The 56912-nt window shown below is 62.6% G+C and carries 51 protein-coding genes and 1 tRNA gene (2 of these 52 running past the window's edge); 34 read left to right on the top strand and 18 right to left on the bottom strand.

Going from position 1 to position 56912, the window contains the following annotated elements; all coding sequences use genetic code 11:
- Positions 1-232: the 3' portion of a glycerol kinase GlpK gene (glpK, locus tag J2D77_RS03605; RefSeq protein ID WP_207844883.1), read on the top strand. It extends 1271 nt beyond the left edge of the window; 232 of the gene's 1503 nt are visible here — the last part of the coding sequence; the start codon falls outside the window, past its left edge; it ends in the stop codon at positions 230-232.
- 63 nt (positions 233-295) lie between these two features.
- Here the strand turns inward: glpK and J2D77_RS03600 are convergent, their stop codons facing one another.
- On the bottom strand, positions 296-832 hold the full coding sequence (locus J2D77_RS03600) for a copper chaperone PCu(A)C (protein WP_230975424.1): 537 nt from the start codon (positions 830-832) through the stop codon (positions 296-298).
- Between the two features lie 138 nt (positions 833-970).
- Here J2D77_RS03600 and nrdR point away from each other — a divergent pair, with 138 nt between their 5' ends.
- From nrdR to thiL, 3 genes are read left to right on the top strand one after another with little or no spacing between them, the layout of a single operon-like run.
- Positions 971-1447, top strand: a complete 477-nt coding sequence (nrdR, locus tag J2D77_RS03595; RefSeq protein WP_207844882.1) for a transcriptional regulator NrdR — start codon at positions 971-973, stop codon at positions 1445-1447.
- A 60-nt stretch (positions 1448-1507) separates the two neighbouring features.
- A complete protein-coding gene (gene nusB / locus J2D77_RS03590) occupies positions 1508-2032 on the top strand; it encodes a transcription antitermination factor NusB (RefSeq protein ID WP_207844881.1) in 525 nt (174 codons plus the stop codon).
- Entirely contained in the window at positions 2001-2990 is a 990-nt protein-coding gene (thiL, locus tag J2D77_RS03585) for a thiamine-phosphate kinase (RefSeq protein ID WP_207844880.1), read from the top strand. The genes nusB and thiL overlap by 32 nt, the downstream gene beginning before the upstream one ends.
- A gap of 36 nt (positions 2991-3026) precedes the next feature.
- Here thiL and J2D77_RS03580 read toward each other — a convergent pair whose 3' ends face one another.
- On the bottom strand, positions 3027-4190 hold the full coding sequence (locus tag J2D77_RS03580; RefSeq protein WP_207844879.1) for a hypothetical protein: 1164 nt from the start codon (positions 4188-4190) through the stop codon (positions 3027-3029).
- 75 nt (positions 4191-4265) lie between these two features.
- Between J2D77_RS03580 and J2D77_RS03575 the strand changes: the two genes are divergently transcribed.
- Positions 4266-5078, top strand: a complete 813-nt coding sequence (locus J2D77_RS03575) for an SDR family NAD(P)-dependent oxidoreductase (protein WP_331000051.1) — start codon at positions 4266-4268, stop codon at positions 5076-5078.
- 34 nt (positions 5079-5112) lie between these two features.
- Here J2D77_RS03575 and J2D77_RS03570 read toward each other — a convergent pair whose 3' ends face one another.
- Positions 5113-6429: an aspartate aminotransferase family protein gene (locus J2D77_RS03570; protein ID WP_207844877.1), complete on the bottom strand. Its 1317-nt coding sequence runs from the start codon at positions 6427-6429 to the stop codon at positions 5113-5115.
- Between the two features lie 167 nt (positions 6430-6596).
- On the opposite strand from J2D77_RS03570, the gene J2D77_RS03565 reads away from it, so the two are divergent.
- Genes J2D77_RS03565 through J2D77_RS03555 form a run of 3 tightly spaced genes read left to right on the top strand, consistent with a single transcriptional unit; the run spans position 6597 to position 10354 of the window.
- The gene (locus tag J2D77_RS03565; protein ID WP_207844876.1) at positions 6597-7913 is read left to right on the top strand and encodes an NAD(P)/FAD-dependent oxidoreductase; all 1317 of its coding nucleotides are present in this window, start codon (positions 6597-6599) and stop codon (positions 7911-7913) included.
- 45 nt (positions 7914-7958) lie between these two features.
- Positions 7959-9536 (top strand): aldehyde dehydrogenase family protein, encoded by a 1578-nt coding sequence (locus tag J2D77_RS03560; protein ID WP_207844875.1) that lies wholly within the window; start codon positions 7959-7961, stop codon positions 9534-9536.
- Between the two features lie 23 nt (positions 9537-9559).
- Complete coding sequence (locus J2D77_RS03555; protein WP_207844874.1) at positions 9560-10354, top strand: IclR family transcriptional regulator; 795 nt, start codon at positions 9560-9562, stop codon at positions 10352-10354.
- A 119-nt stretch (positions 10355-10473) separates the two neighbouring features.
- On the opposite strand, the gene J2D77_RS03550 is transcribed toward J2D77_RS03555, so the two are convergent.
- Positions 10474-11862, bottom strand: a complete 1389-nt coding sequence (locus J2D77_RS03550) for an NAD-dependent succinate-semialdehyde dehydrogenase (protein ID WP_207844873.1) — start codon at positions 11860-11862, stop codon at positions 10474-10476.
- Between the two features lie 248 nt (positions 11863-12110).
- Between J2D77_RS03550 and J2D77_RS03545 the strand changes: the two genes are divergently transcribed.
- Entirely contained in the window at positions 12111-13019 is a 909-nt protein-coding gene (locus J2D77_RS03545; RefSeq protein ID WP_207844872.1) for an AraC family transcriptional regulator, read from the top strand.
- 45 nt (positions 13020-13064) lie between these two features.
- Here J2D77_RS03545 and J2D77_RS03540 read toward each other — a convergent pair.
- Positions 13065-13138, bottom strand: a tRNA-Cys gene (locus J2D77_RS03540).
- Positions 13139-13327: 189 nt separating this feature from the next.
- Here J2D77_RS03540 and J2D77_RS03535 point away from each other — a divergent pair.
- The 5 genes from J2D77_RS03535 to msrA all read left to right on the top strand — a co-directional run bounded on the left by J2D77_RS03535 (position 13328) and on the right by msrA (position 19671).
- Positions 13328-14044, top strand: a complete 717-nt coding sequence (locus J2D77_RS03535; protein WP_331000164.1) for a protein-L-isoaspartate O-methyltransferase family protein — start codon at positions 13328-13330, stop codon at positions 14042-14044.
- A gap of 129 nt (positions 14045-14173) precedes the next feature.
- A complete protein-coding gene (locus tag J2D77_RS03530) occupies positions 14174-15613 on the top strand; it encodes a TolC family outer membrane protein (RefSeq protein ID WP_207844871.1) in 1440 nt (479 codons plus the stop codon).
- Between the two features lie 30 nt (positions 15614-15643).
- Positions 15644-16213 (top strand): DUF2497 domain-containing protein, encoded by a 570-nt coding sequence (locus J2D77_RS03525; protein WP_207844870.1) that lies wholly within the window; start codon positions 15644-15646, stop codon positions 16211-16213.
- 134 nt (positions 16214-16347) lie between these two features.
- Positions 16348-19041 carry a valine--tRNA ligase gene (locus J2D77_RS03520; protein ID WP_207844869.1) on the top strand — a complete coding sequence of 898 codons (2694 nt, stop codon included), beginning with the start codon at positions 16348-16350 and terminating at the stop codon, positions 19039-19041.
- Between the two features lie 102 nt (positions 19042-19143).
- Entirely contained in the window at positions 19144-19671 is a 528-nt protein-coding gene (msrA, locus tag J2D77_RS03515) for a peptide-methionine (S)-S-oxide reductase MsrA (protein ID WP_207844868.1), read from the top strand.
- A 163-nt stretch (positions 19672-19834) separates the two neighbouring features.
- Here msrA and J2D77_RS03510 read toward each other — a convergent pair whose 3' ends face one another.
- From J2D77_RS03510 to J2D77_RS03490, 5 genes are read right to left on the bottom strand one after another with little or no spacing between them, the layout of a single operon-like run.
- The gene (locus tag J2D77_RS03510; protein ID WP_207844867.1) at positions 19835-21190 is read right to left on the bottom strand and encodes an ABC transporter ATP-binding protein; all 1356 of its coding nucleotides are present in this window, start codon (positions 21188-21190) and stop codon (positions 19835-19837) included.
- A 10-nt stretch (positions 21191-21200) separates the two neighbouring features.
- Positions 21201-22952 (bottom strand): ABC transporter permease, encoded by a 1752-nt coding sequence (locus tag J2D77_RS03505; protein ID WP_207844866.1) that lies wholly within the window; start codon positions 22950-22952, stop codon positions 21201-21203.
- Entirely contained in the window at positions 22949-23428 is a 480-nt protein-coding gene (gene dut, locus J2D77_RS03500) for a dUTP diphosphatase (RefSeq protein WP_407927067.1), read from the bottom strand. The genes J2D77_RS03505 and dut overlap by 4 nt, the downstream gene beginning before the upstream one ends.
- Positions 23421-24689: a bifunctional phosphopantothenoylcysteine decarboxylase/phosphopantothenate--cysteine ligase CoaBC gene (gene coaBC / locus J2D77_RS03495; protein WP_207844865.1), complete on the bottom strand. Its 1269-nt coding sequence runs from the start codon at positions 24687-24689 to the stop codon at positions 23421-23423. The genes dut and coaBC overlap by 8 nt, the downstream gene beginning before the upstream one ends.
- Positions 24690-24695: 6 nt before the next feature.
- Positions 24696-25478, bottom strand: a complete 783-nt coding sequence (locus J2D77_RS03490) for a class I SAM-dependent methyltransferase (RefSeq protein WP_207844864.1) — start codon at positions 25476-25478, stop codon at positions 24696-24698.
- Between the two features lie 29 nt (positions 25479-25507).
- Here J2D77_RS03490 and mutM point away from each other — a divergent pair, with 29 nt between their 5' ends.
- The 6 genes from mutM to gyrB all read left to right on the top strand — a co-directional run bounded on the left by mutM (position 25508) and on the right by gyrB (position 33491).
- Positions 25508-26347, top strand: a complete 840-nt coding sequence (gene mutM, locus J2D77_RS03485) for a bifunctional DNA-formamidopyrimidine glycosylase/DNA-(apurinic or apyrimidinic site) lyase (protein WP_207844863.1) — start codon at positions 25508-25510, stop codon at positions 26345-26347.
- A gap of 124 nt (positions 26348-26471) precedes the next feature.
- A complete protein-coding gene (gene rpsT, locus J2D77_RS03480; protein WP_207844862.1) occupies positions 26472-26741 on the top strand; it encodes a 30S ribosomal protein S20 in 270 nt (89 codons plus the stop codon).
- Between the two features lie 343 nt (positions 26742-27084).
- The gene (gene dnaA / locus J2D77_RS03475; RefSeq protein ID WP_207844861.1) at positions 27085-28512 is read left to right on the top strand and encodes a chromosomal replication initiator protein DnaA; all 1428 of its coding nucleotides are present in this window, start codon (positions 27085-27087) and stop codon (positions 28510-28512) included.
- A gap of 118 nt (positions 28513-28630) precedes the next feature.
- Entirely contained in the window at positions 28631-29752 is a 1122-nt protein-coding gene (gene dnaN / locus J2D77_RS03470) for a DNA polymerase III subunit beta (RefSeq protein ID WP_207845019.1), read from the top strand.
- Positions 29753-29828: 76 nt separating this feature from the next.
- Positions 29829-30947, top strand: a complete 1119-nt coding sequence (recF, locus tag J2D77_RS03465; RefSeq protein WP_207844860.1) for a DNA replication/repair protein RecF — start codon at positions 29829-29831, stop codon at positions 30945-30947.
- A gap of 102 nt (positions 30948-31049) precedes the next feature.
- Entirely contained in the window at positions 31050-33491 is a 2442-nt protein-coding gene (gene gyrB, locus J2D77_RS03460) for a DNA topoisomerase (ATP-hydrolyzing) subunit B (protein ID WP_207844859.1), read from the top strand.
- A 218-nt stretch (positions 33492-33709) separates the two neighbouring features.
- Here gyrB and kdsA read toward each other — a convergent pair whose 3' ends face one another.
- The 4 genes from kdsA to tpiA all read right to left on the bottom strand — a co-directional run bounded on the left by kdsA (position 33710) and on the right by tpiA (position 37505).
- Positions 33710-34549 (bottom strand): 3-deoxy-8-phosphooctulonate synthase, encoded by an 840-nt coding sequence (gene kdsA / locus J2D77_RS03455; RefSeq protein WP_207844858.1) that lies wholly within the window; start codon positions 34547-34549, stop codon positions 33710-33712.
- Positions 34546-36180, bottom strand: a complete 1635-nt coding sequence (locus J2D77_RS03450; RefSeq protein WP_207844857.1) for a CTP synthase — start codon at positions 36178-36180, stop codon at positions 34546-34548. Before J2D77_RS03450 ends, kdsA begins: the two co-directional genes overlap by 4 nt.
- Before the next feature lie 141 nt (positions 36181-36321).
- The gene (secG, locus tag J2D77_RS03445; RefSeq protein WP_207844856.1) at positions 36322-36738 is read right to left on the bottom strand and encodes a preprotein translocase subunit SecG; all 417 of its coding nucleotides are present in this window, start codon (positions 36736-36738) and stop codon (positions 36322-36324) included.
- 26 nt (positions 36739-36764) lie between these two features.
- Entirely contained in the window at positions 36765-37505 is a 741-nt protein-coding gene (gene tpiA, locus J2D77_RS03440; RefSeq protein WP_207844855.1) for a triose-phosphate isomerase, read from the bottom strand.
- 235 nt (positions 37506-37740) lie between these two features.
- On the opposite strand from tpiA, the gene J2D77_RS03435 reads away from it, so the two are divergent.
- The 13 genes from J2D77_RS03435 (at position 37741) to J2D77_RS03375 (ending at position 51562) form a co-directional block, all read left to right on the top strand.
- Positions 37741-39657: a peptidylprolyl isomerase gene (locus J2D77_RS03435; RefSeq protein ID WP_207844854.1), complete on the top strand. Its 1917-nt coding sequence runs from the start codon at positions 37741-37743 to the stop codon at positions 39655-39657.
- Positions 39654-41201 carry an anthranilate synthase component I gene (trpE, locus tag J2D77_RS03430; RefSeq protein WP_207844853.1) on the top strand — a complete coding sequence of 516 codons (1548 nt, stop codon included), beginning with the start codon at positions 39654-39656 and terminating at the stop codon, positions 41199-41201. The genes J2D77_RS03435 and trpE overlap by 4 nt, the downstream gene beginning before the upstream one ends.
- Positions 41202-41262: 61 nt before the next feature.
- Positions 41263-41859, top strand: coding sequence for an anthranilate synthase component II (locus J2D77_RS03425; RefSeq protein WP_207844852.1), 597 nt, complete (start codon positions 41263-41265; stop codon positions 41857-41859).
- Positions 41852-42985, top strand: coding sequence for an anthranilate phosphoribosyltransferase (gene trpD / locus J2D77_RS03420; RefSeq protein ID WP_207844851.1), 1134 nt, complete (start codon positions 41852-41854; stop codon positions 42983-42985). The genes J2D77_RS03425 and trpD overlap by 8 nt, the downstream gene beginning before the upstream one ends.
- Positions 42982-43842: an indole-3-glycerol phosphate synthase TrpC gene (gene trpC / locus J2D77_RS03415; protein ID WP_207844850.1), complete on the top strand. Its 861-nt coding sequence runs from the start codon at positions 42982-42984 to the stop codon at positions 43840-43842. The genes trpD and trpC overlap by 4 nt, the downstream gene beginning before the upstream one ends.
- Position 43843: 1 nt before the next feature.
- The gene (gene moaC / locus J2D77_RS03410; protein ID WP_207844849.1) at positions 43844-44320 is read left to right on the top strand and encodes a cyclic pyranopterin monophosphate synthase MoaC; all 477 of its coding nucleotides are present in this window, start codon (positions 43844-43846) and stop codon (positions 44318-44320) included.
- Between the two features lie 121 nt (positions 44321-44441).
- Positions 44442-45452, top strand: coding sequence for a pyruvate dehydrogenase (acetyl-transferring) E1 component subunit alpha (pdhA, locus tag J2D77_RS03405; protein ID WP_207844848.1), 1011 nt, complete (start codon positions 44442-44444; stop codon positions 45450-45452).
- A 6-nt stretch (positions 45453-45458) separates the two neighbouring features.
- The gene (locus J2D77_RS03400) at positions 45459-46820 is read left to right on the top strand and encodes a pyruvate dehydrogenase complex E1 component subunit beta (RefSeq protein ID WP_207844847.1); all 1362 of its coding nucleotides are present in this window, start codon (positions 45459-45461) and stop codon (positions 46818-46820) included.
- A gap of 11 nt (positions 46821-46831) precedes the next feature.
- Complete coding sequence (locus J2D77_RS03395; RefSeq protein ID WP_207844846.1) at positions 46832-48085, top strand: pyruvate dehydrogenase complex dihydrolipoamide acetyltransferase; 1254 nt, start codon at positions 46832-46834, stop codon at positions 48083-48085.
- A gap of 28 nt (positions 48086-48113) precedes the next feature.
- The gene (gene lpdA / locus J2D77_RS03390) at positions 48114-49526 is read left to right on the top strand and encodes a dihydrolipoyl dehydrogenase (RefSeq protein WP_207844845.1); all 1413 of its coding nucleotides are present in this window, start codon (positions 48114-48116) and stop codon (positions 49524-49526) included.
- A 131-nt stretch (positions 49527-49657) separates the two neighbouring features.
- A complete protein-coding gene (lipA, locus tag J2D77_RS03385; protein ID WP_207844844.1) occupies positions 49658-50632 on the top strand; it encodes a lipoyl synthase in 975 nt (324 codons plus the stop codon).
- The gene (locus J2D77_RS03380; RefSeq protein ID WP_207844843.1) at positions 50632-51123 is read left to right on the top strand and encodes a type II toxin-antitoxin system RatA family toxin; all 492 of its coding nucleotides are present in this window, start codon (positions 50632-50634) and stop codon (positions 51121-51123) included. The genes lipA and J2D77_RS03380 overlap by 1 nt, the downstream gene beginning before the upstream one ends.
- A 121-nt stretch (positions 51124-51244) precedes the next feature.
- Positions 51245-51562: a hypothetical protein gene (locus J2D77_RS03375; protein WP_207844842.1), complete on the top strand. Its 318-nt coding sequence runs from the start codon at positions 51245-51247 to the stop codon at positions 51560-51562.
- Between the two features lie 103 nt (positions 51563-51665).
- On the opposite strand, the gene J2D77_RS03370 is transcribed toward J2D77_RS03375, so the two are convergent.
- The 4 genes from J2D77_RS03370 to J2D77_RS03355 all read right to left on the bottom strand — a co-directional run bounded on the left by J2D77_RS03370 (position 51666) and on the right by J2D77_RS03355 (position 55395).
- Positions 51666-52181: a CinA family protein gene (locus J2D77_RS03370; RefSeq protein WP_407927066.1), complete on the bottom strand. Its 516-nt coding sequence runs from the start codon at positions 52179-52181 to the stop codon at positions 51666-51668.
- A gap of 21 nt (positions 52182-52202) precedes the next feature.
- Positions 52203-52694, bottom strand: a complete 492-nt coding sequence (locus J2D77_RS03365) for a phosphatidylglycerophosphatase A family protein (protein WP_207844841.1) — start codon at positions 52692-52694, stop codon at positions 52203-52205.
- On the bottom strand, positions 52691-54700 hold the full coding sequence (locus J2D77_RS03360; RefSeq protein WP_207844840.1) for a lytic transglycosylase domain-containing protein: 2010 nt from the start codon (positions 54698-54700) through the stop codon (positions 52691-52693). The genes J2D77_RS03365 and J2D77_RS03360 overlap by 4 nt, the downstream gene beginning before the upstream one ends.
- Positions 54701-54771: 71 nt before the next feature.
- On the bottom strand, positions 54772-55395 hold the full coding sequence (locus tag J2D77_RS03355; protein ID WP_207844839.1) for a TerC family protein: 624 nt from the start codon (positions 55393-55395) through the stop codon (positions 54772-54774).
- 214 nt (positions 55396-55609) lie between these two features.
- Here J2D77_RS03355 and purB point away from each other — a divergent pair, with 214 nt between their 5' ends.
- Positions 55610-56912 carry the 5' portion of an adenylosuccinate lyase gene (purB, locus tag J2D77_RS03350; protein ID WP_207844838.1) on the top strand. The gene runs 47 nt beyond the window's last position, so only the first 1303 of its 1350 coding nucleotides appear in the window; it begins with the start codon at positions 55610-55612; its stop codon lies off the right edge, out of view.

The raw sequence follows: 56912 nt of genomic DNA, 5'->3' as shown, positions 1-56912 counted from the left end.
GCTCCAGGCCAAGGTGGAACGCCCCCGCAATGTGGAAACCACCGCCATGGGCGCAGGCTTTCTTGCGGGCATGGCCACCGGCATCTGGGAGAATGAAGGCACCGTTGCCTCGGAATGGGCGCGGGGTTCCCTGTTCGAGCCCAAGATGGAGCGTAACCAGCGCCGCACCATGATCGCGGGTTGGCATGATGCGGTCAAACGCACGCTCAGCACCTATCCCGCAGGCAAGTAGCACCCGCTCCGGGGTTTTCGCCAGGGGGCCCTTGGGAGCTGCACCCCCATGACGGATAACCGCTCAGTCTGCCGGGGTTGTGCTCGCCACCACGGGGACCTGTACATTCTGGGACGAGCCGCCCAGAAAACTGAACGTGACCTGCACGTTCTGCGTGGCGTGCAGGTCGGGTGAGGCACCGAAACACAGCAGGTTATAGCCGCCTGCTGAAAAGACCAGTGTCATACCAGCGGGCAGGGCCAGGTGGGTAAACAGGTCACGCGTGGCTTCCGTGCCTTCCTGGTCCGCATGATGGCCGATCATGTGCCGGCATGCGGTGGAAGAAATGCCCGAGAGCAGATGCGCCGTGGCACCCGTGTTTTTGATCGTGAAATAAAGCTGGGGCACGCCGTGGCCGCTCGGCAGGGCCAGGGCCGCGCGGGAGACGACAATATCCTTCTGCGCGTTATCCTGCCCGGGCACATTGGTGGTATCCGCCTGGGCGGCGGGTGGGCCTTCGGTCTGGGCCGGACCCTGCGCCTGGGCCCGCGCGCAAAAAGATGTGACGGCCAGGCTGGACAGCGCGGTCATGATACAGACCGCCCCCACAATGCGTTTCATGAGTTCTCCATTCGATAACAGGCACAAGACAACTGTGGACGGGGCGAGCCGAAAGACATATCTGGTCGTAGGCATAGTGCTCTTTTAAAATTAAGCAGGTATTATCGGCACTGCTCTGAGAAGAAGGTAGGCAGCAGCATGCGTTGCCCTTTTTGCGGGAACCCCGACAGCCAGGTCAAGGACAGCCGCCCGAATGAGGAGGGCTCGGCCATTCGTCGGCGGCGCGCCTGCCTGTCCTGCGGGCAGCGCTTCACCACGGTGGAACGGGTGCAGTTGCGCGAACTTGTCGTGGTCAAGCAGGATGGGCGGCGCGCCCCGTTCGAGCGTGAGAAAATCACCCGCTCGATCCGCATCGCCCTGCGCAAGCGCCCCGTTTCGGAAGAACAGGTCGAGCAGATCGTGACCGGCATCGTCCGCCATCTCGAAGCATCGGGGGAGACGGAGGTGGCAACGACCCGTATCGGCGAACTGGCCATGGACGCGCTCAAGGAAGTGGATAGTGTCGGCTATGTGCGCTTTGCCAGCGTTTACAGGGATTTTCGCGAAGCCCGGGATTTTTCCGAAATTCTTACCCTCATGGAAACAAGCGGGGCCCGCGCCCCACAAAAAGACTAGACCTTGCGGCGTAAAACCGCCATGAAACGCCACTCCGTACAAAGCGGGCAGGAGAGACGGATGTCAGGAACACAGGACCAACCCAAGCTGAAACCGGCCCAAAGGCCGCGTACCGCCGCCCGCGTGGCGGCAGTGCAGGCGCTGTTTCAGATCGAGCAGAATGGGGATCGTCCAGACTCCGTTATCGAGCAGTTTCTCGTACACCGCTTCGGCACGGCGCTGGACGGCCAGACCTACGAGGACGGCCGTATTCCCGAAGCCGATACACAGCTTTTTTCCGCCATTGTCCGCGCCGGTGCGGCCAACCACACCGCCATCATGCAGACAATCAGCGCCACATTGCCTTCCACCTGGCCGATCGAGCGCCTGGACCCGGTGTTGCGGGCACTTTTCCTGGCCGCCATGGCGGAAGCGCAATCGGACGAGACACCGGCCGCCGTGCTGATCAACGAATACATGGACGTCGCCCACGGGTTTTTCTCGGGCGATGAACCCCGTCTGGTCAACGGCGTTCTGGACACGGTTTTCAAGCAGATGAAGGCAGCACAGGATCATGACGGTGCCCCCGCTGGCCAACCAGACTGACCTGCCGCGCGAATTCGCTTTTATCCGGCGGCATTTCGCAGCCCTTGCAGGCCCCGCCGCCCTGGACCTGCGCGATGATGCCGCCGTTTTCACCCCGCCGCCGGGGCTCCAACTTGTGCTCGCCACCGACGCGATGGTGGAGAATGTCCATTTCCTGCCCGACGATCCGCCGCAAACCGTAGGGCGCAAGCTGCTGCGCTGCAACCTGTCCGATCTTGCGGCCATGGGAGCAAAGCCCGAAGGCTGGCTGCTGACATTCGCCCGCCCGCCCCATATTACCGAAGACTGGGTTGCCCAGTTCTGCGCCGGGCTGAAGGCCGACCAGGATCTGTACGGGCTCAGTCTCATGGGGGGGGATACGACGTCCACCTCCGGCCCGCTCGTTCTGTCCCTGACCATCATGGGCTCCGTCGCGCCTGGGCAAGCCGTGCAACGCCGCGGCGCGCAGGTGGGGGATGGCCTGTGGGTGACAGGCACCATCGGTGACGGTGCGCTGGGCCTGAAAATGCTGCAAGGCCAGCTTGAGGATGGATCGGGCCATCTGGCGCAGCGCTACCGCTTGCCAGAACCCCGGCTGGGGCTGGACCTGTACGGCCTGGCCACCTGCGCCATGGATGTATCCGACGGGCTGGTGCAGGACACCGGGCACCTTGCCCGCGAAAACGGCCTTGCCGCCGTAATAGACGCGGCAAAAGTCCCGCTTTCTCCTGCTGCACGACAGGCCGGCCCCGACTGGCTACGCACCTGCCTGACCGGGGGCGACGATTACGAACTGCTTATGGCGGTCCCTCCTGCGCAGGAAGACCGGCTTGCCAGCAAGGGGTATCTGGAAAGCCCTTACGGGCGTGTGCCGGTAACACGCATCGGCCATTTCCATGCAGGCACGCCGGGCGTGCAGGTGCGCGACGAAAATGGCCAGGCTCTGCATATCGAGACCGGCGGGTGGAGCCACCTTTAGGGGGCTGAATGAAAAGGGCGGATATGTCCGGGCCGGTCAGGACGTAGGCGCAGAAAGCTCCAGATTTTTCTCGTACATCCGGTGGCGCTTGTAAGGTGTGGGCGAAATACGCTCGATCAGCTTGCGCAGGCCTTCATGCGTTTCCAGCACCCAGCCCAGTTCGATCGTCCTGTAGGGCAGAACATGGCCACGGCGCATCAGTTCGTCGATGATCAGCACCGGCAACACCGCGCGCAGGGCCGTGGCGAGATATTTTTTCCGGACCCCCAGCAGCACCACCCGGGCCGAGCGGAAGTCGTGCTGGAGAATGCGTTTCCCCAGTTTCAGCCACCCCAGCGGGGTAGGCGCGCCACCCAGGTCGCCCTCCACATCGAACATGTTGGGAACGACCAGGGCAATGGCCGCAGGTTCGCCATTCACCTCGGCCAGCACATATTGTTCGGAACGCAGGATGGGTTTGAGCGACTTGAGCAGCCCATCGACATCGCGCTGCGTCAGGGGAACATTGCCCCAGGTGTCGGCCCAGGCATCGTTATAGATATCGCGCAGGATTTCCGCGTCTTCGGCAATATGGTCCATCCGCAGGCCGCGCATGGTGATATTGCCCAGCCGCTCGCGCAAATTCCCCGGCAACTGGTTGGCCCGTTCGGCGGAAGGGCCGGTTTCCATGCTGTAGGACAACAGGTCCACCGCACGGCCGTAACCCGCTGCCTCCACCGCCGGCCCCAGCGTCGGCGGTTGCCAAGGGGTGCCGATCATGGGCATTTCACGCTGGCCCTCGATCATGAGACCGGACTGGCCGTTGCTGTTCAGCGTCCAGGGGCCGCGTATGCGTTCGATCCGGCGGGCTTTCAGCCAGGCTTGCGCCGCCTCCATCAGCGGGGCGACACAGGCGGGCTCGGCCGTATCCAGTGCGCCGAAGAACCCGGTGCGCGGCCCATCCTGCTTGAGCACCAGCGCATCGATCTGTGCGGATATCCGCCCGATGGGAACACCGTTGCGCCAGGCCAGGAAATAGCAGGCAAAGCCGTGATCGAAAAAATGTGCCCGCTTGGGGGACAGCAGGTCTCGCTCTTCCATGTCCAAAGGTGCGACATAGCCGGGCAAGCCATCGTAAAGAATGCGCGGAAGTTTTATAAAGAGGGAAAGCTGGCGGAAACCCGAAACAGGAGCCACGGTAATCTGGGTCGGGGAAGCCATTGCCACTCCATGATCTGGAACCTGCGAACTTCAGGGGTGATGCCTTATTCCGCCTCAATGGGAAAGGGAAAAAATGTGACGTCTGACACGGTTGCCCCGACAGGCAGAGCCCCAATCGCACGTGCGATCCTGATTACAGGGGCTACAGGGGGCATTGGCGCGGAACTGGCCTACCATTACGCCGCACCCGGCAGAACGCTTGTCCTGTGGGGCCGGAATCCCCAGCGCCTGGCCGATATCGCCGCACGCAGCACCACCCGTGGTGCGAAGGTCTTTACCCGACAGATCGACCTGCGCGACGGGGACGCAGCCCTTGCCGCCTTTGAGGAGGACGATGCCGCCCACGCGCTGGACCTGGTCATTCTGGGCGCGGGCCTGTCGGATATTCAGGGACCGGACGACATGACCGAAGACCCGGGCAAGGTGCTTGGCCTGGCGCTGGTCAATTACGCAACGCCCATAGCCCTGGCCACCGCCGCCGCCCGTGGCATGATCAAGCGGGGCGGGGGACAGATTGCACTGATCGGCTCGGTCGCGGGGTCTTACGAACTGCCTTTTGCCGCGTCCTACAGCAGTTCGAAATCCGGCCTGGCTTTTTTTGCCAAGGCGGCCGGACTGTCCTGGCGGCAGCATGGGGTGTTCGTAACGCTGATCGCCCCCGGTTTTGTCGACACCCCCATGAGCCAGCGGCTGGAAGGGCCCAGGCCGTTCCTTGTTTCGGCCAAAGGTGCGGCCCGCCGCATTGCCCGGGCCATTGCCAGAAAACAGCGCGACTATACCTTTCCGTGGCCTTTCAAGGTGCTGGAGGTGCTGGTCCGGCTGGTGCCGGGCAGGCTGCGCGAGCGTATTCTGCTCAAGCTGGCCGTGGGGCAGAAAGACCGGGCCTGACTGCGAGGCCGGTTCGCACCCCACGCAGCCAGCTTCAGCGTGATCTGGCGACATCGCCGATTGCCTCATCGGCAGCACCGATCACGTGGTCGATATCCGCCTCCGTCATGGGGGTGGAAAGCGCCATAAGGCCGTAGCTGGCCGCGAATACGCCGCGATTGAGCAGGCCGAGCATGAAAGTGGCGAGGGCATGGGCCTCGGCCGGGTGGGGCAGGGCGGTGCGATAATCGACAACCTCACGTGCGGTAAGGTGGACTTTCAGCAACGACCCCATCCCCACGGCCTGACCTTCCACCCCGTGCCGGGCAAAGGCTGCATTAATGCCTGCCCGAAGGCGATCGCCCATGGCCGCCAGCCGCGTAAAAGCTGCATGATCAAGGAGTTGGAGGGCGGCAATCCCCGCGCGCATCGAGACAGGATTGGCCGAGAACGTGCCCCCATGCGGCAGAACCGGCTTGCCGCCCGACGGATCGAATACGGCCATGACATCGCGCCGGCCACCCACGGCCCCCACCGGAAAACCACCGCCGATAATCTTGCCAAAGGTGGTCAGGTCGGCCTCTACCCCCCATAGGGGCTGCGCGCCCCCATGGCCAAGCCGGAAGCTGATGACCTCATCAAAGATCAGCAACGCGCCGATCTCATCCGCCACGGCACGCAGGGCCTGGATGTATTCGGCACTGGCAGGCACAAGACCGGCCCGGTTGGGCATGGGGTCCACGACGATGGCAGCAAGTGTGTCCCGGTGTGCCAGAACCAGACGGCGCGCGGCTTCGGGGTTGTTGAAGGGCAGCACCACCACGTCCTGCAGCACGGTCTGGGGCGTTCCCTGCGCATAGGGAATGGACGAAGGGTCGGCGCCCCAGTTGGCGGGGCTTGGGTCCAGGCTGACTTCGGCATAGTCATAGGAGCCGTGATAGGCGCCTTCCACCTTCGCGATCTTGGGGCGGCCGGTAAAAGCGCGGGCGGCCTTCATGGCCATCATGACCGCTTCCGTGCCGGAATTGGTGAAGCGCATCGCCTGGACCGAGCGCACGCGCCCGCATAGCAGTTCCGCAAGGTCGATCTCGGCCTCGGTCGGCAGGCCGAAGCAGGTTCCAAGCTCAAGCTGCTTGCGCACCGCTTCGTTGATGACGGGATGCGCGTGACCGTGAATCTGGGCGGTGAAGTTATTGATGCAGTCAATTCTCTCATCGCCGTCCACATCCCATATGCGACTACCGGCCCCGCGCGCGACGTAGATGGGGTAGGGTTTCATATAGACTGTCGTGCGTGTGTTGCCGCCGGGCAGGAACTGCGTGGCCCGTTCGTACAGGGCCCGGGACACCGAGGCGGGTGAGGGGTACAGCATGATCGCTCCGCTTCCGATTATCGGTATGACTTTAGAAATTCCTGTAAACCACTATCCGATTTTTTGAACGATTCCGAAACAAAATTTCGTTGACATGGGCATTTTTGGCGAATTAGCCTGATTTTGAAATAGACATTCAATTCCGGTTTTCGGAACGAAAAGACGCCATGGCACCCACGAACCCAGCACCAGCCCCGCCCGACGCCCCCTATTGGTGGCAGGCAGCACCCCGGCCTGTCCCCAGCCGGGAGGCACCGCCCACTGCTGTGGATGCGGTTATCGTCGGCTCGGGCCTGACGGGGCTGAACGCCGCGCTGGAAATCGCGCGTGGGGGCCGCTCCGTCGTGGTGGTGGAAGCCCAGGCCCTGGGGTTCGGGGCCAGCACACGCAATGCGGGCTTTGTCAGCCGGTCCTTCAAGCACGGCTTCGGCACGGTCGAAAAGAAATTCGGCCTGGCCTATGCGCTGCAACTCTTCGGGGAACTTGATGCCTCGGTACGCGCCGTCGAACGCCGGATCGCCGAGGAAAATATTGCCTGCTTCATGAACACCAATGGCCGTTTCCTGCCCTGTGCGTCCGAAGCGCATCTGGCGGCGTTGCTCAGCGATCTCGATACCCAGCGCAAGCATATGGGATTTGCGTTCACACCCGTATCGCGCTCGAATGTCACGCGCGAACTGGGAACGGATAAATATGTCGGCGGGGCCATTGTCCATGGGCTGGGCGGGCTGCATCCGGGGCTGTACCATGCGGGGCTGCTAGCCGCCGCCCGGCGCGCGGGGGTGGCGTTCGTGGACAACACGCCCGTGCTGTCCATAAGCGGGCAGCAGGGCGCCTTTCGCGTGCGGACAAGCCGGGGGGAGATCACCTGCCGCGATGTCGTCATCGGCACGAACGGCTATACGCATGGCCTCCTGCCCTGGCTGGACAGGCGGCTTATCCCCTTCGATGCGTTCATGATCGCAACGGGGCCCCTGTCGCCCGAAGCCATGGCCCGCGCCATACCTGGCGGCAAAGTCACGATCGATTCCAACCATAATGCGCTGTTCGTCCGCCCGTCGCCCGATGGCACGCGCGTTTTGTTCGGCGGCCTCACAGGCTCAGCCCTAGCGAACCTGCCCGACAAGGGCCGACACCTGCAAAGGATGCTGGGCACCCTCATACCCTCGCTGGCCCAGGCGGAGCTTGACACGGTCTGGACCGGCAAATGTGCCGCAACCTTCGACCTGTTCCCGCATATGGGCTGCCATGACGGTATTTATTTTGCCGCCGGTTATTGCTTCGTGGGTGTCCCCATGGGGACATATCTGGGCACCAAGATAGGCCAGGCCGTGCTGGGCCGCAGGGAAGCCGCAAGCCTGTTCGCTGACAAGTCTTTCCGGTCCATGCCCTTCTATAATGGCCGACCGTGGTTCGTCCCGCTTGTCACACGCTACTGGCAAGGCCTGGACGCCCGCACGCCATCAGGCGCCATTGCCGCGTAAACACCCCAAGCCCCCTGGAACAAATCCCCCCTGACAGGAGCAATCATGTCCGCTACCGCGCACCTTCCCCGTGTCACCTATGCCAATACCGGCGTGGACCTGACCCCGCTGCATGATTTTCTGGATGCAAGACTGCCGGACTTCAAGGCCAGCGTGCTGGGCCGCACCCATGCCAACAGCATCGGCGGCAAGGACGATACCGCGGGCACGCCCTTTGCCGTTTGCAGCCCCATCGATGGTGTTACCGAACTGGGCTCCTTTTTCGCCGCATCCGATCAGGCGGTGGACCGCGCAGTGGGAGCCGCCCAGGCCGCGTTCCCGGCCTGGGCCGCCATGGGCTGGCAGGGCCGTATCGAACTCCTGCGCGCATGGGCGAAGATCCTGTATGCGCGCAAATACGATCTTGCCCTGGCTGCCCTGTTCGAAGTCGGCAAATCACGTGTCGAAGCCCTGGGGGAGGCGGACGAGGTCTTCGACATGGTCTGCTATTATTGCGACGAAATGGAGCGGCACAATGGCTATGTGACGCCGCTGAACCGTGTTTTCCCGCATGAAAGTACGGTCAGCATCCTGCGCCCGCTGGGCGTGTTCGGCGTGGTGTCGCCGTTCAATTACCCTGCCGCCCTCTTGATCGGCATGAGTGCGGGGGCCCTGGTGACGGGCAATACCGTGGTCATGAAGCCATCAGAAGGCTGTTCGCTGACAGCACGGATCGTCATGGACACATTGGCCGAGGCAGGCGTGCCACCCGGTGTTGTCAACCTTGTGGTCGGCGGGAACGAAACCGGGGCGGCACTGGTCGAACATCCCGGTATTGCCGGCGTGGCGTTCACGGGGTCTTACCGGACGGGCATGCATATCATGCGCCTGATCAATGCCGGCCCCTATGCCCGGCCGGTCATTGCCGAAATGGGCGGGAAAAACCCGGCCTATGTCAGCAAAAACGCCGACCTGGCCAAAGCAGCACAGGGTGTCGCACGCTCTGCTTTCGGCCTGCAGGGGCAGAAATGCAGTGCGTGTTCCGTCGTGTATGTGGACGAGACGGTCAGGGACGAGTTTGTCGAACGCCTGCGCGCCTATACCGCAGGCCTTGTCATAGGCAACCCCGAAAAGCGCGAGACATTTCTGGGACCGGTCTATAACGAAGCCGCAGCCCACCGCATGACCCACGCGCTGGAAGCCGCCCACGCACAGGGAGCCGTTCTGTTCGGCGGCAAGCGCGCAACGGTGCCTGCCGAACTGAAAGGCGGGCAGTATTTCGAACCGACCCTGGTGCAGGTGGACAAGGGCCATGTCCTGACCAAGGAGGAACAGTTCCTGCCACTGCTGGCCCTGCGCAGCGTTACCAGCCTTGAAGAGGCCATAGCAGAAGGAAATGACGTGCTCTACGGGCTGGCGGCGGGTATCTATACCGAAGACGCAGCGGAGCTTGAGTATTTTCTGAACACGGCGGAAGCCGGAGCCCTCTACGCCAACCGCCCCAGCGGGGCGACAACGGGGGCCTGGCCGGGTGTGCAGAGTTTCTGTGGCTGGAAGGGATCGGGCGTGACCCTTAAAGGGGGGCTGGGCCCGCATTACCTGCCGCAGTTCATGCGTGAGCAGTCCCGCACCGTGCTGGAATGACAGGGTAGGGTACCACACAGACAATGCCAGATACGCCCGTTCAGACCATCAAGAGCGATGAAAAGCCGCTGGAGCGTTATTTTCGCATTCTTGAGGTTGTCTCGGCCTTTCCTTCCGGTATCGGGCTCGGGCAGATTGCCGATATCGTGGACCTGCCCAAGCCCACGGTCCATCGCCTGCTGCGGGGACTGACCGAGAGCCGCCTGCTGGACTGCCATCCAACCGCCCCGCAGCTTTACGTGACAGGGGCCAGGATGCGGCGCCTGCTCTACACCAGTGCCGGGGCGGACTGGGTCGAAAACGTCACGCGCAGCGTGCTGGCCGACATTGCCGAACAGACGGGGCAGACCTGCTATATCGCCAGGTTCGATGACCTTAAAATCCGTTCGGTCGCCATGGTCACGCCCGACAATCCATCAAGCGGGTATGTGGTTCCGGGCCGGTATCTCACGATTCATTCGGCATCATCCGCCAAGGCCATCCTGGCGTTCCAGGACCCGGCCCTTGTCCGGCGTATCCTGCCATACCCGCTGCCACGCCTGACCGATAAAACCATAACGGATGTCGAAGACCTGTTCGCGCAGTTCGCCGCCATCAAGAACGGTGCGGTGGCCGTATGCGACGGTGAAGACTACCAGGGCTTTGGCGGGCTGGCCTGTCCCGTTCACCTGCCAGAGGTGGGGGTAATCTTCAGCCTTGCACTTACGGGTGGGGTGGCTTCTGTGCTGGGCGAGAAACGGGCGGATTACGAACATATCCTCAGGATCGGCGCGCAGCGTATTGCCGTAGCCCTTGCGGCCGGGGCCGCCCGGCAGTAGCCAGCGCCGCAAAAGCCTGCATCCTGCGCTAACGAAAAAAGCCCGACCTGCAATGGCCGGGCTTTTTTGGACCATGCAGCCCGCACTGGGGCAGGCTGCACAGGATGGAGCGAAACCGATCAGAACGGCGCGTCGATATCCACCACGTCGATCAGCTTGTGGTTCACGAACTCCTTGATCCCCAGGCCGATCAGTTCACGGCCGTAGCCCGAACGTGCCACACCGCCAAACGGCAGGTCGGCCTTGACCATGGTGGGGTGGTTGACGAACACCATGCCCGTATAGATACGCCGCGCCACGGCCACGCCGCGTTCGGTGTTGCGCGTAAAGACCGAACCACCCAGGCCGTAAGGTGAATCGTTGGCAATACGCACCGCGTCGTTTTCGTCCTTGGCGCGGTATAGCTGCGTTACGGGGCCAAAGAACTCCCAATGGCGGGCAGGGTTGTTCTCCAGGTTGGTCATCAGCAGCGGCCGGAAGAACGCGCCCTTCTCGGGAACGGGTGCGCCGATCACCTCGACCACGGCACCAAGTTCACGGGCCTGTTCCACCTGTGCAGCCAGGTCGTCAGCTGCTTTCTGCGAGGAAAGGGGGGCCAGCGTGGTTTCAGGCGCCAGCGGGTCGCCCGCGCGCAGTTCGGCCACGCCTTTCTTGTAAAGCGCCACGAACTGGTCATAGATCGCATCGGCCACAATCAGGCGCTTGGCCGAAACGCAGACCTGCCCGGAATTCCAGTGACGGCCGAAAACGGCCCATTTCACGGCTTTTTCCAGATCCGCGTCGTCGAGCACGATAAACGCGTCCGAACCACCCAGTTCCATCGTCGCCTTTTTCAGGGCCTTGCCCGCGACCGATGCCACGATCGCACCCGCACCTTCGGAACCGGTCAGGGCCACCCCGCATACGCGCGTATCGTTCAGCACCGTTTCGGTATGGTGGCGTGCCAGGTAGAGATTGCGGAACGCGCCATCAGGCAGGCCGGCCTTGACCATCAGGTCGTCAAAGGCAGCGGCACTTTGCGGCACGTTGGAGGCATGCTTGAGCAGCACCGTGTTCCCGGCGGAAAGCTGGGGGGCGATGATGCGGGCAATCTGGTAGTACGGAAAATTCCACGGCTCGATCGCCAGCACGATCCCCTGGGGCTCATGCACCAGCATGGCGCGGCCTTCCTCGGGGTTTTTGACCGGCAGGGCTTCGGGGGCCAAAAGGCGTTCGGCGTGTTCGGCGTAATATTCAAAAATCTCGGCCGAAAGAATGACCTCGGCTTTCGCTTCCGAAAGCAGTTTGCCCATTTCCAGCGTCAGGATGCGCGCATAATGATCAAGATTGTCGCGCAGGATGGTGGCGGCTGCGGTCATCACCTTCGCACGCTGCGCGAAGGAGGTTTCGCGCCAGTCCACAAACGCGGCATAGGCCCCGTCCAGTGCGGCCTGCACCTGCTGGTCGGTCGCGTTGTCAAAAACCTTGAGTGTTTCTCCGGTATAAGGATTGGTTGTGGCGTAAGCCATAAAAGGGGAACTCCTCGTTAAAAATCGAACTTACAATGCGGCAGCCAGCAAAAAGCCGATAGAGCAATTCTGCCCAGTTCTTGCCTTATCCTCTCACACATGGGCCGACCTTCCCCCTCCATATTACCGCCAGGTGCCCTCATACCTTGCCTTATCCTGCCTTTTCTGAAAGGCTGGCCAGAAGGCCGGGGGCGTGTTGCAAAATGCCCTGATGTGGCGGCCCGCCCAACCACCCGTTCAGGAAAGACATGACAGACCATCTGGCCCAGCTTCAGACCCTTGTGGCGCGCCATTGCCTTCAGCCCATGCAGGCAACCGCCATCAGGGAATTGACACTCTACCGGGCCGATGCCGTCAGCGAACCGCTTGTTTTCGTTTTCGAACCCCGGATTTACGTTATCGTGCAGGGGCGCCAGCAGGTCATGCTGCGCGACAAGGTCTTCGATTACGATGCCAGCCATTATCTGGTCACGGCGGTGGACCTGCCCGTGGCGGGCTGCATTACCCAGGCCACCCCCGAAAAGCCTTACCTGGCGCTGTGCCTGAGCGTAGACCCTGCCCAGATTGCCGAATTATTGCTGGTGGTCAACGACCGGCAGGTGGACCCCAACCAGGCCTGTATCATGGGCATGGGGCTGAGCCCCCTGAACGCCAATATCACCGACCCACTGCTGCGGCTGATGCGGCTTCTGGATACGCCGGAGGATATTCCCATCCTCAAGCCCATGATCATGCGCGAACTTCTGTACAGGCTGTTGCAAGGTGACCAGGGCTGCGCGCTCAGGCAGATTGCTACCGCTGGCAGCGCGCTGTCGCAGATCAACCGGGCCATCCACTGGATCACGCTGCATTTTGCGGACCCGTTCGAAATCGCGACCGTGGCGGGTATCGCGGGGATGAGCCTGTCCACCTTCCACAGGCATTTCCGGGCCGCCACCAACATGAGCCCGCTGCAATACCGCACGCAGCTACGCCTGCAGGAAGCCCGCCGCCGCATGGTCAGCGAAAAGATAGACGCCGCCGAAGCCGGTTTTGCCGTGGGGTATGAAAGCCCGTCGCAGTTCAGCCGGGAATACCGCCGTATGTTCGGCCGCCCGCCCGCGCAGGATACACAGCACCGGCGCGCAACGCGGGACATGGAAGAAGAAGCAGCCTGAACAGGGAAGGGGCGTGGGCTGCGGCGTCATTTTCTGGGTAGAAAATGGAGGTCCGGGCGGGAATCGAACCCACATACGCGGATTTGCAGTCCGCTGCATCACCATTCTGCCACCGGACCATGGTGCAGTTGGGTGCCTTATCTCCCGTTCCATGGCATTGGTCAAGACGTTGTGTCGTGCGATTTTCAAATCGATATGTCACACAGGCGTGGTGCGGCCGGTATCCCCGGCTGGAAGAGGCACGCCCGAACGGATAACATGACCACAAGGGCGCGCCGGGCCCGAAAGCCAGGAGAGGGTTGAGCTACGTGACAGTCCATGCAGCAGCCGAGGTACCGACAGACATGTCCCAGACCGGGCACGATATGTGGGCAGAAGCCCGCAACCTGATGGTGGACGATCAACTCCGTCCTTCAGAAATCAGCAATCCGGGAATTCTCAAGGCCATGCGGGCTCTCCCACGCGAAGAATGCGTGCAGCCCGCCCAGCGTGCCGCGGCCTATGCCGATGTCAGCCTGCCTCTCGCACCCGGGCGTGTTCTCGCACAGCCGCTGCTGACCGCCCGGCTTGCACAGGCGGCCAACCCCCTGCCGGGCGAACATGCCCTGGTCGTGGGGGCGGCGACCGGGTATAGCGCTGGCGTGCTGGCGCGTCTCGGGCTCGTGGTCTCTGCCCTGGAATGTGACGAACAGCTTGCCGCCATGGGCCAGGCCTTCTGCAAGGCCAATGCCCTGGCAGTGCAATGGAGCGTTGGCCCGCTGAACACGGGCCTGCCCGCGAACGGACCGTACGACCTGATCTATTTCGATGGCTGCGTGGGGGCCGTTCCGGATTTCTGCCAAAAGCAGCTCAAGCCCGGTGGGCGTCTTGTCGGCCTTATCCAGAAAACCGGGGATATTCCCGAAATCTTCCGCGCGACACTGACCGCGACGCAAGAGGGCGCGCGGTATGCGTTCGCCTATCTGTCCAAGGCCCAGAGCCCGCTTCTGCCGGGGCTTTGCCCGCAACCGCAGTTTTCCCTGTAGGCTTGGGCCCTGCTGCCAGCCGTAACCCCGCCATGCCGGTGGCGGGGTTACAAATTGGTAGTCATTGCCATGCTTTAATGGCATGAGCGTTGCCGGGCAGCAGTACGGTCACAGAAGCGGGAGAGCGAGATGCGGCGTATTTGCGGAACAGGGGCAGGTCTTGCAATGCTCCTGTACGGCACGGCGGCGTGGCCGCAGAAATATGATGGCAGCGGTTCACCCGCCTTCATTCCCCACACGTTGCAAGAAGCCCTGTCAGCCGCGTACCTGACCAACCCCACCTTGCAGGAAGCCCGCGCCAGCCTGCGCGCGACGGATGAGCAGGTGCCCACAGCCCTTGCAGGCTGGCGGCCCACCATTACCAGCAGTGTCGGCCTGACCTATTTCAAGGGCTTCAACAACTACGAGGGCACGCCCGACAACCCCGCATCCGCCTATATGCGACGTTACGATACCACGGGGTATAATGCGGGCGTTGGCCTGACCCAGCCCCTTTATACGGGTGGAAAGACCACTTCGGCCACGCATCAGGCGGTCAACCGGGTCATGGCCGCGCGGGCCCACCTGATCTCGGTCGAGCAGCAGGTGTTCATGCAGGTGGTCAACGCCTATGTGGGCGTGATCGAGAACGAGCAGCTTCTGCAACTCGACATCAACAACGAACGCGTGCTCGAACAGCAGCTGCGCGCCACCAACGAACGCTTCCATGTAGGTGAAATCACCCGCACCGACGTCGCCCAGGCGGAATCCGCCTATGCCACGGCCACGGCCACCCGCCAGGAACAGGAAGGCACCCTGCAAACCGCGCAGGCCACCTACATGCAGACCGTGGGCATGGCCCCACCCCCCAACCTGGTGCCGCCCCAGCCACTTGTCCTGCCGGTCAAGGACCCGCAATCCGCCGCCGCCATGGCCGTCAAGAACAACCCCGACGTGATCAACGCCCTGTTCACGGAAGCCTCGCAAAAAGATGCGGTGGGTGTCGCGATGGCGGCCATCCTGCCCAAGGTGAACGCAACCCTGGGTTACCAGCACATGGTCAACCAGAGCCTGGCCAACCAGGTGGATGAAAACAAATACGCCACCATCAACTTCAATATCCCCCTCTATCAGGGAGGGTCGGAATACGCAGCCGTCCGCCAGGCCAAGCAGCAGATGGAAGCCTCGCACAGGGAGGTGGACGTCCAGCGCAGGACCGCGGCGCAGAATGCGGTTTCCAACTGGCAGAAACTGCGGTCCTACCAGGCTGCCATCGGCAGCAACCGCGCCGCCATCAAGGCCGGGATCGTGGCGCTGGACGGTGTCGAACGCCAGGCTATCGTGGGCACGAGCACGACGCTGGAAGTGCTCCAGCAACAGGCCACGTTGCTGATGGCCCAGGTCGCGCTGGTGCAGAACCTGAGCAACATGGTGCTGTCGTCCTACAGCGTGGCCGCCGCCATCGGGCGGCTGACCGCAACCGACCTGAAGCTGAATGTTCCCCTTTATGATGACAAGGCATACTATAACGCGGTAAAGGATCGCTTGTGGGGGTTGAGCGATCACGCGCTCAACCAGCCTGGTCGGTAGCAATGAACCAGAACTGGCAGGGATGTTTTTATGGCGTCGTCTCAGGACCCGTCGGAAGAGGCTGACAAGACAACAGGCGGTATCGCACCCCCCGGCCGTTCGGCGCAGCCCGACCAGCCGGTGCACGGCACGGCCGAGCAGGTGCCCGATACCGAGGATGACGATGACGACATCCTGCTTTTGTCCCCATCCATGATGGAGTCCGAAGGCGCGGATAACGCCGCTCCCTCTCTTGTGCAGCCCGCTGCCGTGGACCATGATGACGCAATACTGTCCGTGACCGATCTCAGGCAGATCGAACTTAGCAAGAAAGCTGAAAATACGATGTCTGGTCCGCTGCCCATTCCGTTGAATGACGAAACGGTGTCCGATACCGCAAATTCATTTGCAGTCCTCCAGAAAACATTGCAGGACAAATATCTCAGGGAGCATGAGGAGAGAAAAGTGGCTATCACGCATGAAGGGTCTCTGACTGTTGAAGACATCGTGCGCCAGGAAGTGCGCGTTTTCCTCAAGAAATGGCTCGATGCGCATCTTGCCAGCATTGTGCAGGCGGCTGTCCGCAAGGAAGTCGAGCGTCTGACACAGCGCAATATGTAAGCGATACGGGACATCAGCCTGCCGTAGCAGTACGGACAGGGCAGGCTGGCGCGCCCGCTATGCGGTGAAAAGCTCTGCAAGGCGGAGGCAATCTATGCCTGCCGCCTTTTTTGACGTGGTATGGTTGGATTGAGATGCTGAACAAGACTTTTGACCCCGCACAGACAGAACAGCGGCTGTACGATCTGTGGGAAAGCCGGAAGGCTTTTTCCGCCAATCCGCAAAGCGGCAAAAAGCCGTTCACCATCATGATCCCGCCACCCAACGTCACGGGCACGCTGCATATGGGCCATGCGCTGACCATGACCTTGCAGGACACGCTGATCCGCTGGAAACGCATGCAGGGCTACGACACCCTGTGGCAACCCGGCACCGACCACGCGGGAATCGCCACCCAGATGGTGGTTGAACGTACCTTGCCCGAAGGGGCCAAGACCCGGCAGGCCATGGGGCGCGACGCCTTTGTGGAACGGGTCTGGCAGTGGAAGGAAGAATCGGGCGGGGGCATTACGCGCCAGTTGCGCAGGCTTGGCGCATCACTCGACTGGCCGCGCGAACGCTTCACCATGGATGAAGGTCTCTCCCGCGCCGTGCGGGAAGTGTTCGTCAGCCTTTACAGCGAAGGGCTGATCTATCGCGACCGTCGCCTTGTGAACTGGGACCCGGTGTTCCGCTCCGCCATTTCGGACCTGGAGGTGGAAAGCAAGGATGTCGCGGGGTCATTGTGGTACATTCGCTATCCCGTCGAAGGCCAGCCCGGCACCACCCTAACCGTCGCCACCACCCGGCCCGAAACCATGCTGGGCGACACGGCCGTGGCCGTTCACCCCGAAGATGAACGCTATACCGCGCTGATCGGCCAGTTCGTGCGCCTGCCGCTGACCGGCCGTCTGATCCCGATCGTGGCCGACACCTATTCTGACCCGGAAAAGGGAACAGGTGCGGTCAAGATCACGCCCGCGCATGACTTCAACGACTTTGAAGTCGGCCGCCGCCATGACCTGCCCATGCTCAGCGTGCTGGACGATCGCGCCCATATCACGCTTGAGGAAATCGAGGGCGAACTGAACGCGGTGGACGGGCTGGCCGACCCCGCCTTCGTGCGCGGCCTGGCTGGCCTGTCGCGTGAGGAGGCCCGAAAGGCCATTGTCAGCCACCTGGAAGAAACCGGCTGGCTGGAAAAAATCGAGCCCCATCGCCACCAGGTTCCCCATGCCGACCGCGGCGGAGCAGTTATCGAACCGCGCCTGACCACGCAGTGGTATTGCGACGCAGGCAAGCTGGCCGGCCCCGCGATGGACGCCGTGACATCTGGCCGCACCGCCTTCGTGCCCAAGCAGTGGGAGAACACGTTTTTCGCGTGGATGCGCGACATCCAGCCCTGGTGCATTTCGCGCCAGCTCTGGTGGGGGCACCGCATTCCCGCCTGGTACGGGCCGGACGAGCATGTTTTTGTCGCCCGTGACGAAGCCGACGCACAGGCCCAGGCGGTAAAGCACTACGGCACCACCCAGCCGCTGCGCCAGGATGAAGACGTGCTGGATACCTGGTTCTCTTCCGGGCTGTGGCCGTTTTCCACACTGGGCTGGCCGGACAGGACGCCTGAACTGGAACGCTACTACCCGACCGATGTGCTGGTCACGGGTTTTGACATCATCTTCTTCTGGGTCGCGCGGATGATGATGATGGGCCAGCATTTCATGGGGGATGTACCGTTCCGCCACGTGTTTATCCACGGCCTGGTGCGTGACGAGCACGGGCAGAAAATGTCCAAGAGCAAGGGCAACGGCATCGATCCGCTCGAATTGATCGAGGAATACGGTGCGGACGCCATGCGCTTTACCATCTGCGCGCTGACCGGCATCGGACGTGACGTCAAGCTGGGCCGCAAGCGGGTTGAAGACTATCGCGCTTTCATGACCAAGCTGTGGAATGCAGCGCGCTTCTGCGAAATGAACGGCGTGAAGCCGCAAGCCGGGTTCGATCCGCAGACTGTGCGTTCGGCCCTGGGCCGCTGGATCCTGGCCGAAGCTAACACTGCCATTGCGGAAGCGACCAGGGCACTGGAATCCTACCGTTTCGACGAATACGCCCAAAGCTGCTACCGCTTTGTGTGGAACCGTTTTTGCGACTGGTTCCTTGAATTCGCAAAGCCTGTCTTCACGTCGGATAATGCGGCCGAGGCGGCGGAAATCCGCGCCGTGGCGGCCCATGTGCTGGGCACCATCCTGCGCCTGCTGCAACCCGTGGTGCCATTCGTGACAGATACGCTATGGCATGCCTTCGACTTCGGGGCCGAAGGCAGCCTGATCGACGCGCCCTGGCCGCAGCCCGTGAGCGTAACCGACAGCGCTGAAGCCTGCGCGGAATGCGACCAGATGATCCGCCTGATCAGCGAAATCCGCACGGTCCGTTCGGAAATGAACATCCCGCCGTCACGGCTGGTGCCGGTCCTGCTCAAGGATGCCAGCACCCAGACCCTTGAGCGCGTGCAGCGCTGGCAGGATTCGCTTTGCCGCATGGCCCGGATCGAGACAATCGGCCCGCTGGTGGGTGATGTGCCCCAGGGTGCGGCCCAGGCCGTGGTGGATGAAACAACGGCCATCCTGCCACTGGCCGGGTTGATCGACCTGAAGGCCGAGCGCGAGCGGCTTGAGAAAGAACTGGCCAAGGCGCAGAACGAAGCGGCCAAGACCGAGAAAAAACTCGGGAATGAAAACTTCGTCAGCCGCGCCAAGCCCGAAGTCGTGCAGGAAATGCGCGATCGGCTGGAAAGCCAGAGCGGTGAATGCCTAAGGCTCAAGGCAGCGCTCGCACGGATCGGCTGACGTGTTATGGTACCTGTCCCGCCAAGGGGCAGGTACCCTTTTCGCCCCGGCGGTATAGTCGCGGCATACTCCATTGGCGCGCAAAGGGCAGGGGAGGACAGCATGGAAACGGCCGTTCTTGGTGGTGGGTGCTTCTGGTGCCTTGAGGCTGTCTATCGCGGCATGCGCGGTATTCATTCGGTTCTGCCCGGTTATGCGGGCGGGCATGTCGAGCACCCAAGCTACAAGCAGGTCTGCACGGGTGAGACAGGCCATGCCGAAGTCATAGAACTGCAATACGATCCGTCCATCCTCAGCTACGAGGACATTCTGCGGGTCTTTTTCGTGATGCATGACCCCACCACGCTCAACCGGCAGGGGAACGATATCGGCACGCAGTATCGTTCGGTCATTTTTTACACCAGCGAACAGCAACGCCAGACAGCACTTGCGGTCAAGGCCGAGATAACCCGCACGAACCTGTGGGGCCGCCCACCAGTTACCGAAATTACGGCGTTGCCGGTATTCTGGCCCGCGGATGAAACGCACCACGACTATTACACCCGCCATCCGGGCGCGGGTTACTGCCAGGTGGTCATAAGCCCCAAAGTCGCCAAGGTCCGCGCCGAATTCGCCCGGTATTTCGACTGAACGATTCTTTCAGAACCTGACCTGCGAAATGGGCCGCAAATTCGTGAGAGTTTTTGCGTGTCACCTTTTTTCAAAAAGGTCGACAGTCCTTGAAGCTTTTTGAAAAAGCTTCACCAGAAACTTTTATCTTTTTTCTCAAAGGATTGCTTTTAGGGGGCTTGCGTCATTCGGACGTCGTGTCTTCGAGGAAAAACCGGTCGCCTTCCTCATCATAATCGAACAGTTCGGCAAAGCGCGCCCAGCCGATAATGGTCTGCAAGGTCTGCTGCGCGTAATCGGGTGACATGGAGGCTTCAAGCTCCTCGCGAAAGCGCTCGGCCCGCACGGTATGGCTTGAGCGTTCGTCCAGGGCAGCGCAAATCATCTTCACCAGTGAGACATGATGAAGCAGGGCATGCCGCATCATGGCCTTGCGTTCGTCCAGGTCGCTAAGGACGAAATGCACCCCGTCATCGGTCAGCAGGATGTCCCCGTCCTCCAGTTCCGCAAGGCCCAGAAGCTCAAGGGATTCCCCCAGCGGGAACAGATCGTCCAGTTCAAGCTGCAGTTTTTCCGCAAGTACCGGCAAGTCGGCCCGGCCGTTCAGGGGTGGGGCGGCAAGGGCCTCCATCATGCCGATCAGCATGGTGATGGACACCGGCACCAGCGCGCGGAAAGCAGGGGCGACGGGGGCCCCGTTCGCCCCGCTGTTGACCAGTGTTGCCTCCGAAACAATGGGGGCGCGTTGGGTCATCAGCGCGTAGATATGGTCCACCAGTTGCCGGAAAGCCTGGTCTTCGCGGTTGCGGGGGTGGGCGAACGGCACGGACAGCACATGCGCGATGCGCCCCGGATTGGAGGATGCGATCACGATGCGATCACACATCAGCACCGCTTCCTCGATATTGTGGGTCACGATCAGCATGCTCTGGACCGGCAGCTTCTGTTCGGACCAAAGTTCGATCAGGTCTGTGCGCAGGTTTTCGGCTGTCAGGACATCCAGCGCGGAAAAGGGCTCGTCCATCAGCAGCAGGGCGGGCTTGACCACAAGCGCGCGCGCCAGCCCGACACGCTGCTGCATGCCGCCCGAAAGCTCCTTGGGCCAGGCGTTTTCATAGCCCCCAAGGCCGATCAGGTTGATGGCGTCTTCCACCAGCACGTCACGCTCGGCGGCGGGCACGCCACGCGCATCCAGCCCCAAGGCCACGTTTTCTTCCACCGTCATCCACGGGAACAATGCGAAGGACTGGAAAACGACGGCAATATCCTGCGCAGGCCCATGCAAGGGCTTGCCCTTCCACAGAACCTCGCCCGATGTGGGGGGCAACAGCCCCGCCATGATCCGCAGCAGGGTGGACTTGCCGGAACCCGAGCGGCCTAGAAGCCCGACGATTTCCCCCACATGGAGCGAGAGATTGACATCGTCGAGCACCTGCACATCCGCCGCACTATCCTTGTGATAGAACTGGCGGATATGCCTTGCTTCGGCCAGCACGGTGCCAGGGGGCGAGACCGGACCGGAATGAGATGAAAATGCCATGGCGATCAGGTCAGTTCAGTTTGAGGCGGCGCGCCGCATAATCGGAAAAAGGCCGCCAGAACAGCGTGTTCAGCAGCATGACAAGCACGCACATCGTGGCTGTTCCCAGACCGACCTCGCTCATATCGCCCTTTTGCGTGGCCTGGGCAATATAGGCCCCCAGGCCGTGCGCGGTCAGGGTCGTGCTGCCCCATTCCGCCATTTCCGAGGCAATTGCAGCGTTCCAGGCCCCGCCGCTGGCGGCGATGGCACCCACCAGATAATACGGCATGATACCCGGCAGCAGAACACGCCGCCACCAGAACCAGCCCTTGACGTTGAGATCGCGGCAGACCTCAAGCAGTTCGACCGGAAAGGACGACGTTCCGGCAATGACGTTGAACAGGATATACCACTGCGCGCCAAGGATCATCAGCGGGGTCAGCCAGATATCGGGGGTGAGGTGAAAATGGACGATCCCCACCACGAAAACCGGAAAGAACAGATTGGCGGGAAAGGCCGCGCAATACTGCGCCGCCAGTTGTGCTGCACGCGCCCGGGCCGGGTTCAGCCCGAACCACACGCCAAGCGGAACCCAGATCAGGGATGCCAGCACCAGCATGCTGATAACCCGCAGCAGGGTAAAGCCGCCCAGCGTAAACACATGCTCTATCTGGCCCAGCGTATAGGTGTCGCGCCCGTAAACCCAGACCTGGTAGAACGCGACCATAAAGATCGCGCCAATGCCGATCCGCCACAGCCACTCACCCCGGCCGGCCGAAGCGGGGGCCGGGGCCACGACAGAGCCGTTCCTGGAGCCCAGTGGCAGGTAGCTTATCTTGCGCAGGCCCAGCAGCAGCACGCCACCCAGCGCGCTGAGCAGGCGCGTGCGCCGCACCAGGCGCAGGAACCATGGTTCACTGGCCTGCACGCCGCCCGCACCCGTGCCCAGGCGAAAACGCGCGGCCCACGCAGCCAGGGGGCGGAACAGCACCTGGTCGTAAATGAGGATCACCACCATCATGGCGACAATGGCCGCCCCCACCGCCGCGATGTTCTGCTGCTCGATCGCCACCCCGACATAGGAGCCCACACCGGGTAGCACCACATCCGTATTCCCGACCGTTATGCTTTCGGAATACACGACCATGAACCACCCGCCGGCCATAGAGATCATGGCATTCCACACCAGCGAAGGAACAGCGCAGGGTACCTCCAGCCGCCAGAACTTCTGCCACGATGTCAGCCCGAAGCAACGGGCCGTTTCCTCAAGATCGGCGGGAACGGAGCGCAGGCTCTGATACATGCCCAGCGTCATGTTCCAGGCCTGGCTGGTGAAAATGGTGAAAATGGCCGCAAGCTCGCCCCCAAGCACGCGGCCGGGGAACAGGCCCAGGAAAAACGTGACCGTAAAGGTCAGGAACCCCAGTATGGGAACGGATTGGAGCACGTCCAGCAAGGGCAGCAGCAACTGCCTGGCCCGGCGGCTGCGGGCCGCAAGCGTTGCGTAGCCAAACGTAAAAACAAGCGAGAGGGCGAGGGCCGCGAACATGCGCAGGGTCGTGCGCAGCGCGTAACCCGGCAGGTAGCGAAATTCCAGGTGCACAGGTGTGGCCGCAACGGGTACCAGTGGGCCCAGCATGTGGCGCACCGCCGTACCCACCCCGATTGCAAGGGCCGCGACACAGACAAGAAGAAGAACGTCCACCCGGTTGAGGTAGCGTTGCGTGATGGAGGAAAGCAGGTTCGGCTGTGACGAAAAACCTAGCTGCGAATAGTTCATGACACGCGGGTTCCCGTACTGCCGAACCCTCCCGCCCCGCGGGCTGTCTCGTCCAGCGTGTCGCATTCTTCCCACATCGCGCGCAGCACGGGGGCCAGAACGCCCTGGGCCATCCGCATGCCGCGTTCGATGACAAAGGGCTCGGCCCCGGCATTCATGATGATGATCCCAAGTTCGCCGCGGTAATCCTCGTCAATGGTGCCCGGCGCGTTCGGCAGGACAATGCCGTGCTTGAGGGCAAGGCCCGAACGCGGCCTTACCTGAAGTTCATACCCCGCGGGCAGTGCGATTCGCAGCCCTGTGGGCACCAGCGCCCGGGCCCCGGGTTCAAGCACCAGAGGGGCGTCCACGGCCGCCAGCAGGTCCATTCCGGCGGCACCCTGCGTGGCATATGACGGCAAAGGCAGGTCCTGCGCATGGGGCAGACGCTGGACTTTCAGCACGAGCGTGGTGCCGGGCATTGTCTGTTCAGCCATGCGTTCCTCCATTTTGCACATTATCCCTGCGGGGGTGACGTGCCAGCCAGGCCGCCACGCGCCGCGCAAGCTCACCCGCCAGCGCGGTCTTGTCCATTTCCGGCCAGGCTTCGACCCCGTCCCGGGTTATCACCTGCACCTGGTTGGTATCCCCGCCCATATGCCCTGTGGCGGGGCTGACATCGTTGGCGACAATCCAGTCGCATCCCTTGCGCCGCCATTTGGCCTGCGCATGCTCGTGCACGTCCTGTGTCTCGGCCGCAAAGCCGATCACCAGCCGGGGCCGCATGGGTGAGGGTTCGGAAAGCTCGGCCAGAATATCGGGGTTGGGCACCAGCACAAGCGGTGGCGGCACGGATGTCCTGTCCTGTTTCTTGATCTTCTGCCCCGCCACATGGTCCGGCCGCCAATCGGCCACGGCCGCGGCGCAGATCGCCACATCCACCGGCAGGGCGGCCATGGCGTGGTCACGCATCTCGCACGCGCTCTCGCACGCGATAAAAGTAACGCCAGCAGGTGGGCGCAGCGCCACCGGCCCGCTGACCAGCGTGACCTGCGCACCCAGATCGGCGCAGGCCTGGGCAATGGCATAACCCTGCTTGCCCGATGACCGGTTGGCCAGATAACGCACGGGGTCTATCGGCTCATGCGTGGGGCCTGCGGTTATCAGCACCTTCACACCGGCCAGCGGGCCGCCTGCCTGCTGCCGGCGCTGGAAAAACGCCAGCACCGCATCCCTGATATCGAGCGGTTCCGGCAGGCGGCCGGGGCCGAATTCCCCGCAGGCCATATCCCCCGTCGCGGGCGCCATTACCTCCACGCCCCGGGCACGCAGTGTCGCCACATTATGCCGGGTCGCGGCATGCTCCCACATGCGCACGTTCATGGCGGGCACCGCCATGACGGGCGCATCCGTCGCCAGAAGCAGGGTGCTGGCCAGGTCATCGGCCAGGCCGGAGGCCATCCGGGCCAGCAGGTTGGCCGAAGCGGGGCAGACCAGCACCAGATCCGCCCAGCGGGAAAGGGCGATATGGCCCATTTCCTGCTCCTCGGTCAGGGAAAACAGGTCCGTGGCCACGGGGGCCCCGGTCAGGGCCTGCAAGGTCAGCGGTGTGACGAACTGTGCGCCTCCACGCGTCAGGACACAGCGAACCTGCACGCCTTGGGCACGCAGCAGGCGGATCAGTTCGGGGGCCTTATAAGCGGCGATACTCCCGCTTATGACCAGAAGAACCGAGCGGGCAGGTCCGGTCCGGGACATGAGCGGTCAGAGACGCCAGCCGGAATGGATGGCCGCAATACCGCCGGACAGGGACTGGTAGCGCACATGCGACAGGCCGGCTTCGCGGAACATGTCGGCCAAGGTCTCCTGATCGGGAAACATGCGAATGCTCTCGGCCAGGTACTGGTAGCTTTCCTTGTCCTTGGCCACCAGCCCACCCATGGCGGGCAGCACCTTGAACGACCATGCGTCATAAATGGGGGCCAGGGCCGCCACCTGAACGCGCGAGAATTCAAGGCACAGGAAACGCCCCCCCGGCTTGAGCACGCGCCGTGCCTCACGGATGACGGCCAGCTTGTCGGTGCAGTTGCGCAGGCCGAACGCAATGGACACGCGGTCCATGGACATGTCGCGCACGGGAATGGCCTCGGCATCCACCACGCAGAAGGACAGGTCAGAGACAAGGCCCTGGTTGATGGCGCGGTCCCGCCCGACGGAAAGCATGCTGGCGTTGATATCGGTCATGATGGCGGGGCCACCCCCGGCCTTGAGCCAGCCGAAGGTGATATCGCCCGTGCCCCCCGCCAGGTCGAGCAGGGACAGGCCGGGTTGCGGGCCCAGTTCGGTCACGAATATGCGTTTCCAGACCCGATGCACGCCAAGCGACATGATGTCGTTCATCACGTCGTACTTGGAGGCCACGCTGTCGAAGACAGCCCGGACGAGGTTTTTCTTCTCTTCCTTCCTGACGGAACGGAAGCCGAAATCCGTCTGATCCGCAGTCACGTCGGAAGAAACGGGGGAGGGCGCAAAGCTGTTGTCGGTCATGGGTTTCCTCTATACCCTGCTTTGCAGCCATGCCGGAACTCCCCGAAGTCGAAACGGTTATGCGCGGCATGCTCGCTGCCCTGCAAAATCGCACCATTCGTGACGTCATCGTGCGCCGCCACGATCTGCGATGGCGGATTCCCGCCGATTTTTCGCAACAGGTGGTGGGGCGGCGCATCGAAGGCTTTTGCAGGCGGGGCAAATATATTCTTATCCGCCTGTCGGGTGGGCGCACCATTATCCTGCATCTGGGCATGTCCGGGCGGATCGCACTCGATTCTCCGCAAATCACCCCGCCACACGAACATGTGGTCCTGAGCATGGATGACGCGGGACGGTGCGCCTATATCGATCCGCGCCGCTTTGGCATGCTGACGGTCATCCCCACGCAGGATGAAGAACGTTTCGCCCTTCTGGCGGGCATGGGCCCCGAACCGCTGAGTGCGGATTTCACGCCCCGAACCCTGCTGGATGCGTTCAGCGGCAGGCGCACCCCCATCAAGACCGCGCTGCTGGACCAGAAGGTGGTTGCGGGGCTTGGCAATATCTATGTCTCCGAAGCGCTGTACCGCGCTGGCATCCACCCGCAGATGCTCGCCGCCAAACTGACAGGCCCGCAGGCCCGCAAGCTGGTCAAAGCCATTCGCGCCGTGCTGGAGGAAGCCATTGCCGCCGGCGGGTCGAGCCTGAAGGATTATGTGCGCCCCGGGGGTGAGCTGGGCTATTTTCAGCATGCCTGGCAGGTCTACAATAAGAAGGGCAAACCGTGCCCGCGTTGCCCCGGACCGCCGCAATGCCATGGCGTGGAACAGATCACGCAGGCGGGACGATCGAGCTTTTTCTGCCCCCGGTTCCAGAAAAACGGGTGAAAACCGGCTGATGGACACCGAACACGCTTGACGGGACGCACCTGCCTGCATTACACGACCGCTTACTCTTTGTGGCCGTTCGATCGGCCCCTTTTTCTTTAAGTGCTGGACAGAATAGAAACCCATGGCGAACATCGCTTCGGCGCGTAAGCGCATCCGGCAGACCGCGAAGCGGACTGCCCGTAACACGGCTCGCAAATCCCGCATGCGTACCTTCATCAAGAAGGTCGAGACGGCTATCGCCGCTGGCGACCAGGACGCCGCCCGCGAAGCGCTGCGCGTCGCCCAGCCGGAAATCCAGCGTGCCGCCACCAAGGGCGTTGTGCATCACAACACCGTGGCCCGCAAGATTTCCCGCCTGTCCGCCCGCGTCAAGGCGCTGGCGACCGCCTGAGGAAGCCTGTTGCCTGCCTTTGTGGCAGGCCTTGTGGCCGGATATGAGCAAAGCCGAATCATCTGCGCGATGATTCGGCTTTGTTTTTTACAGCACGGTTTTTCCCGAAAAGGGCAGGGGAAAGGCAGCACGTGGGCCGGCCGAGTTTTTCATTGCCCCATGCTCGGACGCTGCTTTAATCTGGTCAGATGACCTTGCGTGCCCCACGCCCGAAGGCGGGTGTGTTTGCGCGTTCAGCAGTGAACGATTTTTCAGGGTTGCAGACAGCCGCGCCACGGCCCGGCGCGTTGACCCATAAATTTTGCGTAAGCACCTTACGCAGCTTGACCGCTCGGGAGCAAAAATGAAAATCGGAGTGGACGATGACGAAAGCGCCGTTTCCAGGCTGGAAAACGACAAGGGGCTTGAGGAATCGTGGCTGCGTATCTGCGCGCGCCTGAAGGGTGAGGTTGGCGAGGTCGAATATCGCACCTGGCTGACCAAGATCGCCCTGGGCCCGATCGATGGGGATGAAATTACCCTGCTGCTGCCCACGCGTTTTCTGCGCGACTGGGTGCGCAGCCAGTACGGTGACCGGCTGAGCGATCTCTGGCACCATGAAATACCCACCCTGCGGCGCGTTGAACTCCAGGTCTCCCGCCCGGGCGATCCGGCCCCCATCCCGCTGGAACAGGTACCGCCCCCACCCAACGCGGTAGAAGACCCACCCCCCGGCCAGCGCGCGGCAGTGCCCGATGCGCGAAGTGACCTGGTAACAGCGCTGGACAGCCGCTTTACCTTCGATACGTTCGTGGTCGGCAAACCCAACGAATTCGCCTATGCCTGTGCCCGCCGCGTGGCCGAAAAGCCGTCCAGTGCCGGGTTCAACCCCTTGTTCCTGTATGGGGGCGTGGGACTGGGCAAGACCCATCTCATGCATGCGATCGGTGCGGAACTGCTCAAGACCGGCCAGGTGTCGGTGGCCTATATGTCGGCCGAGAAATTCATGTACCGCTTCATTGCGGCAATCCGTTCGCAATCGACCATAGAATTCAAGGAACAGCTCCGCTCCGTTGACGTGCTGATGATCGACGACCTGCAATTCCTTATCGGCAAGGACAACACGCAGGAAGAGTTTTTCCATACTTTCAACGCGCTGGTGGATGCAGGGCGCCAGATCGTGGTCTCCGCCGACAAATCCCCCTCGGACCTGTCGGGGCTGGAAGACCGGCTGCGCACGCGGCTTGGCTGCGGCATGGTAGCCGATATTCACGCCACCACGTTCGAACTGCGCATTTCCATCCTTGAATCCAAGGCTGCGGCGTCCGGTGTCATGGTGCCGGCCAAGGTGCTGGAATTCCTGGCCCACAAGATCACCACCAATGTGCGCGAGCTTGAAGGGGCGTTGAACCGGCTGATCGCCCATGCAAACCTGTTCGGCCGCCCCGTCACGCTGGAAGCCACGCAGGAGGTCCTGCACGATATCCTCAAGGCGCATGACCGGCGCGTGACGATTGAGGAAATCCAGAAAAAAGTGGCCGAACACTGGAATATCCGGCTGACCGACATGTCATCGGCCCGCCGGGCGCGCAATGTGGCCCGCCCGCGCCAGGTGGCCATGTACCTGGCCAAGCAGTTGACCAGCCGTTCGCTGCCCGAAATCGGTCGCAAATTCGGCAATCGCGACCACACGACGGTCATGCACGCGGTCAATCGCGTGACCGAACTCATGGAACGAGACGCGGCGTTCGCCGAAGATGTGGAACTGCTGCGCCGTATGCTGGAAAGCTGAGAAAACCGCTCTATCCAAAAGGATTGACTGATCATTGGCGCCTGTTACTTTCCAGGGGAATGATACGGGTATTCTGGCCAGACAGGAACAACCCGGCCGTGCAGGGAACGAGGACTACATGAAATTTTCGGCGGAGCGTGCGACGCTGCTCAAGGCGTTGGCCCATATCCAGAGTGTCGCGGAAAAGCGCAACACCATTCCCATCCTTGCCAATGTGCTCATCCAGGCGGCAGACGGGCAGCTCAGCCTGAAAGCCACGGACATGGAAATCGAGGTTGTGGAACACGTCCCCGCAACCGTGATCCAGGAAGGGGCGACCACGGCACCCGCTTCCGTCCTGTATGAAATCGTCCGCAAGCTGCCTGACGGTGTCAGCGTCGAACTCGACCAGTCCAGCGACGGCCCGCTGCACCTGCGCGCTGGGCGTTACGCAACACGCCTGAACGTGCTGAACGTGGATGATTTTCCGTCCATGGGGGCAGGGGATTTCCCGCACAGCTTCTCGCTCGGATCGGGGATCCTGCGCTCGCTGATCGACAAGACCCGCTTTGCGATCTCGACCGAGGAAACACGCTATTACCTGAACGGCATCTACCTGCACGCCGCCGAAGTGGAGGGCGAGCCCCGCCTGCGCGCCGTAGCAACCGACGGGCACCGCCTGGCCCGTATGGAAACCACGCTTCCGGCGGGGGCCGCGGGCATACCGGGGGTGATTATCCCGCGCAAGACCATCAACGAACTACGCAAGCTGATCGATGAGGCGCCCGAGGAAGTGGCCATTGCCCTGTCGGATACCCGCATCCAGTTCACGGCTGGTCCCGTTATCCTGACATCCAAGCTGATCGATGGCACGTTCCCCGAATATGAGCGTGTCATTCCGCGCGGCAACACGCGTATCCTGCGGGTGGGGAAAAAAGACTTTTCCGACGCCGTGGCCCGCGTGGCCGCCATCAGCCAGGAACGCTCCCGCCCGGTCAAGATGGCGCTCGAACCCGGCCTGCTGACCCTTTCTGCCAGCAGCCCCGAACAGGGTGTGGCCAAGGAAGAACTGGACGACAACCGTGTTTCCTACGATGCGGAGGCGCTGGAAATCGGCTTTCAGGCCCGCTACCTGAACGACATTACCGACCAGGTGGAAAAGGAAGTGGAATTCTGCTTCGCCGATAGCGCGTCCCCCACCATCGTGCGCGATGTGGACAGCCCTTCGGCCCTGTATGTCCTCATGCCCATGCGCGTGTGAGCGGGACTGACCTGCCTGCCGTCCACCCCATGTGCCGGGCTGTAACCTCCCGCGCAGGGGGCGGGCGGGCCTGATCATGCCGCGCCTGCTCAAACTGACATTGTCGCGCTTTCGCAATTACGAACGCCTGACCTGGCAGCCGGATTCCCCGCTGCTTGTCCTGACGGGCGAAAACGGCAGCGGCAAGACCAACCTGCTTGAAGCAGTCTCGCTCCTTGCACCCGGGCGGGGGCTGCGTTCGGCCCCTCTTGCCCATATGGGCAAGGACGGATGCCTGGACTGGGGTATTTCGGCCCAGATCCGGACCGGGGACGACGTGCTTGAAATCGGCACCGGCGTGCAGTCCGCACCCAACGGGCCACGCCGGGTTTTCCTGCTTAACGGCAAGCTCAATCGTGGCGCGCTCAGCGGGGATGACACGATCAGTGCGGTCTGGATCACCCCGCAGATGGACCGGCTGTTCAGCGAAAGTGCGAGCGGACGGCGGCGCTTTCTGGACAGGCTGGTCATGGCCGTCACCCCGCAGCATGCGCGCGAACTCGCAGCCTATGACCGGGCCATGACGCAACGCAACCGCCTGTTGCAGACACGCGCGTCCGAACATGTGTGGCTGGGCGGGCTGGAAGCCTCCATGGCCCGGCATGCCGTGGCGGTGACAGCCGCCCGCCAGGACACCGTGCGCCAGCTCAACCATTACGGCCAGCACGGGCTTGGCGCTTTTCCCGCCGTGCGGCTTGAACTGCATTGCGCGGTGGCGGAGCATCTGGCCACGGCCCCCGCACTGGCGACGGAAGACTGGCTGCGCGAGCAGTTCGCCCAGCGCCGTGCCGTGGACCGCGAAAAAGGCCGCGCCAGCCTGGGCAGCCATCGGGCCGACATGACGCTGGCCGACCCGCATTCAGGTCAGTCCGCCGAACTGGCCAGCACCGGACAGCAGAAATCGCTGCTGATGGGAGTGATCCTGGCCCATGCCCGCCTGGTGGAGGACCATAGAGGGGCCCCACCGCTGATGTTGCTGGACGAACCCCTCGTGCATCTTGACGCGGCGCGCCGTGCCTCCCTGCTGGAGATGATCCAGGGCTTTGCCACCACCGTCATCCTGACTGGCACAGACACCGCCCCTTTTGCGCCCTTGCGCGACAAAGCCCAGTTCCGCACGCTCAGCCACGGCGCGTTTTTACCCGCGCAGACATAAAACCCCGCGAAAAGATGGCTTGCATGCTGGCAGGTCCGGGCGCGGGGGAGTATAAGAACGGGCAGGGTTTTTGCTCTTCCTTTTGCGGAGTACACCATTCTTATGACAGACGTCTCTCAGCCCATACCATCGGCGGCTCCCGACGATTACGATGCCGCCTCGATCTCTGTGCTGAAGGGACTTGATGCTGTCCGCAAACGGCCCGGAATGTATATTGGTGACACGGATGACGGGTCCGGCCTGCACCACATGGCCTTCGAAATTATCGATAACGCCGTGGATGAAGCCCAGGCAGGCTTTGCCACACGCTGTATCCTGACCCTGAACGCCGATGGTTCCGTAACCGTGCGCGACAACGGGCGCGGCATCCCCACCGACATGCACACCGAAGAAGGGGTGAGCGCGGCTGAAGTGGTGCTGACCCGCCTGCATGCGGGGGGCAAGTTCAACCAGAATTCCTACAAGGTGTCCGGCGGCCTGCATGGTGTGGGTGCGGCGGTGGTGAATGCGCTGTCTGAATGGATGGATGTGCGGATCTGGCGCAACGGCCACGAACACTTCATTCGCTTCACCCATGGTGACCGCGTGGCCCCGCTTGAGGTTGTCGGCCCCTCGGCCGAGGAAAGCGGCACGGAAGTGACCTTCAAGCCCAGCGGGGCGACTTTTCCCAAGACCGAATTCGATTTCACGATTCTGGAACGCCGCCTGCGGGAACTGGCCTTCCTGAACTCCGGGCTTGAAATCATCCTGCGCGACGCCCGCACCCAGCCCGTGCGCGAGGAAGTCTTTTTTTACGAAGGCGGGCTGGAAGCGTTCGTGAACTGGCTCGACCGGTCCCGCACGTCCCTGATCAGCCCCCCCATTACCGGCAACATGGAAAATACCGATAACGGTATAAGGGTCGAATTCGCCCTGAGCTGGAACGACAGTTTCCACGAAACCATGCTGTGCTTCACCAACAACATTCCCCAGCGCGATGGTGGCGCGCATCTGGCTGGCTTCCGCCAGGCGCTGACCCGCATTGTCGGCAAATACGCCGAAAGCCTTTCCAACAAGAAGGACGCCCTGTCCCTTCAGGGCGAGGACATGCGCGAAGGGCTTACGGCGGTGCTGTCCGTCAAGGTGCCCGACCCCAAATTCTCGTCCCAGACCAAGGACAAGCTGGTTTCCTCCGAAGTGCAGCCCGTGGTGCATGCAGCCGCCGCCGACATGATCGGCCACTGGTTCGAAACCCACCCCAAGGAAGCCAAGATCGTTATCGCCAAGGTGCTGGACGCCGCATCCGCGCGCGAAGCCGCCCGCAAGGCGCGCGAACTGACCCGGCGCAAGGGCGTTCTGGACGTGTCTTCCCTGCCGGGCAAGCTGGCGGACTGCCAGGCCCGCGACCCGGCCCAAGCCGAACTGTTCATTGTGGAGGGCGATTCCGCAGGTGGCACGGCCAAGCAGGGGCGGGACAGGCGTTTTCAGGCTATCCTGCCGCTCAAGGGCAAGATTCTCAATGTCGAGCGCGCCCGGTTCGACCGTATGCTGGGCTCGGCCGAAATCGGTACGCTGATTACGGCACTGGGCACGGGAATCGGCCGGGGCGAACCCGAGCAGGGCGGTTTTTCCATCGACAAGCTGCGCTATCATCGTATCGTCATCATGACGGACGCCGATGTGGACGGATCGCATATCCGCACGCTGCTGCTGACCTTCTTCTTCCGCCAGATGCCCGAACTGATCGAGCGCGGTTACCTCTACATCGCCCAACCCCCGCTTTACCGCGCCAAGCGCGGGAATGAGGAAACCTACCTCAAGGATGACGCGGCGCTTGAACGCTACCTGCTGGACAAGGCCCTGGCCAATGCAAGCTTCGTGTATTCGGACGGCCGCACCGTAAAGGGCGAAACCCTTGAGCAGGACATGCCCTTTATCCAGCAGGCGGCCCAGGTCATTGGGCGGCTTGCCGGGCGCGTGCCCGCATGGGTGGTGGAACAGGCTGCCCTTGCCGGCGCCCTGGGTGCCGAACTTGAACCGCTGCAACTGCGCATGCCCGAACTGCAACAGCGCCTGGACGCCGCCTCGGCCCCGGCCGAGCGGGGCTGGAAAGCCGTTGCCAGCACGGATGGGGTCGAAGTCGCGCGCAACGTGCGTGGCGTGGGTGAAGTCTACCGGTTCGAACCCGCTGTTCTGGCCGGGGCGGATGCGCGGTGGCTGACCGCCCAGCACGCCCGCCTGCTGGCTGATTTCGCCGATGGTGTCGTGCTCAAGACCGATACGACAGAGCACAGGCTGAGCGGGCCTGCCGATCTGTTCACCCGCCTGCTGGCCCAGGGCCGCCGTGGCCTGGCGATCAACCGCTTCAAAGGCCTGGGCGAAATGAACGACGCCCAGCTTTGGGAGACGACACTAGACCCCGCCATGAGAACCCTGCTGCAGGTGCGCGTAGGCGACCTTGAAGAAGCGGGAGATGTGTTTACGACGTTAATGGGCGACGTGGTGGAACCGCGACGCGACTTTATTGTGGGCAATGCACTGAAAGTCGCCAACCTGGACGTGTAAGCCTGCTGTTAGGACATAAAAAATGCCGCCGGAGATAACCGGCGGCGTTTCATCAAGTCGCACCGAAAGTTTTGCGCAGTCTTTTCGGCCCAAGAAATATCAATTAACAGGTAAAAGTTTTTTGTGAAGCTTTTTTCAAAAAGCTTAAGAAAACCATGCCCTTTTTGAAAAAAGGCGACACAAGAACTTGCATCCTTATTCAGAAAAGCATCACGATCTTAACCGCCGGTCTTGATCACCTGATCGATCTGGCGGAACTGTCGCAGCAGGGCAGGCAGGCTGGTGATCGGCAGCATGTTCGGCCCGTCGCTGGGGGCTGAATCCGGGTCCTGATGCGTCTCGATAAACAGGGCCGCAACCCCCACGGCAAGGGCGGCCCGGGCCAGGACGGGCGCGAATTCCCGCTGGCCACCGGACGTGCCGCCCAAGCCCCCGGGCTGCTGGACGGAATGCGTTGCGTCGAACACCACCGGGCAGCCGGTCCGCGCCATGATCGGCAGGCCGCGCATGTCGTTCACCAGCGTATTGTAGCCGAAACTGGTGCCGCGTTCGCACAGCATGATCTTCCGATTACCGGTCGAGGCAATCTTGGCAGCCACGTGCTGCATGTCCCACGGGGCAAGGAACTGCCCCTTTTTCACGTTGATCGCAGCCCCGGTTTGCCCCGCGGCCAGAAGCAGGTCGGTCTGGCGGCACAGGAAAGCCGGAATTTGCAGCACATCGACGGCCTGGGCCACCACGGCGCATTGTTCGGGCGCATGCACGTCCGTCAGCACCGGAATGGCCAGGCTTTCGCGCACACGGGCAAGAATATCCAGCCCGTCACGCATGCCCACGCCGCGCGCGCTGGACAGGCTCGTGCGGTTGGCCTTGTCGAAGGAGCTTTTGTAAATCAGCCCGACCCCTGCCGCCACGCAGAGTTCCTTCAGCGCCACGGCTGTTTCCATGGCGTGGGCGGCGGATTCAATCTGGCAGGGCCCCGCGATCAGCACGAAAGGCAGATCGTTGCCAAGGGCAAGGCCCCCGATCTCGAACGGCGCGCCCACGACGTGGCTCATACCAGCCGCGCCTTGTCCAGGGCTGCACCCACAAACCCCGCGAACAGGGGATGCGGTGCAAAGGGGCGCGATTTCAGTTCAGGGTGATACTGCACGGCAATGAACCAGGGATGATCGGGATATTCCACGACTTCAGGCAGAATACCATCTGGCGACAGGCCGGAGAATTTGAGCCCGGCTTTTTCAAGCTGTTCGCGATAATGGATATTCACCTCATAGCGGTGGCGATGGCGCTCGCGGATGGACGTCACACCATAGGTTTCAGCCACGCGGGAGCCCGGAACAAGGCTTGCCGGATAAGCGCCAAGGCGCATGGTCCCACCCAGTTCTCCACCCTCGCTCCGGCGCAGGCGCTCATTGCCACGCGCCCATTCCGTCATGAGACCGACCAGGGGTTCATCCGTCTGGCCGAACTCGGTCGATGACGCATCGGGCAGGCCCGCCAGATTGCGCGCGCATTCAATCACCGCCATCTGCATGCCAAAGCAGATACCGAGGAAGGGAATACCCTTTTCCCGCGCGAAGCGAATGGCCTCGATCTTGCCTTGCGAACCGCGTTCGCCAAAGCCGCCGGGCACCAGGATACCGTGGGCGTTGACCAGTTTTTCTTCCAGGCTGGCGCGGTTTTTCTCGAAACTTTCGGAATCGATCCAGTCCAGCGTCACCTTGACCCGGTGCGCGATACCGCCGTGCAAAAGCGCTTCGTTGAGCGATTTATAGCTGTCCAGCAGGGCCGTGTACTTGCCCACCACGGCAATGCGCACCTCGCCATCGGGGTGGCGTATGGCATCCACGACTTTCTGCCAGTTCGACAGGTCGGGCTCGTCCGTGTGGGGCAGGCCGAAATACCGCAGGACCTCGGTATCCATGCCCTCGGCATGGTAGGACAGGGGGCAGGCATAGATCGTATCCACGTCCCGCGCGGCAATGACCGCTTCGGGGCGCACGTTGCAGAAATTGGCGATCTTGCGCCGCTCGGTCGGGGGGATGGGCCTGTCGCAACGGCAGAGCAGGATCTGCGGCTGAATCCCCACATTCTGCAATTCCTTGACGGAATGCTGCGTGGGCTTGGTCTTCAGCTCCCCGGCGGAGGCGATCCACGGCAACAGTGTCAGATGCACCACCATGGTCTGGTCGGCACCCAGGTCGTTGCGCAACTGGCGGATGGCTTCGAGAAAAGGCAGGCTTTCGATATCGCCCACCGTGCCGCCGATTTCCACCAGCACGAAATCCAGGTCATCGGTATTGGCGACGACAATATCCTTGATGGCGTCGGTAATATGGGGAATGACCTGAACGGTCGCCCCCAGATAATCGCCCCGGCGCTCACGCAGGATAACGTCGGAATAGATCTTGCCGGTCGTGGTGTTGTCTTCCTTGGAAGCATTCACGCCCGTGAAGCGCTCGTAATGCCCAAGGTCCAGGTCGGTTTCAGCACCGTCATCAGTCACGAACACCTCACCATGCTGGTAAGGGCTCATGGTCCCGGGATCGACGTTCAGGTAAGGATCGAGCTTACGCAGGCGAACCTTGTAGCCGCGTGCCTGGAGCAAGGCGGCCAGGGCGGCCGAGGCGATACCCTTCCCAAGGGAGGACACCACACCACCAGTGACAAAAACAAATCGGGTCATGAGCAAACTTCCTACACGGACAGGACCGGGCGGGTAAAGACGAACAAACGAAAACCTCCGCACGCGGTTTGGCATGCGGAGGCTGACGGGGGAGAAGCCTCTCTTCGCACCACATGAGGAGAAGAGAGGGACATCGGCATATCAGGGCTTGGAGGGCGCCTGAGCCGGAGCAACCGATGGGGCAGGGCCCGAGGGAGCAGAAGCAGCCGGGGCAGGGGCCGCCGGGGTCGACGCAGCAGGAGCAGGCGTGCTGCCGGCCGGCAGGGCGGGCACGACCGGAGCTGACTGCTGGGGCGGGGTGGCCAGAATGTCGTGACCTGCACCCGTGACCGCCCCCTTATAGAGTACCGCCAGTGCCAGGGAGAGGAACATGAACAGCCCGGCCAGCACGGCGGTGGTACGGGTCAGAAGGTTGGCGGTACCCCGCCCTGACATGAACGCGCCCATACCCTGGCTGCTGCCGATACCCAGGCCGCCACCTTCGCTACGCTGGATCAGCACGACGCCGATCAGGGCAATGGTGACGCAAAAATGCAGGATCAGCAGGGCTGTGGTCATGTCAGGTTCCAGATCAGTACAGCAGATCAGCCAGCCGAAGCCGCGCCGACTATGGAGAGAAACGCATCCGCCTTCAGGCTGGCGCCACCGACCAAGGCCCCCGCCACCTCGGGAATGGAAAGAATGGCAACCGCGTTATCGGCGTTCACGGACCCTCCATACAGGATTTTGATAGCTTTTCCAGCCTCTCCGAACTGGCGGACCAGTTCCTGGCGCAGGAATGTCATGGTTTCAGCAATCTGCGCCTCGGTCGCGGCAAGCCCGGTCCCGATCGCCCAGATGGGTTCGTAGGCGACGATTCCGCAAAACCCGTCGGGAAGGGAGCCCTTGATCTGCCAGCCCAGCGTATCGGTATAATCGCCATTTTCACGCTGGTCGTTCGTCTCGCCCACACAGACGATGGGGGTCAGCCCGGCCTTGGCGGCGGCAACCGCCTTTTCGCGCACGGTCTCATCCAGTTCACCATGTTCCTGCCGGCGTTCCGAATGCCCCAGAATGACATGGGACACGCCCAGTTCCTTCAGCATGGGGGCAGAAATATCGCCCGTATGCGCGCCGGACGGGTCCTGGTGGCAGTCCTGCGCACCCAAGCCGACGGACGTAGAGGCCAGGCTGTCGGCCAGCAGCGCCAGTTGCGTGAATGGCGGGCAGATCACGACATCGGGGCCGGTCTTGGGCATTCCGGCCAGGAGTGCCGCCACCAGTTCGCGCGAGGATTCGCGCAAGCCGTTCATCTTCCAGTTGCCGACAATCATCTGCCTGCTCATACCCTTATCCTTACCTTCACCCACGGCCCGGAGCACATGCCAACGGGGGCGTGTACCGGCCAGCGGTTATGTTCGGTCCTCACCATAAACGCAGCAACCCCGGTAAAAGGAGTGCCCGCAAGCGGCGGCCTGTCCGGCATTGTTATGGCTGGTCAAGTCCCACGCCTGCGCTTATGGTGCCGCACCTGATTATGATAATCGCATAGTTTCTGACAAGCTGCGGATCCCTGGATCGATGATTTCCTACCTGCGTCGAGTATTTGTTGAATCGTGGCTGGGCCGCGTGACCGCCATTGTTGTCTTCGTGGCTTTTGTGGGGTGGGGTGTCGGCGACGTCATCGGCTACATGAGCGATGAGACGGATACTGTCGCACGCGTGGGCCAGCACCGGATTGCCTCGGCCGAGCTGGCTTCGGCCCTGCGGGCGGAAATGCCGGGCGTTGTCAAGCAGATGGGGGTTGCCGATCCATCCCAGCTTTCACCTGTCATGCGCAGGCAGGTGGCGCTGCAAATTCTCCACCGCCTGACGGGGCAGAACGAACTGCTTGAAGCCGCGACCGCCATGAATGTGGTGGTTCCGGACGAAGCCGTGCGCGACGAAATTTTTGCCCTGCCGTATTTCAAGGGCGCGAACGGCCAGTTCGACCGTTCCATCTTCAACCAGCGCCTGCGCGAGCAGGGGCTTACCGAACAGCGCGTGGTGCAGATCGTGCGCGACGACCTGACAAGCCGCGCCCTGCTGCAACCGCTGGCCCTGTCGGGCAGCATGTCCTCCACCATGCTCCAGCGGCTTGTGGCCTATGGCGCGCGGACGCACGCGGTGGACTTCGTGCGCGTGCCCTTTGCCGCCCAGCCCACGCCCGACGCCCCGGACGATGCAGTGCTGCGCCGCTTTTACGTCAACCATCCGTGGCTGTTCCGCTCGCCCGAACTGCGGCATGCCCGCATTGTCGTGCTGTCCCCCGCCACCGTTGCCGATACGATCACGCTGGACGACCAGCGCCTCAAGCGCGTGTATGACGAACAGAATGCGCGCTACAACGTGCCGGAAACGCGCGATATCCAGCTAATCACCTTCCCCGACCAGGCACAGGCCCAGTCTGTCAGCACAAGCTGGCAGCATGACGGGAACTGGCAGGCGGCCCAGGCCGCGGCCAAAGGGGCGGCGGCGGTTGAAATGCCCGGCATGCGCCCGTCCGCAATTCCTTCGGAAGCGCTGCGCACGGCGGTCTTCCAGGCCCCGGTCGATCAGGTCAGCACGCCGCTGAAAACCGAGGCGGGCTGGGCGGTATTCCGGGTAACGAAAGTCACGCCTGCGCGCATCACCCCGTTTGAGGAAGCCCGCAAGGACATTCTGGCTGAATACCGCAAGGCGGTTGCGCCATCCGTGGTGGCGGAACGCCAGCGCCAGTTGCAGGACGCCATTGCGGCCAAGGGCCTGAACGCCATTCCCGACACGCTGGGTGCGGTCGCCGCCGCCGGCACGCTGGACGCCAAAGGCCTGACCGCAACGGGCGAACCCGCCCCGCTGCCCGCATCCGGTGCGCTGCGCGATGCCGTGGTCCGCCAGGTCTTCGCGCAGAAGCAGGGGGCCAACCCGACCCTGACCGAAGGACCCGACAATAGCTGGTTCGCGGTCGATGTGGACAATATCACGCCGTCGCAGCCGATCGCCTTCGAACAGGCGCGGGCCAGCGTGCTGGCGGCATGGCAGGCCGAAAGCCGTCGGCGCGTGGCCAACCAGCGCGCAACCGGCCTGTATGTTGCAACCAAGGCGAAAGGCAGCCTGGATGCGTCCGCCCTGCCCGAAGCGCAGGTCACGCGCGATGCGACATTTTCGCTCGCCCTCCCCAACAAGACGATTCCGACGGAACTCATGGCGTTCCTCGGGCGCATGAAGGCAGGGCAGGCGGTCATGGCCGAGGATGACAGCGGCTTTCTGGTCGCCGTCGTCACGCGTGTTTTCACGCCTGACCCGCCAGCCCCCGCCCAGGCATTGCAAAAACTGCGCCAGGATCTGGCCCAGGCCGACGGCGAGGATATTGTCGCAAGCTATATCCAGGCGCTGAGCACCCGTGTGCCGCCCCATATCAATGAAGCCGGGCTTTCGGCAGCCCTTTCAGCAGCAGGTTTTGGAGAAACCACGCCATGAGCGTCACCCTGGCAGCCCAAGCTCTTGCATCCCCCTCGCGCGAGGCATGTGAGCGGGCCTGGCAGGACGGACGCGCCTGCGTGGTCTTTTCCGTCGAAGCAGCAGACCTGCTGACACCGGTTTCGGCCTATCTCCGCCTGGCGCATCTGGATGGTGCGTCGGGGCGGCATACCTTGTTGCTGGAAAGCGTGGAAGGCGGGATTTCGCGCGGGCGCTATTCGGTTATCGCCCTCAAGCCGGACCTGATCTGGACCTGCCATAACGGGCAACTGAGCTTGCAGAACGGCCCGGAGGGTGAGGCCGCCCCCGTCCAGTTCCTTGAAGACAAGCCGCTGGAGCACCTGCGTCGCCTGGTGCGTGAAACGCAGATGGACCTGCCAGCCGGCCTGCCGCCCATGATCGGGGGGCTGTTCGGCTATCTGGGCTACGACATGGTGCGGCAGATGGAATATCTGCCCGACGCCCCGCCCGATGACCTGAACCTGCCCGAAGCCGTGCTCATGCGGCCCGGCCTGTTCGCGGTTTTCGACAGCGTGACGGATGAGCTTGTGCTGGCAGCCCCCATCCGCCCTGCAAGCGGCGACAACGCCGCCCAGGCCTGGGAGCGTGCGAATGCCCTGCTGGCACGCGCGCGGACCTGCCTTGCGGGCGCGCTGCCGGTCTGTGCGCAGCAAGCCTCTGATATCGCGCCTTTCGCCGAACCCACATCCACCTTCAGCCAGCCCGAATTCTGTGCCGTAGTCGAGCGGATACAGGACTATATCGCGGCGGGGGATGCCTTCCAGGTCGTTCCCAGCCAGCGCTTTTCCACGGCATTTCCCCTGCATTCGCTGGCACTCTACCGTTCGCTGCGCCGGATCAACCCGGCGCCGTTCCTGTTCCACCTGGACTTTGGTGACTTTTCGCTGGTGGGCTCCTCGCCCGAAATCCTGGTACGCCTGCGGGACGGCAGGATGACGGTGCGCCCCCTGGCTGGCACGCGCCCGCGCGGAAAAACCCCGGAGGAAGACAAGCGACTGGAGCAGGACCTGCTTGCAGACGAAAAGGAAATTGCCGAACACCTGATGCTCATAGACCTTGGGCGCAACGATGTCGGCCGTGTCAGCGTGCCGGGTTCGGTCAAGGTGACGGAAAAATTCGTCATCGAGCGTTTCAGCCATGTCATGCATATTTCCTCCAACGTGGAGGGAACACTCCGCCCCGGGCTGGAAGCGCTTGACGCCCTGATCGCGGCCTTTCCCGCCGGAACCCTGACCGGGGCCCCCAAGATCCGCGCCATGGAGATCATAGACGAGGTCGAACGGACACGGCGGGCAACTTATGCCGGGTGCATCGGTTATTTCGGGGCGGACGGGAATATGGATACCTGCATCGGCCTGCGCATGGCCGTTGTCAAAGATGGCATGATGCACGTGCAGGCCGGTTGCGGCGTGGTTGCCGACAGTGTTCCGCAGATGGAATATGAAGAAACGCAGCACAAGGCGCGTGCGGTCTTCCGGGCGGCCGAAGCCGCGCTGCAACAGGTACCAGGCGGTCGCGGGTAGCAATACCCGGCCTTTCCCCACGTTATTTGACCAGCGCGCTGGATGGGACCATTCTTTTGCTATGATCCTTCTGATTGACAACTACGACAGCTTTACCTTCAACCTCGTTCACTATCTGGGTGAACTGGGCGAGCCGTGCCGTGTTGTGCGAAACGACGCGCTCAGCGTGGATGAAGCCATGGCCATGGCGCCCGACGCCATCGTGCTGTCTCCGGGTCCGTGTTCCCCTAACGAAGCCGGGATCTGCTGCGACCTCATCACCGCCGCCGCCGGCAAGGTGCCCCTGCTTGGCGTATGCCTGGGGCACCAGGCCATCGGCCAGGTTTTTGGCGCAAGCGTCGTGCGCGCGCCTGTGCCGACCCACGGCAAGACCAGTTCGGTGTTCCATGAGGGCACGGATGTATTCGCGGGCATTCCAAGCCCCTTCAAGGCCACGCGCTATCACAGCCTGACGCTGGAACCAGCAAGCATCCCCCCCGCGCTTGAAGTCACCGCCTGGACCGAAGACGGGGTCATCATGGGGGTGCGGCATCGCCAGTACGCCATCTCGGGCGTGCAGTTTCACCCCGAAAGCATTGCCTCCGAATACGGGCATGACCTTTTGCGCAATTTCCTCAAGCTTGCCCAAGCCACCAAGGCCGAGCCAGCCCATGGCTAGCCCGGTTGCGCAGGTTGACGGGCAGGATACGGGTAACGGCTTTTTTTCCAAAATCCTGGAAAAACTGGCGCAACGCCAGTCCCTGAGCGCGGCCGAGGCCGAACGGGCCTTCGGGGTCATCATGGATGGCGCCATCGCCCCCGAGCGTATAGCCGCCTTCCTGATGGCGCTGCGCGTGAAGGGAGAAACACAGGACGAGCTTTTGGGAGCGGTCACGGCACTGCGGCAGCGCATGCATGCCGTGCCCGACATGCCGGCCGACGCCATCGATATCTGCGGTACGGGGGGGGATAATTACGGCACGCTCAACGTGTCCACCGCAGTGGCCTTCGTCCTGGCGTCCCTTGGCGTACCTGTCGCCAAACACGGCAACCGGGCGGTGTCGTCCCTGTCCGGTGCGTCGGACGTGCTGACCGCCCTGGGCGTGCCGCTGACGGGCGAGGGGGGGGAACTGGCCCGGCAGATGCGCAGCAGCAACGCCATTTTTCTTGCCGCACCCAACCATCACCCGGCCATGCGGCATGCAGCAGGCGTTCGCCGGGCGCTGGGCCTGCCGACCTTGTTCAACCTGGTGGGCCCGCTGGTCAATCCTGCCGGGGTGAAGCGCCAGCTTCTGGGCGTGTTTTCAGCGCAATGGCTCTACCCGATTGCAGAGGTGCTGCGCCAGCTCGGTTCGGAATGTGTGTGGGCCGTCTGCGGGCAACCCAAAGACGGCCATGGCGGCATAGACGAGATCACGCTGGCGGGCCCCACGGATGTCGTAGCACTGGAAAATGGCAGGCTTATTCGTTTTTGTATCGAACCGGAAATGGCGGGTCTTGCATACGCGCCGATCTGTGCCATACAAGGAGGCAATGCGCAGCATAATGCCCAAGCGCTCGAGGACCTGTTGCGCGGCGTGCCCGGGGCCTATCGCGATACGGTCCTGTTGAACGCCGCCTGCGCCTTGCACGTTGCCGGACGGGCCACAATTTTGCATGACGGACGCATTGATTCGTCTGCTTTGAAAGACTGTGTGGCCCAAGCCGCACGTTCCTTGGACAATGGTGCCGCCCTGGCGGTGCTCAACGGTTTACGTTCGCCCTTGCCGGACGCACACGCCCGAGACATGACAGGATCATCATGAACGACACACCCTCCACCGTCGCGTCCTGCGCCGCAACGCCAGGCAGCAAGGCGGACGAACTGCCCGACGTTCTGTCGCGCATATGCGCGCGGACGAAACTGGAAGTCGAACATCGTTCCACGCTGCTCCCGCTCAAGGAGATCATTGCCAAGGCGCAGGAGCACAAGGAACCGCCACGCGGCTTCGGGCGCGCACTGAAGGAAAAGGCGGCCGACCGCGCCGTGGGGCTGATTGCCGAGATCAAGAAGGCGTCTCCTTCCGCGGGGATCCTGCAGGAACATTACGATCCGGCCAAGATCGCCTACGATTACGAACAGGCCGGGGCGGCGTGTCTTTCCGTGCTGACCGAAAGCTCGTGCTTTCATGGCTCCAACGACGACCTGGTCACGGCCCGGGCGGCCTGTTCGCTGCCGGTGCTGCGCAAGGACTTCATTCTCGATCCGTGGCAGGTTTACGAAAGCCGCATGATCGGGGCCGACTGTATCCTGCTGATCATGAGCATCCTGTCCGACGAAATGGCGCTTGAACTGGTCGACCACGCCAAGGGCCTGGACATGGACGTGCTGGTCGAAGTTCATGACGAGGACGAGTTGAACCGCGCCCTGGCACTCGATACGCTGCTGATCGGCATCAACAACCGCAATCTCAAGACCCTGGCGACGGATATCCAGACCACCGTCACGCTGGCACCGCTGGTGCCGCCCGATCGGATCATTATTTCCGAAAGCGGCATTCAGTCTCATGCCCAAGTCGAACAGCTTTCCGCCATTGGCGTGACCGGCTTCCTGGTCGGGGAATCGCTGCTGCGCCAGCCCGACCCGGGTGAGGCGGCACGGCAGCTTCTGGGGCAGGGCTGACGTGTCAGGCTCGAAGCTGAGCCATCTTGACGCGGCAGGCCATGCACGCATGGTCGATATTTCCGCCAAGACACTGACCCGGCGCAAGGCGGTGGCCACGTGCGACGTGGCCATGTCCGCCCAGACGCTGGGGCTTATTCTGTCGGGCAGCCTGCCCAAGGGCGACGTGATCGCCACCGCGCGGATCGCGGGGATCATGGCGGCAAAGAAAACGGCCGATCTCATTCCTTTGTGCCACCCGCTCAGCCTGAGCAGCGTGAGCGTAGACCTTGCCCCTGCCGATGACAAAATCGCGATAACGGCGATTGTTACAACAACAGGCGCAACCGGTGTGGAAATGGAGGCGTTGACGGCCGTGTCTGTCGCAGCGCTAACCTTGTACGATATGTGCAAGGCGGTGGATCGCGGCATGCACATCGACAACATCAGGCTGCTACACAAAAGCGGGGGACAGTCTGGAGAATATAACGCCAGATAAAGGCGCGGCATCAAGAACCGACTTCATCCATTTCACAATAAAAGCAGGATAAAACTCCTGCCTTGTCCATTGCAAAGTGAGCTGTCACATTACATGACTATGTATAGTAAGGGATCCATACATGGACACAACCGATAAACAGGTTGAAAAAACTGGCAGTAACGGGCCTTCCCTCACCCGCGAACAGTTTATGAGCGCCTATTACGATATGCTGCTGATCCGCCGTTTTGAAGAAAAAGCGGGCCAGTTGTACGGAATGAGCCTGATCGGCGGCTTCTGCCACCTTTACATAGGGCAGGAAGCGGTGGTCGTCGGCATCCAGATGGGGCTGCGCGAAGGTGACAAGCTGATCACGTCGTACCGCGATCACGGGCAGATGCTTGTCGCGGGCATGACCCCGCGCGGCGTCATGGCCGAACTGACAGGACGTGCGACCGGCTATTCCCATGGCAAGGGCGGGTCCATGCACATGTTCTCGCGCGAGAAGAACTTTTACGGCGGGCATGGCATTGTCGGCGCGCAGGTCGCATTGGGTATCGGCCTTGCCTTCGCCAACAAATATCGTGGCACGGATGAAGTCGCGGTCGCGTATTTTGGCGATGGTGCTGCCAACCAGGGCCAGGTCTATGAAAGCTTCAACCTGGCCGCCCTGCACAAGCTGCCGTGTATTTTCGTGATCGAGAACAACCGCTACGGCATGGGCACCTCCATCGAGCGCGCCTCCGCCGCCCACGAACTGTACAAGAATGGCGAACCCTGGGGCATTCCCGGCCGGCGGGTCGATGGCATGGATGTTGCCGCCGTGCACGAGGCCGCGTGCGAAGCCGTGGCGCATTGCCGGGCAGGGAAGGGGCCTTACCTGCTGGAAATGATGACCTATCGTTACCGTGGTCATTCCATGTCCGACCCGGCCAAATACCGTAGCCGTGAAGAAGTGGACGAAGTGCGCAAGAACCACGACCCGATCGAGCATGTAAAACATGTTCTGCTCGATGCAGGTGTTGACGAAGAAACCCTGAAGGCCATGGACGTCAAGGTAAAGGCGATCGTCAACGACGCGGCGGATTTTGCACAGACAAGCCCCGAACCGGATCCTTCTGAACTTTATACAGATGTCGTTCTGGAGGCTTGATCGATCATGGCTACTGAAATTCTGATGCCCGCCCTCTCTCCCACCATGACAGAGGGCAAGCTGGCACGCTGGCTGAAAAAAGAGGGTGATACGATCTCCGGCGGCGATGTTCTGGCGGAAATCGAGACTGATAAGGCGACGATGGAAGTCGAAGCCGTGGATGAGGGCATTCTTGGCCGTATCCTCGTGCCTGAAGGCACGGAAGGGATTGCCGTGAACGCGCCCATCGCCGTCCTTGTGGCAGAAGGCGAAAGCGTGCCCGAAACCGTGGCCACCGCGGCACCAACCCCTGCCGCCGCGCCTGCGGCCGCTGCCGCGTCCGACACCGCACCGGCCGCCCCTGTGGCGACTACCACCCCTGCCACGGCCGAGCCCGAGAAAGACTGGGGCGAGACGCAGGACATTACGGTGCGCGAGGCCCTGCGCGACGCCATGGCGGCCGAACTGCGCCATGATGCCGATGTTTTCCTGCTGGGTGAGGAAGTGGCGCAGTACCAGGGGGCCTACAAGGTCTCGCAAGGGTTGTTGCAGGAATTCGGCGCGCAGCGCGTGATCGACATGCCCATTACCGAGCACGGCTTTACCGGCATGGCCGTGGGTGCCGCCCTGACGGGGCTGAAACCCGTTGTCGAGTTCATGACCATGAACTTCGCCATGCAGGCCATCGACCATATCATCAACTCCGCCGCCAAGACCCTGTACATGTCCGGCGGGCAGATGGGCTGCCCCATTGTCTTTCGTGGCCCCAACGGCCCGGCCTCACGCGTGGGCGCGCAGCATTCGCAGTGCTACGCAAGCTGGTATGCGCATGTTCCGGGGCTGAAGGTGGTGGCGCCGTGGTCCTCGGCCGATGCGAAAGGTCTGCTGCGTGCGGCCATCCGCGATCCGAACCCTGTCATCGTGCTCGAAAACGAGATCCTGTACGGTCACAAGTTCCCATGCCCAGTCGATGAGGATTTCATCCTGCCGATCGGCAAGGCCAAGATCGAACGCGCGGGCAAGGACGTGACGATCGTTGCCTTCTCCATTGCCGTGAGCACGGCGCTGGAAGCCGCGGAAGAACTGGCGAAGCAGGGGATCGAGGCCGAGGTCATCAACCTGCGCAGCCTGCGCCCGCTCGATACCGCCACCATTGTAGAAAGCGTGAAAAAGACCTCGCGCCTTGTCACCGTGGAAGAGGGCTGGCCGTTCGCGGGCATCGGGGCGGAAGTCGCCATGCAGGTCATCGAACATGCCTTCGACTGGCTGGACGCGCCTCCGGCCCGGGTCGCAGGGGTGGACGTGCCTATGCCATTCGCCGCCAATCTTGAAAAACTGGCCCTGCCGCATGCCCAGCACGTCGTCAAAGCCGTGCAAGGCCTGATCTGAGGTGCTGAATAATGGCGACTGAAATTCTGATGCCCGCCCTCTCTCCGACCATGACGGAGGGAAAGCTGGCGCGCTGGCTGAAAAAAGAAGGCGACACCATCGCAAGCGGTGATGTCGTGGCCGAGATCGAGACTGACAAGGCGACGATGGAAGTCGAAGCCGTGGACGAAGGTATTCTTGGCCGTATCCTGGTGCCCGAAGGGTCCGAAGGGATTGCCGTGAACGCACCCATCGCCGTGTTGGTCGCACAGGGCGAGGCCGTGCCCGACAAGGTGGAAGCAGCCCCCAAGGCAGCCCATACCCCGGCCGAGACGGTTTCTGCCCCGGTAGCCGCCCCTATACCTTCGGCTCCGGCCGCACACGCTCCGTCACAGCCCGCACCCACGGCGGTTGGGGGCAAGCGGATTGCGGTTTCTCCGCTTGCGCGGCGTATCGCGCGGGACAAGGGGCTGGACCTGTCCACCATCAAGGGCAGCGGGCCCAACGGCCGTATTGTCAAGCACGATGTGGAAACGGCGGTTCTTGCCCCTGTCCAGGCAACGCAGGGCAGTCCGGCCCCCGTTCCGGGCGGCAGCCGCACCATACCGCATACGACCATGCGCAAGGTGATCGCGCGCCGGCTAAGCGAATCCAAGGCCACCGTTCCGCATTTCTATGTCTCGGCGGATGTGGAACTGGACGCGCTTCTGGCCCTGAGAAGCCAGATGAACGCTCTGTCCACGGGTGACGGGCCGGACGCCTTCAAGCTCTCTGTCAACGACATGCTGGTCAAGGCGGCGGCGGTTGCCCTTAAAAAGGTTCCCGAAGTCAACGCCACCTACACGGATGAGGCGATGATCCTGCATGATGATGCGGATATTTCCATTGCCGTATCGCTCGATGACGGGCTGATTACGCCCATCATCCGCCAGGCCGACCGCAAGAGCCTGAAGGAGATAAGCCAGGAAGCCAAGGGGCTGATCGCACGCGCCCGGGCCGGCAAGCTCAAGCCCGAGGAATTCCAGGGCGGCACGTTCTCCCTGTCCAATATGGGCATGTATGACGTCAAGGACTTCAACGCCATCATCAATCCCCCGCAGGCGGCCATTCTGGCAATCGCCGCGGGGAAAAAGCAGGCCGTCGTGGTGAATGACGCGTTGAAGATCGCAACCGTCATGACCGTAACCCTGTCCGTGGACCATCGGGCTGTGGATGGCGCGACTGCCGCAAGGTGGCTTTCCGCGTTCCAGGCCACGGTCCAGTCACCGCTGTCGCTTGTGCTGTGATACGGCGCGTTGTGGAGAAACCGATACCATGAGCCAAACCGATTTTGACATTCTTGTCATCGGCGGGGGGCCGGGCGGCTATGTTGCCGCCCTACGCGCGGCGCAGCTTAAGCTTTCCGTTGGTGTGGTGGAAGCCACCCATCTGGGAGGGATCTGCCTGAACTGGGGGTGCATCCCCACCAAGGCACTGCTGCGTGCCTCCGAAATCAACCACCTGCTGCACGACCTGGATACCTACGGGTTCAAGGCCGAGCAGGTAAGCTTTGATTTTAAAAAAATAATTGCCCGTTCGCGGGCTGTTTCCAAGCAGCTTTCATCGGGCGTGTCCCATCTGCTCAAAAAGGCCAAAGTCCCTGTTTTTGAAGGATTTGGCAAACTGGACGGCGTAGGCCCGAACGGGCGCCGCAAGGTTCTTGTGACCAAGGACGGCGCAGCCCCCGTAACGCTTACGGCCAAGCATGTCATCCTTGCCACGGGGGCCCGTGCCCGCGCCCTGCCGGGGCTGGAGGCAGACGGCAAGCTGGTCTGGTCCTACCGCGAAGCCCTGGTGCCCGAAGAACTGCCAAAGCGGCTTCTGGTCATCGGGTCCGGGGCCATCGGCACGGAGTTCGCTTCCTTCTACCGCAACATGGGCTCCGCCGTGACACTGGTGGAAGTCGCCCCCCGAATCCTGCCGGTCGAGGATGAGGAAATCAGCGCCATCGCCCATAAAGAATTTGAAAAACAGGGTATTAGGGTTCTGACCGGGGCCAAGGTGGGTGCTTTGCGCAAAGGGGCCGACAGCGTGACCGTCCCGGTGGAGACCAATGGCAAGACCGAGGAAATCACGGTCGACAAGGTCATTTCCGCCGTGGGGATCGTGGGCAATGTCGAAAACATCGGGCTGGAAGGCACGAAGATCAAGGTCGATCGCACCCATGTGGTGACCGACGCGCAGTGCCGCACGGGAGAACCGGGGGTTTACGCCATCGGCGATCTGGCGGGGGCGCCCTGGCTTGCCCACAAGGCCAGCCACGAGGCGGTGATGTGTGTCGAAGCCATTGCGGGCAAGGACGTGCATCCCATCGATGTTACGAAAATTCCCGGCTGCACGTATTGCCGGCCGCAGATTGCCTCCGTCGGCTATACGGAAGCGCGGGCGAAGGAGGCAGGCTATACGCTCAGGGTAGGCAAGTTCCCGCTCATGGCCAATGGCAAGGCGCTGGCCATGGGCGAGCCCGCGGGCCTTGTCAAAACCGTGTTCGACGCCAAGACCGGCGAACTGCTGGGTGCGCACATGATCGGGGCGGAAGTGACCGAAATGGTGCAGGGCTACGTGATAGCCCGGACCGGGGAACTGACGGAGGCCGAACTGGCCGAAACCATTTTCCCGCATCCCACCATTTCTGAATCCATGCACGAGGCCGTTCTGGCGGCCTATGGCGGGGCATTGCACTTCTAGCCAACGGGTTCGGCGGGGTATCATCTCACTTGTGTGATGCTACCCCGCCGCCATGCCGGGCGTTCGCGCCTTGACGCGAGGCCGCGAGCGCTCCAGTTCTGTGTGTGTCTTTGATAAAAGCGGGCCAAGTCATGTCAACTCGTGTCGTGATCGATCATCGTAAGGGAGGGGCCGCCAAACCCCGCCACCCTGAAAAGGCGCACCGGCCCGACAACCCGATCGCCCGCAAACCCGACTGGATCCGCGTCAAGGCGCCCAATCACCCTGTCTACCACGAAACCCGCGCCCTGATGCGCAGCAACAAGCTGGTGACGGTGTGTGAGGAAGCAGCCTGCCCCAATATCGGGGAATGCTGGTCGCAACGCCACGCCACCATGATGATCATGGGCGAAATCTGCACCCGCGCCTGCGCGTTCTGCAATGTCACCACCGGCCTGCCCCTGGCACTGGATGAGGACGAACCCGCACGCGTGGCCGAGGCGGTGGCCAGGCTGGGCCTGCGCCACGTGGTGATTACCTCGGTCGACCGCGATGACCTGGCCGATGGCGGCGCACGGCATTTCGCACGGGTGATCCGCGCCATCCGGGCGGCGGCGGCCGAGACCACGATCGAAATTCTGACACCTGATTTTTTACGCAAGAACAATGCGTTGGAAGTCGTTGTTGAGGCACGGCCTGATGTGTTCAACCACAATCTGGAAACCGTGCCACGCCTTTATCCCACCATTCGGCCGGGGGCGCGCTACTACCAGTCCCTGCGTCTGCTGGACCGGGTCAAGCAGCTTGATCCGACCATTTTCACCAAATCCGGGCTGATGCTGGGTCTGGGCGAAGAGAAAATGGAACTTGCCCAGGTCATGGATGATCTGCGCGTGGCCGATGTAGATTTTATAACCATGGGGCAGTATTTGCAGCCTACGGTCAAACACGCCCCGGTGGCGCGGTTTGTAACCCCTGACGAATTCGAGGACTACGGCACCATGGCACGCGTAAAGGGCTTCTTGCAGGTCAGTTCAAGCCCGCTTACCCGCTCGTCCTACCATGCTGACAGCGATTTCGCTCAACTCCGGCAGGCCCGTAACGCGCGCTTGAAGGAGATGAACTGATGCCCAAACACGCAGAAAAGCGTGTTCTGCCCTACAGGCCCGACCAGATTTTCGACCTTGTGGCCGATGTCGGCCACTACCCTGCCTTCCTGCCCTGGTGTGTTGCGGCCCGCGTGCGTTCGCGCACAACCACGGAACTGGTGGCGGATTTGACAATCGGCTTCGGTCCCTTTCGGGAAAGCTTTACCTCCCGCGTGACGCTGGACCGGCCATCCACCATTACGGTGCGGTATGAACGCGGGCCGTTCCGCTACCTGCGCAACCTGTGGACGTTCGTGCCGCACGACAATGGCTGCCAGGTGGAGTTCTTTGTTGATTTCGAGTTCAAGTCACGCATCCTGCAAGCGGCAATCGGCGTGGTCTTTACCGAGGCGACACGGCTGATGGTGTCAGCGTTCCTCAAACGCGCGCGCGAGGTCTATGGGCCGCCGGTTGCGCTGACAACACCCGCCGCATCACCCGTGATCGTGGACCATAAAACAGCGACATGATGCGTGCGGAGCACCTCCGCCGCCCATAGCGTACCCAACCCGTGTTACGCTTGAGGGTGGTGGGGAATGGACTACGGCATTATCATTCGCATCCGACCGACCCGACAAAGGGAGAAGGCACATGACCATCCGTTTTGCTAATGTGGCGGCGATGGTCGCCGCCCTGCTTCCCGCCGCGGCTATGGCCGCGCCGCGCGCGCCCCACAATGCGCAGCCCCAGCCCGCTTGCGATATGGCGTGCCAGGAAAGACGCCCGCAGGAACAAGGAAACGCAACAGAAGCGCTGAACGCCAAAAGCCTTGCCGCCGTCCGGGAACGCCCGCCCGCACCTCGGCCAGCCCCATTGCCCGGTAATAACGGTCCTACCATAGCGGCAGGAACGGGCGTTCAGGCCCCCGACGGAGCCACCGTGCCTTCGGAAGAAAAAACAGAGAAATAAGCCCCTGCTTTTGCCTGTCCCGGTAATGACGGCAATGATCGGGCGGCGACAGGAGCCGAGGCTTCAGCGCTGCGCAAGAGAGGTAAGACGGCCCGGGAATAGCTCAGGGTGCGCTCAAACGCTGTACCACCAGTTCAAGTGCATGGACAACCGCCTGATCGCGCACCTGTTCCCGCACCCCATCGAAAACCACGCATTCCGCCTGGGTCGGCCCGTCCCGCAATGCAGTAGCGAACCAGACCAGCCCCACCGGCTTGTCCGGGCTTCCACCCCCCGGGCCTGCAATGCCGGAAATGGATACGGATACAGTGGCCAGGCTGGCAGCCTTTAGCGCCCCTTCGGCCATTTCCACCACGGTTTCGGCACTGACGGCGCCGTGCTGGGCCAGCGTATCGGGCGCAACGCCCAGCAGGGCCTGTTTCATGGTGTTGGAATAGGTGACAAGCCCGCCCTCGGTCACGTCCGACGATCCGGGGAAATGGGTCAGCGCGCTGGCAACCAGCCCGCCTGTGCAGCTTTCCGCCGTGACCACCCGCTGCCCAGAGTCGCGAAGCAGCAGGAAAAGCTTTTCCGCCTTGTGCAGGATATCCTCACGCAGCAGGGTCAATGTCATGTTCATGGCGGTTTTCCCCCGTATTGGTCATGCAGCGCCCTTGGCCCGCCTCGGACGGCCACACCACCGGAGAGCGCGCACGCAGCCTGCGGCAAGCAGACCGGCTACGATATCGTCCCCCATCACGCCCATGCTGTCATGGCGGCGGTCCAGCCGCCCCACAAGGCCGGGTTTGGTAATGTCGAACAGGCGGAACAGGCCAAAGGCCGCAAGCGGGGCGAGCAGGCCCGCCGATGCTTTTTCGCCTTTGGCCGCATTACGCGGCAGGCAGCCCAGAAGGGCTATCCACATGCCCGCCACTTCATCAATCACGATCCAGCCATGGTCTTCCCCTTCACCGGCCTGCTCCGTCGCCCACCACCCGGCAAGGCTGGCCGCAAGGACTGCAAATGCCAGGGCCCGTGGCCGCTTGAGCAAAGGCAGGCCCAGCAAGAGTGCTGCAAAAGACCCGACGGTTCCCGGCGCGCGGGGCGATAACCCACATCCGCCGAAAGTGGCGACAAGACGGGCAGGGGTCATGTCTTCTCTCCCAATGCGACATAGATAATCATGTTCTCCCATACGCGCTGGACGTAATTGCGCGTTTCCGCGAAGGGAATATTCTCGATCCAGTCAATCATCTGCGCATCATCGCCATCGGCATGGACGGGGTCTCCCGCGGTTGCCATCCACCGCCCCAGCCGGGTGGGACCGCAATTATAGGCCGCGGCCAGATAGGGCAGAACCGGCCCGAAACGGTCCTGCATATGAAGCAGATACGCCGTGCCAAGTTCCATATTATAGGTTGGATCATGCAACCCCGAAGCCGTGGCGGCCGTGGGGGGCAGGCCCGACACCTGGATCATGTCAGCCGCTGTCGAAGGTTTAAGCTGCATCAGCCCGATCGCGTTGGATGGGCTTACGGCATCGGGGTCGAAACTGCTTTCCTGCCGTGTAAGGCCCAGCACAAACCCGGCGGGCAGCCCCTTGGCGGGCGGCTCGTACGGCTGGGGCCAACCGGTGCGCAGCAGCAATTCGCCATCCCGCCCTGCGTGTCGGGCTATGGTTACGGCGATGTCCTGCACCCCAAGCTTGTCGGCCAGGGCCGAGAGCGCGCGCCGACCACGCGTGTCGGTGGTCTGCTGTTCCAGCATGTTCAGGAATTCGCGGGCATGAAGGCGATCGCCGGAATCCGCCAGGATTTGCGCCGCCTGGGCCAGATCGCTCCCGCTGATACGCTCGTCCTGCAAGGCGGCCGGTTCGGAGCGTTCTATATCCTTGAGCCTGCGCACCGTCTCGCGCGCGACGTAGCTGGGGTTGAACAGCGCCTTGTCCTGCCCCTCCAGCGCTGCGGCTGCCAGTTGCCCGTAAAATGTCGTGGGCAGCAGCGCGGCCTGTTGCCAGTTAGCCCTTGCGGATGCTTCATCCTCCGTCTGGGCCCGTGCGCGGCCCAGCCAGTAAAACCCCCGGCTGCGCGTCAGCAGGGAAGCCGAGCTTACAAGCGGACGAAAGAACTCTTCGGCAGCACTGGCATCATGCAACTGGCGCAGGGCGATCCACCCGCTCAGAAACTGTGCGTCAAGCCGGTTGGCGCCGGTGGCCAGCGTGTCATTGGCAATAGCCAAGGCATCGGCCGGGCGGGATTCCTGCAAAAGCTCACGGGCCAGGGTGTCGCGCTCATGCCAGAAGGCTGCCGCATGGGTTGCGCGCTCCGCCGCCGCGGCCTCGGTTTTCCAGGCGGCCACCGCCTCGTCATAGCGTTGCTGCTTGCGCAGCCAGCGCACGTAATCGAGCACTAGGAAGGGATCGCCCCGCGATGCGGCGGGCAGGGCTGCAACCAGGCCCTCTGCATTGGCGTCGGAGGTACGCAGGGCCAGGCGCGCCTGTGCAAGGGCCTGCTTGTCCGCTGCAAGATAGGGCACGGTGCGCCGCGCTGCGTCCACCAGGCCGCCGCTTTCTTCGCGGTCGAACCTTGCCCAGGATTTCGCAGGCGTCAGCACGGAAGCGAAATGCGTTGTCAGAAGTGCCGCGGCCGATGCGGAATCATTGCCATTCGTCCAGGCCTGGGCGGCCTGGGCCAGAAAACGGGCGGACAGACCGGGCTGGTCGGCCAGTTGCGTCTGGCACTGGACAAGGGCCGCGGCAGTTCTAAGCTGCTGCGTGCTGCAAAGATGCTGGAGCACCGCCGGATCGGTCTCGGTCGCCAGGGCCTGCTCCATCAGCGTGGCGAATTGCTGGCGCCGTGGCCAGACAGGACGCTCGGCCAGAAAATCCGCATAGTCCTGGGCACTGGCTTTTGGCGCGTTGACCAGATTGAGCCACTGCTTCAGCCGCTCGGCCACGGGCAGGGCAGGCGCCTCCGGCACGGGTGGGGAGGTGGAAGGGATGGGCGCATTCGCCACGGGAGCATCCAACGCGGGAGGGTTCGTGCGCGCGGCCCCAAGATCCTGGCTGGCCGAAGGGGCGGAGCAGCCGCCCAGCGCCAGCCCTACGACGGAAACGGCAACGACAAGCCGCTGCCTGCGAGATAACGAATAAAACTGCATGTCCGAATGCTCAGCCCGTTTGCCATGACTTGGCAAGATATTTCCCCGGCCAGACCGCGCGATCGGGTGTGCTACCAGGGAAGCGTGTAGGGAAGGGCGCGGGCGACTTCCCCACCGCCCTTGGCGATCAATTCAAGCGCGACCGCCAGGACAATCAGCAGGCCAAGCCAGGAAATCCATTTATACCGCTCAAGCAGGCGCGCGATCAACGACGCGGCAGCCCCCATCAGCAGAACCGACAGGGCAAGCCCCGCGATCAGAATACCCGGATGTTCCCGCGCAGCCCCGGCCACGGCCAGCACGTTGTCCAGGCTCATGGAAAGATCGGCAATGACGATCCGCACGATCACGGCACCCAGGCCGGTCGTGGGGGCGTCGGCCGGTGTTACGGCTGCGTGTTCTTCGCGCAGTTCGCGGAACATCCGCCAGCAGACCCAGAGCAGAAGGAACCCGCCAGCCAGCGTCAACCCCACGATATCGAGCAGCCGGGAAGCCACAAGGGCCAGCAGGATACGGATAAGCGCCGCCACCCCCACGCCGATCAGGATGGCCTGCCTGCGCCTGTGCCCCGAAAGCCCGCGTACTGCCATGCCGATAACCACGGCATTGTCACCCGCCAGCGTGACATCGATCAGCACGACCTGAAGGAAGGCAAGCAGGGCTGGCAGGGTGAATGAGTCAAGAAAGCCGGACACGGCATCTCCGATTCGGATAAAGGCTGGCCCACGCCTAATGACGCAAGGATACCGGCAGGTCAAAGTCTTGTGTGCCACCCCCTTCGAACGGCCCCACTGCAGGGCGCGGAAAAGTCAAAAGTTTTCCGCTTTGCGGGCAGACGCACGATCCGAAATCGGCTAGAGAGGCACCAAATCCTGGGCAACACCTGTTTTGATCGAGGGAATTTACTCTATGGTGCCGCGCTATACCCGCCCCGTCATGGCCGCGATCTGGTCTGCTGAAAACCGCTACCGTATCTGGTTCGAAATCGAGGCGCTGGCCTGCGAAGCCATGGCGGAATACGGCACCGTTCCCAAGGAGGCCGCCCGGACCGTGCGCGAAAAGGGGGCCGCCGCCATGGTCGCCTTCTCTGACGCCGATCTGGCCCGGATCGATGAAATCGAGGCCGAAACCCGCCACGATGTCATTGCCTTCCTGACCTGGCTTGCGGAAAAAGTGGGGCCCGACAGCCGTTTCGTGCATCTGGGCATGACATCGTCCGACGTGCTGGATACCTGCCTTGCGGTCCAGCTCGTGCAGGCGACGGATCTTTTGCTCAAGGACCTGGACGAAGTGCTGGCCGCCCTCAAGACCCGCGCTTTCGAACACAAGCATACGCTCACCATCGGGCGCAGCCATGGCATTCATGCCGAACCGACCTCCTTCGGGCTCAAGCTTGCCGGCCATTATGCCGAATTCGCCCGCAATCGGACCCGGCTTGAAACCGCGCGGGCCGAAATTGCCACCTGCGCCATGTCAGGGGCGGTCGGCACCTACGCCCATCTCGATCCGCGTATCGAAGGCTACGTGGCCGAACGCCTTGGCCTGAAGCCCGAGACCGTTTCCACCCAGGTGATCCCGCGCGATCGCCATGCCGCCTTTTTCTGCGCCCTGGGCGTGATCGCCAGCGGGATCGAACGCCTGGCGACCGAAGTGCGCCACCTCCAGCGTTCGGAAGTGCGCGAGGCGGAAGAATTCTTCCACCCCGGGCAGAAGGGCTCTTCGGCCATGCCCCACAAGCGCAACCCGGTGCTGACCGAAAACCTGACCGGCCTTGCCCGCCTGATCCGTGCGGCCGTCATTCCCGCCCTTGAAAACGTGGCCCTGTGGCATGAACGCGACATCAGCCATTCCTCGGTCGAGCGCAATATCTGCCCCGACGCCACCATCGGGCTGGACTTCGCACTGGCACGCCTGTCGGGCATGATCTCCAAGCTGGTCGTCTACCCCGATCGCATGGCCGCCAATATCGAAAGCCTGGGCGGTGTCGTCCATTCGGGCGAGGTGCTGCTGGCCCTGGCCAAGGCCGGTCTTTCGCGCGAGGATGCCTACCGTATCGTGCAGCGCAACGCCATGGCGACCTGGACCAAGCTTGGCACGCCCGAATGCCGGACCTTCCGCGAAAACCTGGCCGCCGACCCGGAAATTGCCGGCCGCGTTCCGGCCGACGTGCTGGACGCCGCCATGGACAGCCGCCAGCATCTCAAGGCGCTGG

It is taken from the genome of Acetobacter garciniae, assembly GCF_017377735.1.
Classification (GTDB): Bacteria; Pseudomonadota; Alphaproteobacteria; order Acetobacterales; family Acetobacteraceae; genus Acetobacter; species Acetobacter garciniae.
Note: the sequence above shows the minus strand (reverse complement) of the source record. Positions and strands in the feature narration are given on the sequence as shown.

Excerpts from the sequence above, each read along its gene's own strand:
- J2D77_RS03560 (WP_207844875.1), top strand. The coding sequence starts at position 7,959 with ATGTCCGCTACCGCGCACCTTCCCCGTGTCACCTATGCCAATACCGGC.
- lipA (WP_207844844.1), top strand. The coding sequence starts at position 49,658 with ATGTCAACTCGTGTCGTGATCGATCATCGTAAGGGAGGGGCCGCCAAA.
- rpsT (WP_207844862.1), top strand. The coding sequence starts at position 26,472 with ATGGCGAACATCGCTTCGGCGCGTAAGCGCATCCGGCAGACCGCGAAG.
- J2D77_RS03450 (WP_207844857.1), bottom strand. The coding sequence starts at position 36,180 with ATGACCCGATTTGTTTTTGTCACTGGTGGTGTGGTGTCCTCCCTTGGG.
- nrdR (WP_207844882.1), top strand. The coding sequence starts at position 971 with ATGCGTTGCCCTTTTTGCGGGAACCCCGACAGCCAGGTCAAGGACAGC.
- thiL (WP_207844880.1), top strand. The coding sequence starts at position 2,001 with ATGACGGTGCCCCCGCTGGCCAACCAGACTGACCTGCCGCGCGAATTC.
- nusB (WP_207844881.1), top strand. The coding sequence starts at position 1,508 with ATGTCAGGAACACAGGACCAACCCAAGCTGAAACCGGCCCAAAGGCCG.
- J2D77_RS03400 (WP_207844847.1), top strand. The coding sequence starts at position 45,459 with ATGGCTACTGAAATTCTGATGCCCGCCCTCTCTCCCACCATGACAGAG.
- J2D77_RS03555 (WP_207844874.1), top strand. The coding sequence starts at position 9,560 with ATGCCAGATACGCCCGTTCAGACCATCAAGAGCGATGAAAAGCCGCTG.
- pdhA (WP_207844848.1), top strand. The coding sequence starts at position 44,442 with ATGGACACAACCGATAAACAGGTTGAAAAAACTGGCAGTAACGGGCCT.
- kdsA (WP_207844858.1), bottom strand. The coding sequence starts at position 34,549 with ATGAGCCACGTCGTGGGCGCGCCGTTCGAGATCGGGGGCCTTGCCCTT.
- lpdA (WP_207844845.1), top strand. The coding sequence starts at position 48,114 with ATGAGCCAAACCGATTTTGACATTCTTGTCATCGGCGGGGGGCCGGGC.
- J2D77_RS03525 (WP_207844870.1), top strand. The coding sequence starts at position 15,644 with ATGGCGTCGTCTCAGGACCCGTCGGAAGAGGCTGACAAGACAACAGGC.
- gyrB (WP_207844859.1), top strand. The coding sequence starts at position 31,050 with ATGACAGACGTCTCTCAGCCCATACCATCGGCGGCTCCCGACGATTAC.
- trpE (WP_207844853.1), top strand. The coding sequence starts at position 39,654 with ATGAGCGTCACCCTGGCAGCCCAAGCTCTTGCATCCCCCTCGCGCGAG.
- J2D77_RS03565 (WP_207844876.1), top strand. The coding sequence starts at position 6,597 with ATGGCACCCACGAACCCAGCACCAGCCCCGCCCGACGCCCCCTATTGG.
- trpD (WP_207844851.1), top strand. The coding sequence starts at position 41,852 with ATGGCTAGCCCGGTTGCGCAGGTTGACGGGCAGGATACGGGTAACGGC.
- recF (WP_207844860.1), top strand. The coding sequence starts at position 29,829 with ATGCCGCGCCTGCTCAAACTGACATTGTCGCGCTTTCGCAATTACGAA.
- dut (WP_407927067.1), bottom strand. The coding sequence starts at position 23,428 with ATGGCTGAACAGACAATGCCCGGCACCACGCTCGTGCTGAAAGTCCAG.
- J2D77_RS03545 (WP_207844872.1), top strand. The coding sequence starts at position 12,111 with ATGACAGACCATCTGGCCCAGCTTCAGACCCTTGTGGCGCGCCATTGC.
- dnaA (WP_207844861.1), top strand. The coding sequence starts at position 27,085 with ATGAAAATCGGAGTGGACGATGACGAAAGCGCCGTTTCCAGGCTGGAA.
- trpC (WP_207844850.1), top strand. The coding sequence starts at position 42,982 with ATGAACGACACACCCTCCACCGTCGCGTCCTGCGCCGCAACGCCAGGC.
- J2D77_RS03395 (WP_207844846.1), top strand. The coding sequence starts at position 46,832 with ATGGCGACTGAAATTCTGATGCCCGCCCTCTCTCCGACCATGACGGAG.
- J2D77_RS03375 (WP_207844842.1), top strand. The coding sequence starts at position 51,245 with ATGACCATCCGTTTTGCTAATGTGGCGGCGATGGTCGCCGCCCTGCTT.
- J2D77_RS03365 (WP_207844841.1), bottom strand. The coding sequence starts at position 52,694 with ATGACCCCTGCCCGTCTTGTCGCCACTTTCGGCGGATGTGGGTTATCG.
- tpiA (WP_207844855.1), bottom strand. The coding sequence starts at position 37,505 with ATGAGCAGGCAGATGATTGTCGGCAACTGGAAGATGAACGGCTTGCGC.
- J2D77_RS03520 (WP_207844869.1), top strand. The coding sequence starts at position 16,348 with ATGCTGAACAAGACTTTTGACCCCGCACAGACAGAACAGCGGCTGTAC.
- J2D77_RS03570 (WP_207844877.1), bottom strand. The coding sequence starts at position 6,429 with ATGCTGTACCCCTCACCCGCCTCGGTGTCCCGGGCCCTGTACGAACGG.
- J2D77_RS03505 (WP_207844866.1), bottom strand. The coding sequence starts at position 22,952 with ATGAACTATTCGCAGCTAGGTTTTTCGTCACAGCCGAACCTGCTTTCC.
- J2D77_RS03530 (WP_207844871.1), top strand. The coding sequence starts at position 14,174 with ATGCGGCGTATTTGCGGAACAGGGGCAGGTCTTGCAATGCTCCTGTAC.
- J2D77_RS03600 (WP_230975424.1), bottom strand. The coding sequence starts at position 832 with ATGAAACGCATTGTGGGGGCGGTCTGTATCATGACCGCGCTGTCCAGC.
- mutM (WP_207844863.1), top strand. The coding sequence starts at position 25,508 with ATGCCGGAACTCCCCGAAGTCGAAACGGTTATGCGCGGCATGCTCGCT.
- J2D77_RS03550 (WP_207844873.1), bottom strand. The coding sequence starts at position 11,862 with ATGGCTTACGCCACAACCAATCCTTATACCGGAGAAACACTCAAGGTT.
- J2D77_RS03435 (WP_207844854.1), top strand. The coding sequence starts at position 37,741 with ATGATTTCCTACCTGCGTCGAGTATTTGTTGAATCGTGGCTGGGCCGC.
- J2D77_RS03370 (WP_407927066.1), bottom strand. The coding sequence starts at position 52,181 with ATGAACATGACATTGACCCTGCTGCGTGAGGATATCCTGCACAAGGCG.
- secG (WP_207844856.1), bottom strand. The coding sequence starts at position 36,738 with ATGACCACAGCCCTGCTGATCCTGCATTTTTGCGTCACCATTGCCCTG.
- J2D77_RS03425 (WP_207844852.1), top strand. The coding sequence starts at position 41,263 with ATGATCCTTCTGATTGACAACTACGACAGCTTTACCTTCAACCTCGTT.
- J2D77_RS03510 (WP_207844867.1), bottom strand. The coding sequence starts at position 21,190 with ATGGCATTTTCATCTCATTCCGGTCCGGTCTCGCCCCCTGGCACCGTG.
- J2D77_RS03380 (WP_207844843.1), top strand. The coding sequence starts at position 50,632 with ATGCCCAAACACGCAGAAAAGCGTGTTCTGCCCTACAGGCCCGACCAG.
- coaBC (WP_207844865.1), bottom strand. The coding sequence starts at position 24,689 with ATGTCCCGGACCGGACCTGCCCGCTCGGTTCTTCTGGTCATAAGCGGG.
- J2D77_RS03360 (WP_207844840.1), bottom strand. The coding sequence starts at position 54,700 with ATGCAGTTTTATTCGTTATCTCGCAGGCAGCGGCTTGTCGTTGCCGTT.
- dnaN (WP_207845019.1), top strand. The coding sequence starts at position 28,631 with ATGAAATTTTCGGCGGAGCGTGCGACGCTGCTCAAGGCGTTGGCCCAT.
- J2D77_RS03580 (WP_207844879.1), bottom strand. The coding sequence starts at position 4,190 with ATGGCTTCCCCGACCCAGATTACCGTGGCTCCTGTTTCGGGTTTCCGC.
- J2D77_RS03490 (WP_207844864.1), bottom strand. The coding sequence starts at position 25,478 with ATGACCGACAACAGCTTTGCGCCCTCCCCCGTTTCTTCCGACGTGACT.
- msrA (WP_207844868.1), top strand. The coding sequence starts at position 19,144 with ATGGAAACGGCCGTTCTTGGTGGTGGGTGCTTCTGGTGCCTTGAGGCT.